Origin of the sequence: Streptomyces sp. NPDC057939 (assembly GCF_042887545.1) — a bacterium.
Lineage (GTDB): Bacteria > Actinomycetota > Actinomycetes > Streptomycetales > Streptomycetaceae > Streptomyces.
The window spans coordinates 25,900-83,570 of record NZ_JBHVPG010000036.1 but is presented as its reverse complement, the minus strand read 5'-3'; the positions used below and the strand labels follow the sequence as shown (position 1 = coordinate 83,570).

At 72.8% G+C, this 57,671-nt stretch carries 35 protein-coding genes and 3 riboswitches (1 of these 38 running past the window's edge); of the genes, 26 read left to right on the top strand and 9 right to left on the bottom strand.

Annotated elements, in window-relative coordinates:
- A protein-coding gene (locus ACFVS6_RS30205; protein ID WP_389708788.1) for a short-chain fatty acyl-CoA regulator family protein crosses the window boundary here: on the bottom strand, positions 1 to 14 show its 5' end (the start). 1,396 nt of this gene lie to the left of the window's left edge; 14 of the gene's 1,410 nt are visible here — the first part of the coding sequence; its start codon is at positions 12 to 14; its stop codon lies beyond the left edge, outside the window.
- A gap of 366 nt (positions 15 to 380) precedes the next feature.
- Here ACFVS6_RS30205 and aceA point away from each other — a divergent pair, with 366 nt between their 5' ends.
- From aceA to ACFVS6_RS30185, 4 genes are all read left to right on the top strand, one after another.
- Positions 381 to 1,667 (top strand): isocitrate lyase, encoded by a 1,287-nt coding sequence (aceA, locus tag ACFVS6_RS30200; protein ID WP_389708786.1) that lies wholly within the window; start codon positions 381 to 383, stop codon positions 1,665 to 1,667.
- Between the two features lie 101 nt (positions 1,668 to 1,768).
- Positions 1,769 to 3,367, top strand: a complete 1,599-nt coding sequence (aceB, locus tag ACFVS6_RS30195) for a malate synthase A (protein WP_389708784.1) — start codon at positions 1,769 to 1,771, stop codon at positions 3,365 to 3,367.
- Entirely contained in the window at positions 3,364 to 4,251 is an 888-nt protein-coding gene (locus tag ACFVS6_RS30190) for a 3-hydroxybutyryl-CoA dehydrogenase (RefSeq protein WP_389708782.1), read from the top strand. The genes aceB and ACFVS6_RS30190 overlap by 4 nt, the downstream gene beginning before the upstream one ends.
- A gap of 194 nt (positions 4,252 to 4,445) precedes the next feature.
- A riboswitch (cobalamin riboswitch) is annotated at positions 4,446 to 4,519 on the top strand.
- A gap of 165 nt (positions 4,520 to 4,684) precedes the next feature.
- Complete coding sequence (locus tag ACFVS6_RS30185; RefSeq protein WP_389708780.1) at positions 4,685 to 5,173, top strand: DUF4430 domain-containing protein; 489 nt, start codon at positions 4,685 to 4,687, stop codon at positions 5,171 to 5,173.
- Between the two features lie 77 nt (positions 5,174 to 5,250).
- Here the strand turns inward: ACFVS6_RS30185 and ACFVS6_RS30180 are convergent, their stop codons facing one another.
- Positions 5,251 to 6,663, bottom strand: a complete 1,413-nt coding sequence (locus ACFVS6_RS30180; RefSeq protein WP_389708779.1) for a hypothetical protein — start codon at positions 6,661 to 6,663, stop codon at positions 5,251 to 5,253.
- 117 nt (positions 6,664 to 6,780) lie between these two features.
- Positions 6,781 to 6,857, bottom strand: a riboswitch (cobalamin riboswitch).
- Positions 6,858 to 6,970: 113 nt separating this feature from the next.
- Positions 6,971 to 7,112, top strand: a riboswitch (cobalamin riboswitch).
- A 109-nt stretch (positions 7,113 to 7,221) separates the two neighbouring features.
- On the opposite strand from ACFVS6_RS30180, the gene ACFVS6_RS30175 reads away from it, so the two are divergent.
- The 7 genes from ACFVS6_RS30175 to ACFVS6_RS30145 all read left to right on the top strand — a co-directional run bounded on the left by ACFVS6_RS30175 (position 7,222) and on the right by ACFVS6_RS30145 (position 18,426).
- Positions 7,222 to 10,389 carry a prenyltransferase/squalene oxidase repeat-containing protein gene (locus tag ACFVS6_RS30175; RefSeq protein ID WP_389708778.1) on the top strand — a complete coding sequence of 1,056 codons (3,168 nt, stop codon included), beginning with the start codon at positions 7,222 to 7,224 and terminating at the stop codon, positions 10,387 to 10,389.
- Complete coding sequence (locus ACFVS6_RS30170) at positions 10,386 to 11,396, top strand: hypothetical protein (protein WP_389708776.1); 1,011 nt, start codon at positions 10,386 to 10,388, stop codon at positions 11,394 to 11,396. Before ACFVS6_RS30175 ends, ACFVS6_RS30170 begins: the two co-directional genes overlap by 4 nt.
- A 4-nt stretch (positions 11,397 to 11,400) precedes the next feature.
- Positions 11,401 to 12,588: an energy-coupling factor transporter transmembrane component T gene (locus tag ACFVS6_RS30165; RefSeq protein ID WP_389708774.1), complete on the top strand. Its 1,188-nt coding sequence runs from the start codon at positions 11,401 to 11,403 to the stop codon at positions 12,586 to 12,588.
- Positions 12,585 to 14,237, top strand: a complete 1,653-nt coding sequence (locus tag ACFVS6_RS30160; RefSeq protein WP_389708772.1) for an ABC transporter ATP-binding protein — start codon at positions 12,585 to 12,587, stop codon at positions 14,235 to 14,237. The genes ACFVS6_RS30165 and ACFVS6_RS30160 overlap by 4 nt, the downstream gene beginning before the upstream one ends.
- Complete coding sequence (locus tag ACFVS6_RS30155) at positions 14,234 to 15,058, top strand: ECF transporter S component (protein WP_389708770.1); 825 nt, start codon at positions 14,234 to 14,236, stop codon at positions 15,056 to 15,058. Before ACFVS6_RS30160 ends, ACFVS6_RS30155 begins: the two co-directional genes overlap by 4 nt.
- Positions 15,059 to 15,222: 164 nt before the next feature.
- Positions 15,223 to 16,803: an alpha/beta fold hydrolase gene (locus ACFVS6_RS30150; RefSeq protein ID WP_389708768.1), complete on the top strand. Its 1,581-nt coding sequence runs from the start codon at positions 15,223 to 15,225 to the stop codon at positions 16,801 to 16,803.
- Between the two features lie 12 nt (positions 16,804 to 16,815).
- On the top strand, positions 16,816 to 18,426 hold the full coding sequence (locus ACFVS6_RS30145; protein WP_389708766.1) for an alpha/beta fold hydrolase: 1,611 nt from the start codon (positions 16,816 to 16,818) through the stop codon (positions 18,424 to 18,426).
- A 45-nt stretch (positions 18,427 to 18,471) separates the two neighbouring features.
- On the opposite strand, the gene ACFVS6_RS30140 is transcribed toward ACFVS6_RS30145, so the two are convergent.
- From ACFVS6_RS30140 to ACFVS6_RS30130, 3 genes are all read right to left on the bottom strand, one after another.
- On the bottom strand, positions 18,472 to 19,896 hold the full coding sequence (locus tag ACFVS6_RS30140; protein ID WP_389708764.1) for a serine/threonine-protein kinase: 1,425 nt from the start codon (positions 19,894 to 19,896) through the stop codon (positions 18,472 to 18,474).
- A complete protein-coding gene (locus ACFVS6_RS30135; RefSeq protein WP_389708762.1) occupies positions 19,893 to 20,702 on the bottom strand; it encodes a serine/threonine protein kinase in 810 nt (269 codons plus the stop codon). Before ACFVS6_RS30135 ends, ACFVS6_RS30140 begins: the two co-directional genes overlap by 4 nt.
- A gap of 459 nt (positions 20,703 to 21,161) precedes the next feature.
- Positions 21,162 to 22,679 carry a peptidoglycan DD-metalloendopeptidase family protein gene (locus ACFVS6_RS30130; protein ID WP_389708760.1) on the bottom strand — a complete coding sequence of 506 codons (1,518 nt, stop codon included), beginning with the start codon at positions 22,677 to 22,679 and terminating at the stop codon, positions 21,162 to 21,164.
- A gap of 258 nt (positions 22,680 to 22,937) precedes the next feature.
- Here ACFVS6_RS30130 and ACFVS6_RS30125 point away from each other — a divergent pair, with 258 nt between their 5' ends.
- Both ACFVS6_RS30125 and ACFVS6_RS30120 read left to right on the top strand, forming a co-directional pair.
- Positions 22,938 to 25,436, top strand: a complete 2,499-nt coding sequence (locus ACFVS6_RS30125) for a penicillin acylase family protein (protein ID WP_389708758.1) — start codon at positions 22,938 to 22,940, stop codon at positions 25,434 to 25,436.
- Between the two features lie 100 nt (positions 25,437 to 25,536).
- The gene (locus ACFVS6_RS30120) at positions 25,537 to 26,571 is read left to right on the top strand and encodes an alpha/beta hydrolase (protein WP_389708802.1); all 1,035 of its coding nucleotides are present in this window, start codon (positions 25,537 to 25,539) and stop codon (positions 26,569 to 26,571) included.
- Positions 26,572 to 26,719: 148 nt separating this feature from the next.
- On the opposite strand, the gene ACFVS6_RS30115 is transcribed toward ACFVS6_RS30120, so the two are convergent.
- The gene (locus ACFVS6_RS30115; protein ID WP_389708756.1) at positions 26,720 to 28,387 is read right to left on the bottom strand and encodes a peptidase M23; all 1,668 of its coding nucleotides are present in this window, start codon (positions 28,385 to 28,387) and stop codon (positions 26,720 to 26,722) included.
- 154 nt (positions 28,388 to 28,541) lie between these two features.
- On the opposite strand from ACFVS6_RS30115, the gene ACFVS6_RS30110 reads away from it, so the two are divergent.
- Positions 28,542 to 29,201 (top strand): cutinase family protein, encoded by a 660-nt coding sequence (locus tag ACFVS6_RS30110; protein WP_389708754.1) that lies wholly within the window; start codon positions 28,542 to 28,544, stop codon positions 29,199 to 29,201.
- Here ACFVS6_RS30110 and ACFVS6_RS30105 read toward each other — a convergent pair whose 3' ends face one another.
- Positions 29,202 to 30,296 (bottom strand): BTAD domain-containing putative transcriptional regulator, encoded by a 1,095-nt coding sequence (locus ACFVS6_RS30105; protein ID WP_389708752.1) that lies wholly within the window; start codon positions 30,294 to 30,296, stop codon positions 29,202 to 29,204.
- Between the two features lie 611 nt (positions 30,297 to 30,907).
- Between ACFVS6_RS30105 and ACFVS6_RS30100 the strand changes: the two genes are divergently transcribed.
- The 4 genes from ACFVS6_RS30100 (at position 30,908) to ACFVS6_RS30085 (ending at position 46,192) form a co-directional block, all read left to right on the top strand.
- Positions 30,908 to 34,009, top strand: coding sequence for an amino acid adenylation domain-containing protein (locus ACFVS6_RS30100; protein ID WP_389708750.1), 3,102 nt, complete (start codon positions 30,908 to 30,910; stop codon positions 34,007 to 34,009).
- Between the two features lie 101 nt (positions 34,010 to 34,110).
- Complete coding sequence (locus ACFVS6_RS30095) at positions 34,111 to 39,789, top strand: amino acid adenylation domain-containing protein (RefSeq protein WP_389708748.1); 5,679 nt, start codon at positions 34,111 to 34,113, stop codon at positions 39,787 to 39,789.
- The gene (locus ACFVS6_RS30090) at positions 39,786 to 43,067 is read left to right on the top strand and encodes an amino acid adenylation domain-containing protein (RefSeq protein WP_389708746.1); all 3,282 of its coding nucleotides are present in this window, start codon (positions 39,786 to 39,788) and stop codon (positions 43,065 to 43,067) included. Before ACFVS6_RS30095 ends, ACFVS6_RS30090 begins: the two co-directional genes overlap by 4 nt.
- Positions 43,068 to 43,132: 65 nt before the next feature.
- Positions 43,133 to 46,192, top strand: coding sequence for an AMP-binding protein (locus ACFVS6_RS30085; protein ID WP_389708744.1), 3,060 nt, complete (start codon positions 43,133 to 43,135; stop codon positions 46,190 to 46,192).
- A 6-nt stretch (positions 46,193 to 46,198) separates the two neighbouring features.
- Here the strand turns inward: ACFVS6_RS30085 and ACFVS6_RS30080 are convergent, their stop codons facing one another.
- Positions 46,199 to 46,750, bottom strand: coding sequence for a universal stress protein (locus ACFVS6_RS30080; RefSeq protein ID WP_389708742.1), 552 nt, complete (start codon positions 46,748 to 46,750; stop codon positions 46,199 to 46,201).
- 262 nt (positions 46,751 to 47,012) lie between these two features.
- Here ACFVS6_RS30080 and ACFVS6_RS30075 point away from each other — a divergent pair, with 262 nt between their 5' ends.
- Together ACFVS6_RS30075 and lysA are read left to right on the top strand one after the other, a co-directional pair.
- Positions 47,013 to 47,375, top strand: coding sequence for an SAV_915 family protein (locus ACFVS6_RS30075; RefSeq protein WP_389708740.1), 363 nt, complete (start codon positions 47,013 to 47,015; stop codon positions 47,373 to 47,375).
- A gap of 13 nt (positions 47,376 to 47,388) precedes the next feature.
- Entirely contained in the window at positions 47,389 to 48,729 is a 1,341-nt protein-coding gene (gene lysA, locus ACFVS6_RS30070; protein WP_389708738.1) for a diaminopimelate decarboxylase, read from the top strand.
- Positions 48,730 to 48,786: 57 nt separating this feature from the next.
- On the opposite strand, the gene ACFVS6_RS30065 is transcribed toward lysA, so the two are convergent.
- Positions 48,787 to 49,563, bottom strand: coding sequence for a MerR family transcriptional regulator (locus ACFVS6_RS30065; protein ID WP_389708736.1), 777 nt, complete (start codon positions 49,561 to 49,563; stop codon positions 48,787 to 48,789).
- A 198-nt stretch (positions 49,564 to 49,761) separates the two neighbouring features.
- Between ACFVS6_RS30065 and ACFVS6_RS30060 the strand changes: the two genes are divergently transcribed.
- The 6 genes from ACFVS6_RS30060 (at position 49,762) to ACFVS6_RS30035 (ending at position 57,563) form a co-directional block, all read left to right on the top strand.
- On the top strand, positions 49,762 to 50,991 hold the full coding sequence (locus tag ACFVS6_RS30060) for a serine hydrolase domain-containing protein (protein WP_389708734.1): 1,230 nt from the start codon (positions 49,762 to 49,764) through the stop codon (positions 50,989 to 50,991).
- A gap of 299 nt (positions 50,992 to 51,290) precedes the next feature.
- Positions 51,291 to 51,380: a K(+)-transporting ATPase subunit F gene (gene kdpF, locus ACFVS6_RS30055; protein ID WP_037860493.1), complete on the top strand. Its 90-nt coding sequence runs from the start codon at positions 51,291 to 51,293 to the stop codon at positions 51,378 to 51,380.
- 7 nt (positions 51,381 to 51,387) lie between these two features.
- Positions 51,388 to 53,052: a potassium-transporting ATPase subunit KdpA gene (kdpA, locus tag ACFVS6_RS30050; RefSeq protein ID WP_389708732.1), complete on the top strand. Its 1,665-nt coding sequence runs from the start codon at positions 51,388 to 51,390 to the stop codon at positions 53,050 to 53,052.
- The gene (gene kdpB, locus ACFVS6_RS30045; RefSeq protein WP_389708730.1) at positions 53,049 to 55,148 is read left to right on the top strand and encodes a potassium-transporting ATPase subunit KdpB; all 2,100 of its coding nucleotides are present in this window, start codon (positions 53,049 to 53,051) and stop codon (positions 55,146 to 55,148) included. The genes kdpA and kdpB overlap by 4 nt, the downstream gene beginning before the upstream one ends.
- A gap of 6 nt (positions 55,149 to 55,154) precedes the next feature.
- Positions 55,155 to 55,871 (top strand): potassium-transporting ATPase subunit C, encoded by a 717-nt coding sequence (locus ACFVS6_RS30040; protein ID WP_389708728.1) that lies wholly within the window; start codon positions 55,155 to 55,157, stop codon positions 55,869 to 55,871.
- A gap of 957 nt (positions 55,872 to 56,828) precedes the next feature.
- Positions 56,829 to 57,563, top strand: a complete 735-nt coding sequence (locus tag ACFVS6_RS30035) for a DUF1775 domain-containing protein (RefSeq protein WP_389708726.1) — start codon at positions 56,829 to 56,831, stop codon at positions 57,561 to 57,563.
- Positions 57,564 to 57,671: the final 108 nt, after the last annotated feature.

Below are 57,671 nucleotides of genomic sequence, written 5' to 3'. Positions count from 1 at the left end.
TACGTCTTGCTCACCGCGCCTCCCTCGTTCCGTGCACCACCCTATGCGGGAGGCGATGACTCGGACCCTTCGCAAACTTGACAAACGGCGTCGAGAAGATTCGCAGAAGTTGGCAGACGTCCACGCTTGATGGCACTGGGTGCCACTGCGAGAGTCGTCCTGCGGCCCGCCGGACCAGGCGGATCCGGACGGGGGAACCGGGCCCGAATCACGCCCTGATGTCGGACACCCCGGCAGCTCCCGGCTGATGGATCGACAACATTGCTCACTCGTTCCAGGTCAGGAACGGCGGGCCGCGATCCGATATGGCACGTGGTGCCACAGCTTCGCACCTATGGCGTGCGAGGACGTTGAAGCGACTCATGGAGACGGTGACGGTCATGGCAGAGGCGAACACGACGGCGGCGGCCGAGATGCTCAGGCAGCGGTGGGCCGACGACCCGCGGTGGGCGGGCATCGAGCGCACCTTCACGGCCGAGGACGTGGTGCGGCTCTCCGGCAGCGTCCGCGAGGAGCACACCCTGGCCCGGCGCGGCGCCGAGCGGCTGTGGCGGCAGCTCCACGAGCAGGACTACATCCACGCGCTCGGCGCGCTCACCGGCGGGCAGGCCGTCCAGCAGGTGCGGGCCGGTCTGCAGGCGATCTACCTCTCCGGCTGGCAGGTCGCCGCCGATGCCAACCAGGCCGGTCACACCTACCCGGACCAGAGCCTGTACCCGGTCAACTCGGTCCCCCAGGTGGTCCGGCGGATCAACAACGCGCTGCTGCGCGCCGACCAGATCGCCACCGCCGAGGGCGGCTCGGACACCACGGACTGGCTGGCGCCGATCGTCGCCGACGCCGAGGCCGGCTTCGGCGGCCCGCTGAACGCCTTCGAGTTGACCAAGGCGATGATCGCAGCGGGCGCGGCCGGCATCCACTACGAGGACCAGCTCGCGTCCGAGAAGAAGTGCGGCCACCTCGGCGGCAAGGTCCTCGTCCCCACCGCCCAGCACGTCCGCACCCTGAACGCGGCCCGCCTGGCGGCCGACATCGCCGACACCCCGACGCTGATCATCGCCCGTACGGACGCCCTCGCCGCGACCCTGCTGACCAGCGACGTCGACGAGCGCGACGCCGAGTTCTGCACCGGCGAACGCACCGCCGAGGGCTTCTACCACGTCCGGAACGGCATGGCCCCGGTCATCGCCCGCGGCCTGGCGTACGCCCCGTACGCGGACCTCATCTGGGTGGAGACCGGCACCCCGGACCTGGCCCAGGCCCGCGAGTTCGCCGAGGCGATCCACGCGCGGTACCCGGACCAGATGCTCGCCTACAACTGCTCGCCCTCCTTCAACTGGAAGGCGGCCCTGGACGACGACGGGATCGCCAAGTTCCAGCGCGAGCTCGGTGCCATGGGCTACCGCTTCCAGTTCATCACCCTGGCCGGCTTCCACTCGCTCAACCACGGCATGTTCGACCTCGCCCGCGGCTACGCCGAGCACGGCATGACCGCCTACGTCGACCTCCAGGAGCGGGAGTTCGCCGCCCAGGCGCAGGGCTTCACGGCGGTCAAGCACCAGCGCGAGGTCGGCACCGGCTACTTCGACCTGGTCTCCACGGCCGTCAACCCGGCCTCCTCCACGACGGCGCTCTCCGGCTCCACCGAGGAAGAGCAGTTCCACTAAGACCTCCCGCATCCGGCAGGGCCCGCCCGCCGGCCGTCGTCCGAAGGCGCCCGAGGCTCCCCCCTCGGGCGCCGGCCACCCACGCCGAGGAGCAGAACCGCATGTCATCCACGTCCCTGACCGCCGGTGTCCGAGTCCTCGGCACACCGGGCGAGCGCCACGAGGAGATCCTCACCCCGGCGGCGCTCGACTTCATCGCCCGGCTCGACGCCGCGTTCACGGGCCGCCGTGCGGAGATCCTCAAGGAACGGCAGCGCCGGTCCGCCCACCTGGCCTCGGGCACGCCCCTGGACTTCTCCCGTGCCACCTCGGCGATCCGCGCCGACGCCGACTGGCGGGTCGCCCCGCCCGCGCCCGGCCTCACCGATCGGCGCGTCGAGATCACCGGCCCGCCCGAGCGGCGAATGGCCGTCAACGCCCTGAACTCCGGCGCCAAGGTGTGGATGGCCGACTTCGAGGACGCCACCGCCCCCACGTGGAACAACGTCATCGGCGGTCAGCTCACCCTGCTCGACGCCATCGAGCGGCGCATCGACTTCACCACCCCGGAGGGCAAGGAGTACCGCCTCGGCACGGACCTCGCCACGATCATGGTCCGACCCCGCGGTTGGCACCTCCTCGAAGAGCACCTGGAGATCGACGGCCGGCCCGTGCCGGCCTCGCTGGTCGACTTCGGCCTGTACTTCTTCCACTGCGCTCGGCGGCAGATCGACGCCGGGTACGGCCCGTACTTCTACCTCCCGAAGTTGGAGAACCGGTACGAGGCACGGCTGTGGAACGACGTCTTCGTGCTGGCCCAGGAACTCCTCGGCATTCCCCGCGGCACCGTCCGGGCGACCGTCCTCATCGAGACGATCACGGCCGCCTTCGAGATGGAGGAGATCCTCCACGAGTTGCGCGAGCACAGCGCGGGACTGAACGCCGGCCGCTGGGACTACCTCTTCAGCCTCATCAAGACCTTCGGCCACCGCACCGACTTCCAACTGCCCGACCGCGCCGCCGTCACCATGACCGCCCCGTTCATGAGGGCCTACACCGAACTCCTCGTCCGCACCTGCCACAGGCGCGGCGCCCACGCCATCGGCGGGATGGCCGCCCACGTCCCCAGCAAGGACCCGGAGGCGAACGGAGCCGCTCTCGCCAAGGTCCGGCTCGACAAGGAGCGCGAGGCCGAGGACGGTTTCGACGGCTCCTGGGTGGCCCACCCGGGGCTGGTCCCCGTCTGCCGCGAGGTCTTCACGGGCGTGCTGGGACCGCGGCCGAACCAACTGGACCGGACCCGGGAGGACGTCGAGGTCACCGCCGCCGATCTGCTGTCCGTACGTCGGATCGCCGCGCCGCCCACCCAGGAGGGGATCCGCTCGAACGTCGCCGTGGCCCTGCGCTACTTCGACGCGTGGCTGCGGGGCAGCGGCGCCGTGGCCCTGTACGGGCTGATGGAGGACGCCGCGACCGCCGAGATCGCCCGCGTCCAGATATGGCAGTGGCTCCGCCACGACCGGGTGGACCGGGCGACGCTCCTCGACCTCCTCGACTCCGAGTGCGCCGCGCTGGAGGACGAGGACCCCGAGGCCCTCGTCCTCGACGCCCGCGAGGTCTTCGTGGACGGCGCGCTGTCCGGGCGGCTCCCCGCCTTCTTCACCCCCGAGACGTACACCCGTCACCTCGTCCGCCGCGCCACCGCGCCGGTGACCGCGTGAACGCCCCCGTACGGCCGTCGAACGGGATCCGCCGGGTCGGGATCGTCGGTGGCGGACAGATGGGTGCGGGCATCGCGGAGGTGTGCGCCCGGGCCGGCCTGGACACCGTCGTCGCCGAAGCCGACGCGGGCGCCGCCCGCGCCGCCCGGGAGCGGATGGCCGTCTCCCTGGAACGCGCCGTCCAGCGCGGCAAGCTCGACCGGATCTCCGCCGAGGACGCCCTGGCCCGGCTGCTGTTCACCAGCGACCTCGACGACCTGGCGGACCGCCAGTTGGTCGTCGAGGCCGTCACGGAGAGCGCCGACGCCAAGATCGAGGTCTTCACCGCCCTCGACAAGATCGTGAAGGACCCGGAGGCGATCCTCGCCACCAACACCTCCGCCATCCCCGTCATGCGGCTCGGCATGGCGACCGGTCGCGCGGACCACGTGGTGGGCCTGCACTTCTTCAACCCGGTACCGGTGATGCCGTTGGTCGAGATCGTCTCCTCCCTGCACACCGCCGCGCACGTGTCCGACACCGTCGAGGCCTTCGTCGGCGAGGGCCTGGGCAAGACCGCGATCCGCTCCCGGGACCGGGCCGGCTTCGTCGTCAACGCCCTGCTGATCCCCTATCTGCTCGCCGCCGTCCGCATGGCCGAGTCGGGGTTCGCGAGCGCCTCCGACATCGACAACGGCATGGTCCTGGGCTGCGCCCATCCGATGGGCCCGCTCAAGCTGGCCGACCTCATCGGCCTCGACACCGTCGCCGCCATCGCCGGATCCCTGTACGACGAGTTCAAGGAACCCCTCTACGCCCCGCCCCCGCTCCTGCGGCGGATGGTCCAAGCGGGGCTGCTCGGCCGCAAGACCGGCCGCGGGTTCCACACGTACGGCCGGGACTGAGGGTCCCGGCGCGCCGCCCGGGCTCTGAGGGTGCCCCGGCAGCTGAGGAAGGAGCGGGGCGCGACGAGTGGTGTCGTCACGCCCCGCTCCGCCGCGTTCCCGGGATCCACTTACGGCGCGCGCCCACGACACCGTACGATGCGTTCTGCTCCGGCCCGTTCGGCGGAGCCCACAACCGAATGCACGCATGCCTGGGGGAAGCCGGTGGGAATCCGGCGCTGACCTGCAACCGTGAACGGGGCCTCGTGCGCCGTGAGTCGGAGTACCCGGGGTGCGATGTGAACTGCTTCCCACTGTCATGGTCTGCAGCGCGAAGCCCCCAGCCCGGGCCGGCACCCCCGGCCGTTTCCCGAGGGAGGCGGTCGGGGGTGGGCGCGTGGGTCGGAGGGATCGTCGGCGCGGACCGTCATCCCTTCCTGGAAGAAGGCATTCCATGCGCCCGACCCTCGCCCGCCGCTCCGTGATCACCACGGTCGCCCTCGGTCTCGCCCTCGCCTGCGCCCCGGCCGCGGCGCAGGCCGCCCCGAAGCCGAACACGAACGCGGCCGTCAAGGTCGAGCTCACGGTCCAGGGCCCGAACGGGCTGCTGTTCAAGGGCAGGATCAAGACCAAGGGCCACGACGTCACCACCGCCACCGGTGGCACCCACAAGTGCGACGGCACCAACGGCGGCGCCAACCCGTCCAAGGTCCCCACGCCGACCGCCGCCCTCGACGACGCCGCCCACAAGAAGGGCTTCACCTGGGACGGGACCTGGTACTCGTCCTTCGACGACTTCTCCGTCGACACCATAAAGAACGTCAGCGGCGGCGGCACCGCCTACTGGAGCATCTCCGTCAACGGCACTCCGACGCCGATCGGCGGCTGCCAGTTCAAGATCAGCGCGGGTGACCAGGTGGCCTTCACTTGGACGTCCTTCTGACCCGATCGCGATCACCCGACACACGGCGGTGAGGGCCGCGAGCCCCGTGGCTCGCGGCCCTCACCTGCGGCGGACCGTCAGACGCCCCACCGCAGCGCGATGGTGTCGCCCACGTTGATGACCTTCTCGCGCAGCGCCCCGGCGAAGGAGGAACCGTCGACGCCGACCTTCCACGTGTTCGAGCCGCTGTTGGCCTTGCCGTTGACCGTGGTGATGGTCCCGGTCCCGGAGGAGGGGGTCACCCCCGTGACGCAACCAGACGGGGTGGCGCCGCCCACGGCGGCCGCCAGGACGTCCCCGAGGGTGGTGGTCGCGCCGGTCGGGGTGAACGCGACGGAGCAGACCTTGAGGTTGCCGGCGCCGTCGTCGACGGTCAGCGCCAACTTCGTCGCCGTACCGGCGGTGAAGGTGGACTGGGCGACCCACTGCGGAGCACCGGGGGTCACCGGCACCGGCGGAGCCGTGGTGAAACCGCCGCCCGCGACCGCGCGCAGCGCGTCGATGGAGGCGTAGGCCGTGGGGCTGGTGTCCGCGGGCTTGTACTTGAAGCCGCCCGCCGGGTTGTACTGGTTGGCGATCAGGAAGTCGATCGGCGTCTTGCCGCTGCCGGTGAGGAAGTCGCCCGTCTGCGGGTTGAAACCGCAGGCGTTCAACCCGGCGACGCCCCAGCCGTTGGAGCTGGTGTTGACTCCGTAGAGCGAGTTGAACGCGCCGCTGCCGGGAACCAGGGTGCCCTTGAGGAAGTTCTTCGCCCGGACGACGTCCGTGTCGGTGTTCGGGACTCCGGAGACGCACAGGGCGGCCATGGCGGCGCCGGTCATGTCGACGTCGCTCGCGGAGTTCAGGACGGTGGGGTTGCCCTCGCCCTTCTGGTAGGTCCAGCCGCCGTCCACGTGCTGGTTGGCGCGGATGCGGGTGACGAGGGAGTCCGTCAGCGCCTGCGGAATCCGGTTCGCGCCGCCCTGGGTCTTGGCCCCCCGCAGCGAGAGCGCGGCGAAGACCGTGCCGTTGAAGTTCCCCGACGGACCGAAGTAGCCCGGCTCCGCCGTCTGCCAGTAGGAGTAGATGTTCGCGACGAGGTTGCGGGAGGCCGAGACGCGGGCCGGGTCGATGCCGGCGGCGTAGGCGTTGAGGGTGCCGCGCTCGTAGTCCGTGACGACCGGGGAGGCCTGCGGCCAGCCCGCCGTCGACAGGAGGTTGCGGTAGACGGTCCGGGCGTTCTTCGTCGTGTCGCCCCCCGGGTGGACGTCGACCACGGCCGTACCGGTGGCCGCGAACGCGCTGAACGCCCACTCGTTGGACAGGCCGGCGCCCGCGTACGAACCATCGGCCGCCTGGAGGGACTTGAGGTACGTCACACCGTTCGTCCTGGACGTGGCGATCTGCGCGGGCGACGAGGTGGCGAAGGCGGGCAGCGCGGTGAGGACGAGGGCGCCGAGCGCGGCGGGCACCGCGAGCGTGAGGCGGCGGGAGGTACGGGGACGGGACATGGCCTGCTCCTGGAATGAGGGACGCCGACCTGACCGGGGCTCGTGCGGGCGGGCAGCCCGGAGCGCGGTGGCGGCCGTCCGAACGCGTGGTACGGCTTGTGCAATGCCTCGCCACACGGGCATTCGGGCTCGGAAACGGCCCCCTGCCGTCCCACACCGCTGCGCGTCAGCCCCGGATTCGCACCGGCTTCCCCCACGTGGCAGCCCAGGACGCTACCCGAGTGATCAAGGGTCCGCCAGCCACCGCGGACGGCGTCGCCGGCGCGGTGGTCGAGCCCGCCGCCGTGAGACGCAGACCACCTTGACGCTGTCTTTATCCGCGTGTTCCACTCCGACTGATAAGCACTCAGCTCCAGGGGAAGCCGGTCGAATTCCGGCGCTGACCCGCAACCGTAGGCCCGGCACCGTCCGGGCGAGTCGGAATGCCTGGAGCCAGGTTTTGCAGCGAGAAGCGCCGTCGCGGACTACGGCGTGGTTCGAATGGCTTCCCTGGGCCCCGTGGGCCGTGGAAGCCCTTTTGCCACGCACTGGTCCGCCCGGCCGACACGAGGGGCCGTGGTGGGGACCGCAGAGCAATCAGAGCAACGCATGGGCAGCAAGGGGTTGCTGTCGCTCGTTTCGGCGGCGCTGCTGACCTTCGCCGCGAGCGTGGTGTTCGTGGGCGGGACGATCCCCGCCTCGGCCGATCCGATCGAGCAGTGCACGGCCACCACCGGCGCGATCGTAGCCGTGGACTTCGGCCCGTTCGGCGGCAAGGTCGAGCGCGGCTGCGACACCACTCCGACGACCGGGTACGAGCTGCTGCACTCGGGCGACTTCACCACCACCGGCACCGTCCACGACGGGGACGGCTTCATCTGCCGCATCGGCAAGGGAACCGGCACGCAGTACCCCACGCCGGACAAGGAGGACTGCGTCCTCACCCCCCAGGCCACCGCCTACTGGTCGTACTGGATCGCCTCGCCCGGCCAGAAGAACTGGACCTACAGCCCGCTCGGCGCGATGGCCCGCACGCCGAAGCCCGGTGACGTGGACGCCTGGGTGTTCGGCGGCACGGACATCGGCGGCACCTCCGGCAAGCCGACGTTCTCCCCCGACGACGTCCGGGCGGCCGGCGGCACCACGCCCGACCCGAGCGTCCCCACCGCCCCGCCGCAGGTGCCCGCGGGAGCGGTCGACGTACCGGCCGCCACCCGCTGGATCACCGACCGGCTGACGGACGGGGAACGCGTCGTCGACGAGGGGTCCACCACCGCGAACCACTTCCTGACCACCGAGGCCGTGTTCGCCCTCGTGGCGGCCGACCCCGGGAGCCCGGTGGCTAAGAAGGCCGCCGACTTCCTCTCGGCGCCCGAGCAGACCGACGCCTACGCCTATCCGGCCGGCAGGGACGGGATCCCCGACGCCACCGCCGCCGCCCGGCTCGCACTCGTCGCCGAGGCCACCGGGAAGGACCCCCGCGCCTTCGGCGGGCACGACCTCCTCGGCGATCTGGTGAAGTACGTCTGCCCGCGCGACATCGGCGACGGGGAGACGGTGGAAGGCTGCCTGACCAAGGGCGACTTCCGTACCACCGGCCAGTCCGACGCGCAGGCCATGGCCGTCATCGCCCTGTTGAACGGCGGTGTGACGCCGCCCGCCGACGCGGTGAACCGGCTGACCGGCCTCCAGTGCGAGGACGGCGGATTCACCTCCATCCTGATCCGCTCGGGGGGATGGTGTGACAGCGACGCGAACTCCACCGGGCTGATCACGCTGGCGCTCCACCGCGCCGGCGGACACGACGCGACCGTGCAGAAGGCGCGCGACCACCTGAAGAAGTCCCAGTTGGCGACCGGCGCCTGGCCGTCCGCCGGCTACATGACCACGGGCAGCCCGGCCTCCACCGGTTGGGCCGCGCAGGCCCTGCGCGCGCTCGGCGACGCGGCCTTCGCGGACGCGGGCATCTCGTGGCTCTCCCGGCACCAGTTCCCCGCGGGCGGCTTCGGGTTCGAGGAGGACGACACCGAGTCGCGGCTGTTCGCCACCGCGCCCGTCACCATCGCGAGCGCGAAGAGCGACCTGGTCACGCTGACCACGGGACGGACCGGGCCGACGCCGACCCCGACGCCCACTCCCACACCGACGCCCACGCCGACTCCCACACCGACACCGACACCGACGCCGACTCCCACACCGACCCCGACGCCGACCCCGACGCCGACCCCGAAGCCCACTCCGACCGACACCGGGCCGACGACCCCGGCCGGCGACGGACCCGACCTGAAGAAGGGGACCGCGTACCTCGGCGACCGGAGCCGTCTGGTCCAGGGCCGCTTCTACGAGAGCATGCCCGGTACCGGCTTCGCCGACTACGGCCTGACCATCGACGGCGCCTACGCGCTGGCCGCGACCGGCCAGGACAACGCCACCCTGCGCAACATCGTCGACTTCCTCGACAAGGGCGGCAAGGACGGCAAGGGACGCGGCGTCCACGACTGGACCCTGATCGGCACCAAGTACGCCGGCGGCGGATCCATCGGCAAGACGGCCCTCCTCGCGGAGTCCGTGGGCCGCGACCCCCGCAGCTTCGGCGGTCAGGACCTGCTCGCCGCACTGTCCAAGGCGGTCTGCCCCGGCGCGTCCCCCGCTCCGGTCCGGTGCGCCGCCAAGGGCAACTACACCAACGCCACCTCCGTCTTCTCCCAGTCCCTCGGCATCATGGCCCAGGTCCGCGCGGGTGAGACGGCCGCCGCGGCCGACCCCGTCGCCTACCTCAAGAGCCTCCAGGAGCCCTCGGGTGCCTGGCCGAGCCTGATCGGCGAGGCCAGCCAGGCCGAGGTCGACTCCACCACGATGGCCGCCATGGCCCTCGACCTGCTCCCGGACGCCGCCTCGCAGGCGGCCGTGGACAAGGCGGTCGCCTGGCTGGCGACGCAGCAGAAGGACGACGGCGGCTTCCCCGGCGCCTCCGGCAACTCCGTCAACTCGGCCGCCCTCGCCGTCCAGGGACTGTCCCTGAACGGGGAGAAGTACGCGGGCCCCATCGCCAAGGCCCGCGCGTTCCTCAAGTCGCAGCAGAACGCCGACGGCGGCTTCAACATCGCCAAGGGCTCCCAGCCGGGTTCGGACGTCCGCGCCTCCGCGCAGGCGGTCGGCGGTGCCACCGGCATCTCCTTCGGCACGCTGTCGCGGAACCTGGACGGCACCACCCCGGAGCCCATCCCCACCACGACCGGGGGTACGACGGGAGGCACCACCGGAAGCACGACCGGGGGTACGACCGGAGGCACCAACGGCGGGACCACCGGCGGCACCACGGGCGGTACGACGGGAGGCACCACCGGGGGCACCACCGGCGGTACGACGGGGGGCACCACCGGCGGGGCCAACGGCGGCACGACCGGCGGCTCGTCGACCGGATCTTCGTCCGGGCCCGTGATCGTGACGCCTGGCGAGGACGCGGGCGGCACGGGCTCATCCGGCGGAGCCGGTACCTCCGGCGCCAACACCTCCGGCGGAACCAGTACCTCCGGTGGCACGAGCAGCTCCGGCGGCGCGAACTCCTCCGGCGGAACCGCCACGTCCGGTGGAGCGGGCAACAGCCCGGCCCCGACCGGTCACCTCGCATCGACAGGTGCCCAGGTCGGCGGCCTCGCGGCCGCGGCCGTGATCCTGACCCTCGGCGGCTGGGGCACCATCCGTGCCGCGAAGCGCCGTCGCGAGACGACCGGAGGCCGAGCATGAGCACCCACCGCCTGCTGCGCGCCGCGGCCCGTGCGGCCACCGCGCTGGGGCTGACGGTGGCGGCCTTCGCCGCCACCGCCGCCCCGGCCGGGGCGGCCCCCCAGCCGATGAGCCAGTGCACCACATCCTCCGGCGTCGTCCTCGCCGTGGACTTCAGCCGCTGGGGCGGACCCGTCTACCGCTCCTGCGGTACGACGCCCACCACCGGCTACGAACTCCTCAACCAGGGCGGCTGGGCCACCACCGGCACCGGCCACGACGGCCCGGCCTTCATCTGCCGCATCGGGTACAGCGGACACCAGGGCGGCAGGCAGTACCCGACCCCGGAGCAGGACGACTGCGTCCTGACCCCGCCCGCCTCCGCGTACTGGTCGTACTGGCACGCCAACCCCGGCCAGAACACCTGGGAGTACAGCCAGCTCGGCGCCATGCTCTACAAGCCCAAGCCCGGCAGCGTCGACCTGTGGATCTTCGGGGCGACGAACATCGAGGGCACCCAGGGGCGCCCCACCGTCACCCCCGATCAACTGCGCGCCAAGAACGCCCGGCCGACGGGCGGCGGCAAACCCGTCCCGCAGGACACCCGCACGGCGGCGCCACTGCCGCCGAACGTCAACACGGGGCCGAAGCCCGAGAACCCGCCCCCGGCGGCACCGCGTCCGGCGGACCCGGTGGTGCCCGCGCAGCCGGGTCCCGTGCAGCCGCAGGTTCCTTCGCAGCCGTCGGCAGGGGGTCCCTCCCCCACGGACACCGCGAGCGCGAGCCCGTCCCCCTCCGCCGCCGACACCGGTACGGCATCGCCCTCCGGGTCGCCGTCCCCCTCGGCGACGACCCCCGCGGCCGTGGCCGCGCCCGCGTCCGGCCCCCAGGTCGTCGACGCGGCACCCGCCGCCGACGCGGAGCACGACGCGGGCTCGTACCTGCCGGCCGTCGCCACCGGGGCGCTGGTGCTGCTGATCGGCGCGGCCGCCGTGTACGCGGCCAAACGCCGCCGTCGTACGGAGTAGCCGCGTGTCCCGCACCGCCACCGCGGCCGCGGCGAAGCCGCCCGTGTCCGGCCCCGTGCCGGACCCGGGCGGCCGCCGGCTGCCCCGCACCCTGCATCCCGTCGCGTGGTGGGTCTGGGCGCTCGCCCTGGCCACCGCCGTCAGCCGCACCAACAACCCGCTGCTGCTCTTCCTCGTCCTGGCCGTCCTCGGTTACGTCATCACCATGCGCCGCACCGAGGCCCCCTGGGCCCGGGGGTTCAAGTACTACCTGTACCTCGCGTTGACCGTCGTCGCGATCCGCGTGGTCTTCCGCGCGGTCTTCGCCACCGGCATCACCCCCCGCGACCACTTCCTCTTCTCCCTTCCCCACATCCCCACGCCCGACTGGTACGCGGGCATCCAACTGGGCGGCCCCGTATCCCTGGAGGCGCTCCTCTCCGCCGCCACCGACGGACTCCGGCTTGCCTGCATGCTCTGCTGCATCGGCGCCGCGAACACCCTCGCCAACCCCAAACGCGCCCTGCGCGTGCTGCCCGGCGCCCTCCACGAACTCGGCGTCGCCGTCACGGTCTCCATCAGCGTGGCCCCCCAACTCGTGCAGAGCGTGCAGCGCGTGCACCGGGCCAAGCGGCTGCGGGCCGGTCGCGCCAAGGGCCTCCGGGCCCTGCGCGGCATCGTCGTCCCCGTACTCGAAGACGCCCTGGAGCGTTCGCTGCGGCTGGCCTCCGCCATGGACTCGCGCGGCTACGGCCGCGCCGGCACCGCCACCCGTGGCTCCCGTCGCGCCACCGGCGCCCTGATGCTCCTGGGCATGTGCGGCCTGTGCGCGGGGGCCTACGGACTCCTCGACGCCACCGCCCCGAAGCTCCTGGGTCTGCCCGCGATGGGGGCGGGGGCGCTCCTGTGCTTCGCGGGTCTGCGGCTCGGTGGTCGCCGCGTCAGCCGCACCACCTACCGGCCCGATCCCTGGCGCTTCGCGGAATGGGCCGTTGCGGGCTGCGGTGTGCTGTCGGCCGTGCTGCTCTTCGCCAACGTCGGGTTCAACGCCGCCGAGCTCAACCCGTCCATCTACCCGCTGAGTTGGCCCACCCTGCCACCGGTCCCCGCCGCGGCCATCCTCCTGGCGGGCACCGCCGGGTTCCTGGCGCCGCCGCCGTCCCCACCCGTCCGGCCGACCGTCCCCGTACCGCGCACCGAGGAACCCAAGTGATCACCTTCGACCAGGTCACCGTCCAGTACGAGGACACGGCCGAACCGGTCCTGCGCGACGTGGACCTCACCGTCGAGGAGGGCGAACTCTGCCTCGTCGTCGGCCACACCGGCGTCGGCAAGTCCACGCTCCTGGGCGCCGTGAACGGCCTCGTCCCGCACTTCACGGGCGGCACCCTCTTCGGCCGCGTCACCGTCGACGGCCGTGACACCCGCGACCACCCGCCCCGTGAACTCGCCGACGTCGTGGGCGTGGTGGGCCAGGATCCGCTCGACGGGTTCGTCACCGACACGGTCGAGGAGGAACTCGCCTACGCGATGGAGCAGTTGGCGGTCCCGCCGGCCACCATGCGCAAACGCGTCGAGGAGACGCTCGACCTGCTCGGGCTCGCCGACCTGCGTCATCGGGCGCTGCACGAACTGTCCGGCGGCCAGCAGCAGCGCGTCGCCATCGGCTCCGTCCTCACCGCCCACCCGCGGGTCCTCGTGCTGGACGAGCCCACGTCCGCCCTCGACCCGACCGCGGCGGAGGAGGTCCTGGCCGCCGTCACCCGGCTCGTGCACGACCTCGGCGTCACCGTCCTCCTCGCGGAACACCGCCTGGAGCGCGTCGTCCAGTACGCCGACCGCGTCATCCACCTTCCCGGGGACGGCCGTGTCGTCTCCGGCCCGCCGGCGGACGTCTTCCGTACGTCGTCCATCGCACCCCCCATCGTCGAACTGGGCCGGGCCGCCGGCTGGTCTCCCCTGCCGCTGTCCATCCGCGACGCCCGCCGCGCCGCCTCCCCCCTGCGCACCCGGCTGGCGGGCCGGACTCCCCCGCCGGTACGAACCGCGTCGACGGCCGACCGTACGCGGTTGCTCGCCGCCCGCGGGGTCACCGTGACGTACCACGGCGTCCCGGCCGTTCGGGAGGTCGACCTCGAACTGCGGGGCGGCGAGGTCACCGCCCTCATGGGTCGCAACGGATCCGGCAAGTCCTCCCTGCTCTGGGCCCTCCAGGGCTCGGGGCCCCGCAAGGCGGGCAGCGTGGCCGTGGTCGGGCCCGACAGCGGGGCGCGGCCCCTGGACCCGAAGAAGCTGTCGGCGGCCGGGGCGCGCCGTCTGGTGGGCCTGGTCCCGCAGACCCCCACCGACCTGCTCTACCTCGAATCGGTCAAGCAGGAACTCGACCAGGCCGACACCGAGTCCGAGGTGACCGGCGGCGGTGCGCGCGCCATTCTCGACCGGCTCACCCCCGGCATCGCCGACAGCACCCATCCCCGGGACCTCTCCGAGGGCCAGAAACTCGCTCTCGTGCTCGCGATCCAGTTGGCCGCGGCACCGCGCGTGCTGCTCCTCGACGAACCCACGCGCGGGCTCGACTACCGTGCCAAGAGCGAGCTGGTCCGCATCGTCGACGGGCTCGCCGCGCAGGGCCGGGCCGTCGTGATCTCCACCCACGACGTCGAGTTCGTCGCCCGTGCGGCCGATCGGGTCGTGGTCATGGCCGAGGGCGACATCGTCGCCGACGGCCCCACGCCCGAAGTCATCGTCGCCTCGCCCGTCTTCGCACCCCAGACGGCGAAGATCCTCGCGCCGCTGCCCTACCTCACCGTCACCCAGGTGACCGCGGAACTGCCCGATGACGGGACGGACACCGACTCATGAGCGCCACCGCACGCACCGCCGCCATCCGCATCAACACGCGCACCGGGATCGTCATCGCCATGGCGGCGTTCCTCGGCATCGTCGCGTTCTTCTGGCCGTTCCTCGTGGCGCCGGGCAAGTTCGGTTCGAACTACGCCCCGCCACTGATCTTCGGTGTCCTGCTCGTCATCGTGCTGTGCGTGGTGATCTCGGAGATCGCCGAGGGCGGCATCAATTCCAAGGCCCTGGCCATGCTGGGTGTCCTCTCCGCCGTCAACGCGGCCATTCGTCCGCTCGGCGCCGGCACCGCCGGCATCGAGACGGTCTTCTTCATCCTGGTCCTGGCCGGTCGGGTCTTCGGACCGGGCTTCGGTTTCACCCTCGGCTGCACCTCGCTCTTCGCGTCCGCCCTGATCACGGGCGGGGTCGGGCCCTGGATGCCGTACCAGATGTTCGGCTGCGCCTTCGTGGGCATGCTCGCGGGCTTCCTGCCCAGGGCGGGCGGCCGTCGGGAGGTCGCCCTGCTGGCCGTCTACGGTTCCGTGTCCGGATATCTCTTCGGGTTCCTGCTCAACCTGTCCTTCTGGCCGTTCTCCCTGGATCCGAACAGTTCCATCGCCTATCTCCCCGGCCTCCCCTTCACCGAGCAGTTCCAGCGCTACCTGGCCTTCGACCTGGCCACCTCCCTCGGCTGGGACACCGGCCGCGCCGTCACCAACTTCGTGTGCGTCTGCCTGGCCGGCCCGGCCGTACTCACGGTGTTCCGCCGCGCCGCCCGCAAGGCCCGCTTCCAGGCACCGATCCGCTTCGCGTCCCGCCCGCTCCCGACCGACCGGGCCTGACCGCCCGCGGGAGCCGACCGCCCGCCGTGCGCCCCGTGCCCGCCGGGCCCGGGGTGCACGGCGGGCGGCCGACCGGTAGCGTCGGAAGGGGTGCGTTCCGCCCAGAACACTGCGGGCCCGGCACGGCACGGCCGCCGCCGATGTCGGCAGGGGAACGAGGCCACATGCCGAAGCACAGCATCCCCGCGGTGACGACCGTCGCGGTCTGTCTGGTCTGTCTGACGGCGTTCGGCCCCGCGGGCGCGGGCGCCCCTCCCCCGCCGGTTCGGCCCGCCGCCGAGACCGCCACCGAGACCGCCGCCGAGCCCGCCCCGGTGGACCCGGTCCGGTTCGTACCCGGTCCCTGTCCGAAGACGCCCGAGCCCGTCGAAGCACTGGCCGACGCCCGCTGCGGGTTCCTGAAGGTCCCCGAGAACCGCGACCGGCCCGGCGGCCGCACCATCGAGCTGGCCGTCGCCCGCATTCCGGCCACTTCCGCGAAGCCGGCGGCGGACCCGGTGGTGTTCATGGCGGGCGGTCCCGGCGCCGACACGTTCGACGACATCCCGTTCCTCGTCGAGTCGGGACTGAACAAGGACCGCGAACTGATCGTGATGGCCCAGCGCGGCAACCTCCACGACCGGCCGAACCTCGCCTGCCCGGAGATCGACCGCTTCAACGCCCGGGCCGTCGGCCTGGGCTACGACTCGCAGCAGGCGCAGCAGCTCTTCCTGAAGGCGGTCAAGGACTGCCGGGGCCGCCTGACGGCCGAAGGCATCGACCTGAGCGCGTACAACACCACGGAGAACGCCGCCGACTTCGCCGACCTGCGCAAGGCACTGCGCATCCCCCGGTGGAACGTCTACGGGTACTCCTACGGCAGCAACCTGGCCCTGACGTACCTGCGCCTGCACCCCGAGGGGATCCGCGCGTTCGCGATCGACTCGATCACGCCTCCCCGGTTCGTGACCCTGCCGTGGGCATGGGGCAGCACGGCCGAGGGCATCGACAACATCATCGCGGCGTGCGCGGCGCAGCCCGCCTGCAAGAGCCGCTACCCGGACCTCCGTCGTCTGTTGACGGAGCAGGTCCGCGAGCTGGAGGCGCACCCGCTGACCTTGAACGTCACGCCGCGGGACGGTGGTGAGCCGGTACGGACCGTCCTCGACGGGGGCGCGCTGCTGAACCTGATCGTCGCCTCCTCCCCCCGGCCCAAGGACATCCCGGCGGCGCTCGACGAACTTTCCCGCGGTGACCCGGAGCGCTTCGCGCAGGCCCGCGCGGGCGGCTCCGTCCAGAAGGTCGGCGAGTTCGCGCACGGCCTGACCAACTCGATCGTGTGCGCCGAGTGGGCGCCGGGCCACTCGGAGGCCGACGTGCTGAAGGCGGGGCGGAAGGTCTTCCCCGGATGGCCGGACACCGTGTCGGCCCAGGTGCCGCAGCTGCCCTTCCAGTACGAGGCGTGCCGGATCTGGAACGTCGCGGACCGCGCGTCCGCCCAGCGGGTGGCCACGGTCAGCTCCGTTCCGGCGCTCGTCATCTCCGGCACGTTCGACGTGAAGACCGGGCCGAGTTGGGCCGAGGACGTGGCCCGCGACCTGTCCCGCTCGACCTCCGTGCGGATCCCCGGAATCGGCCACTGGGTGGTCCCGCAGTCGCCGTGCGCGCAGCGCGTGCTGGCGTCGTTCTTCGCCCACCCGACCGATCCCGACACCTCGTGCGTGGACGGTCTCCAACCCGCACCGTTCACGATCGTCCCGAGATGACAGGGAGTCCGGATGTCACGCCACCACGCGCCCCGTCACCCCCGCTCCGCACGACGCCCGCACGTCGCATCGGCCGCCCTGGCGACCGGTCTCCTCGTCACCGGACTCCTCGCCGTGCCCGCCCGGGGGCAGTCCCGCACCGACGCCACGCCCACCCTGCGACCGCCCGTCGGCACGGTCGCGCGGACGGTGGGTGACGCGCGCTTCGAGCCCGGGCCCTGCCCGAGGACGCCGGAGCCGGTCGAGGCGTTGGAAGGGGCCCGCTGCGGAACGCTCACCGTGCCCGAGAACCGCGCGAAGGCCGGCGGTCGAACGATCGAACTCGGTGTCGCGATCGTGCCCGCCGCGGCCGACGCACCGAAACCGGACCCCATCGTGTGGCTGGCGGGCGGGCCCGGCGACGACGCCGTGGGTGAGGCGAAGATGGCGATCGACGGCGGTCTGAACCGCGACCGTGACGTGATCTTCATGTCCCAACGCGGCACCTACTCGGCCGACCCGACGCTGCTGTGCCCCAACATCGACGAGTTCAACGCCCGGTCGGTCGGCCTGGTGTACGACGCACCGTCCACCGAACGGCTGCACGTCGAGGCCACGAAGGCCTGTCGTGACCGACTGGCCGGCCGTGGGATCGACCTCGGTGCCTACAACGACATCGAGAGCGCCGCCGACTACGACGACCTGCGCGCCGCGCTGGGCATCGAGCGGTGGAACCTGTACGGGATCTCCTACGGCACGCACCTGGCGCTGACGTACATGCGCCTGCATCCCGAGGGGCTTCGCTCGGTGGGCATCGACGGCATCCTGCCGCCGTCCAGGTCGGGTTCGGTCGGCACCTGGAACAGCGCCCGGCAGGGCTTCGACGGCCTGTTCAAGGCCTGCGCGGAGCAGCCCGCCTGCAACAAGCGCTACCCGAACCTGTCGGCCACCTTCGACCGGCTCGTCCGGGAACTCGAAGCGAAGCCGGTCACCACCACCGTCGAACTGCCCGGCAGCGACAAGCCGGTCAAGGTCGTACTGGACGGCGGAGCCCTGGTGAACTGGATGACGTCGGCGACGCACGTCGCGTCGCAGGTACCCGCCGCCCTCGACGAGCTGTCCAACGGCAACCCGAAGCGGATCGCCACGCAGTGGGCGGGCGGCAAGCTCAGCCCCCAGGCCGTGGGGAGGGTCGCGCACGGTCTCGTGTACGGCGTCTTCTGCAGCGAGTGGACCCCGTACGAGAGCCAGGCGCAGGCGTTGCGCGGCGGCCAGGAGGCGTTCCCGTCGTTCCCCCGCTCGGTGCAGGCGCAGGCCCCGCAGCTCACGTTCCTCCGTCCGGACTGCGACGTCTGGAACGTCCCCGCGGCTCCGCCGTCGATCCGGGACGTCACGCGGGGCGACATCCCGACGCTCGCCCTGTCGGGCGGGTTCGACTCACAGACCGGAGCGGACAACGGGCCGTACGTGGCCCGTACGCTGCCCAACGCGAAGGTCGTCACGGTCCCGTACGAGCCGCACGTCGTGTTCGCCACCTCGAAGTGCGCCCAGCGGATCGCCGTCTCGTTCTTCGACGACCCGGCCGCGCCGGACACCGCGTGCCTGAAGGACCTCCGGCCGCCCGAGTTCGAGATCGGCGAGTGATGCCCTTCCGCCGCCCGGTCCGGCCCCGGACCGGGGCGCCCCGCGTCAGCGGGCGGTCGCGTGGTGCGGGCACGTCGGCAACGCCGGTCGGTCCTTGGTGCGTACGGCGGGCAGCCACGCCGCGGAAGGCGCGGAGCCGGGTGGGAGGCGCACGCGGAACCAGCGGGTGGACTGCTGGTCCTCCTCGTCGATGATGGGCCGGCCGTCGGTCACGTGGCAGTCGGCGGCGAGGACGTCGCCGTGCCAGACCCTGGTCGGTACGACGTTGTCCGCGGTGTAGGGCCGCAGGGGATCGATCGCCAGGCCCAGGCTGCACCGCGGTTCACGATCGGCCGGCTCCCGGCAGCCGCGCTCCGCGTTGAAGATCCGGACGGTGCCGGCCGCCGGGCCCGCGGGGCCGGGCGGTGCGGCCCGTACGGCGTCCGAGCACAGGGTCGCGCCGGCCATCCCGCACAGCGCGGTGGCGAGGACCGCGGCGCGGGCCCGGCCGCGCAGCCGTCCCGCCCCCGCCCCGGGCGTTTCCCGACGGGCGGCCATGCGGGCGAGCAGGCTCTCGGCGGTGTGCGGGGCGCGGGCCGCGTGGGTCGGAGCGAGGCAGTCTGCGGCCAGCGCGCGCCAGAACGGGGGCACGGAGTGGTCCATGCGCAGCGGGGCCCGCCCCTCTCCGTACTCCTGGACCGCGGCGCCCCGCGCCATGGGCGTGGCCCCGGGGAACGGCGAGCCGCCCGCCGCGAACACCTCGTGGATGACGATGCCCAGGGCCCAGATGTCGGCGCTCGGTCGGACCCGTACGCCGAGTTCCCCGAGCGGCGCCCGCCAGCGCTCGGGCGGGAGGTAGTCCAGGGTGCCCATGGGCGGCGCGTATCCGTGGGTTCCCGTCAGTTCGGTGGCGAGACCGAAGTCCGAGAGCTTCACGGAGCGGTCCTCGCCCAGGAGCACGTTCTCCGGTTTGAGGTCCGCGTGGACCCAGCCCGACCGGTGGAGATGGGCGAGGCCCTCGCAGATTCCCTCGATCAGCCGCCCGCGATCGACTGCGGGCAGCCCGGCGTCGATGAGTTCCCGCAGACTGCCGGCAGCCCGTTCCATGACGAGGACGATCGCGCCTTCCAGGGCGGGCAGGTCGGGTGCGGCGACGACGAACGACTCCAGGAGGCCGATCAGCCTCGGATGTCCGGCCCCGCGCCCGAGCTCGACCTCGCGGCGGGCGGACTCAACGATCCTGCGCGCCTGCCGCGGCGCGAGCCCGGCGGTCGGCATGATCTTGAGCGCGACTTCGGTGGGGCCCGGCGGCCGGCCCGCGGCGGCGGTGCCGCCCGGGTGCCGGTCGGCCGGACGCGCCGCGTAGACCGTGGACCAGCCTCCGGAGCCGATCAGCCGGGTGATCACCCAGTCGCCCAGCCGGTGGCCGGGCGCGATCAGGTCGATCCGGTCGCATTCCGCGGTGCCCTCCAGGCCGGGCCGCAACGTCATCGCGCGGCCTGCCGCTCGCGACCACCCGACCCGGTCAGGGGCGGCAGCAGCGCGAGGTGGTCCTCCCGCACCAGTCCGAACCGCAGCGCGAGCCCGACGATCTCCTCCCGTTTTCCGTTGCGGCGGTCGCCCTTGCCGGGCTCGTGGGCGTCGGGGAGGCTGATGCGCAGTTTCTCCTCGGCGAGGTAGTCGATGTGCGAGCTGACCGCCCGCGCGGTCAGCGCCGCGCAGCCGGCGTGCCCCCTGAGCCGCTCGACGATCGCGGGAGTGGTGGGGACCGCCACGCGGGACTGGTCGCGCAGGCGCGGCTCGCACAGCGCGACGAGGACCAGGAAGTACGTGGCCGTCTCGTCCAGGGAGTACGCGGTGACCGTGCGGTTGCCCCAGGGGACGCCCATGGCGTCCGGGTCCAGGTAGATGTGGTCGGGGGCGAACACCTGGAAGGACACGGTGACGTCACCGCGGGTGGGCAGCACCACGCGGGAGAACTCGAACGGGATGGGTGCCCCGACCCTGCGCGGTGGAACCCTCAGGTACTCCCCCGCTCCCTCCGGGTTCTCGACGAGGTAGCTGTGTGTGGTGCTGTGGTTCGTCAGCTGCCAGTGGTCGTCGGTCACCCGGATCTCCCCGGCGAGCCGGGAGATCGCGGGATCGGCGAGGCGCAGCTCGACGGGGACCGCCGCGGAGCCCCGGCCGAAGCGGGCGACCTCGCCGGGGCCGAGCCGTAACGTGACCGCGTCGGCGTGTGGTTCGCCGTCGCCGGCGCCACCGCTTCCCCGCGGCAGATGGACGACCACGCCGCTCACCGCTCCCCCCGTTCCACCCGTCGCGATTGCCGGACGAGCGGAACGATACTGGCCGATCAGGGGAGTTCACCCGCGTACTTTGGCCACTTCGTCGGACGGCGCGCGGGGGCCTCCCGGGCCGGGCCGGGTCGCCCCGGTGCCGGGAGCGGCGATCCGGGGTCGGTGCCGGGCCGGGCCCGGCCGTTCGGCCGGAACGGTCGGGTCGGGGCTCGGGAGCCGACCCGGCTGCGGGAGGTGCGGATGCCCCCTTCCGGTCGCTCAAGGTGGGGAAGGTCACTGCGGTGGACGGCCGGAACCCGGGTCGGGGGACGTTCGCGACGCGAGCGGAGCGCCGATCGCCCCCTGCGTGTGGCGAGATCCGCACCTTCCGTCGGGGGAACGGGGCGGCCCGGCACGAGGGGGCCCGACCGGACGAGCGCCGGGAGCCGCCCGCGCCCGCCACCGCGGCGCTCGGCCGGGTCACTTCCGGGTGGGGCCGGGGGTGTGGTTGAGCCAGGTCCATTCGGACCAGGTGGCGAAGCCGGTCTGCCACCTGTGGAAGGTGCCGGTGTCGTTCGTGCCGAAGACCTCGATGCGGCCGTCCGCGTTGGCGGCGGCGGTGACCTCCGTGCCGCCGGTGCCGAAGGGTGTCCAGTCGCCGAAGGGTGCGTCGGCGGCGGTCTGCCAGCTGTGCGCGGCGGTGGCGCCGTTCATCGCGAAGACCTCGACGCGACCGTCGGGGGTCCGTTCACTGGTGAGTTGGGAGTCCGCGGGGCCGCCGGTGGGTTCCCAGCCGGACCAGCCGGCCGGCCCGGTCTGATAGCGGTGGAACACGCCGACCGGGCCGGAGGCGAAGACTTCCAGGCGGCCGTCGGCGTTGTGGTCGACGGTCAGGTCGTGGCCGCCGACGCCGAAGGTGTCCCAAGGGGACCAGCCGCCGTTGGGGGCGGTCTGGTACCGGTGTTGGAAGGTGGCGCCGTTGAGGGCGAAGACCTCCAGGCGGCCGTCGGGCGACTTCTCCATTTCCACGCGGCCGTCGGCCGGGCCGCCGCCCGTGGACTGCCAGTTCGACCAGCCGCCGTTCGGGGTGTCCTGGTACCGGTGGAAGAGGCCGACGGGGCCCGACGCGTGGACCTCGATGCGGCCGTCGGCGTTGACGCCGGCCGCGATGTCCCGGCCTCCTTCGCCGAAACCCTCCCAGTTCGACCAGCCGCCGGACGGGGTCAGTTGCCACCGGTGCCGGAGGGTGCTCCCGTTCAGGGCGAACAGTTCCAGTCGGCCGTCGGCGTTGGGGGCAATGGCGAGTTCGGCGTCGGCGGGGCCGCCGAGGGGCTCCCAGGCCGACCAGTTGCCGTTGACCTCCTGTTGCCAGGCGTGGTGGATGCCGTCGTTCCCGGCGGCGAACACCTCCAGCCGGCCGTCCGCGGACCGCGCCGCCACGACCCGGCCCGACTCCGACGGATGGACCTGCGGCCGGGGTCGCGGGCCGGGGCCCGGGGTACAGGGCAGCACCACGCCGCGCTCGGCCAGGTGGGTCTCGGGGTCGATGCCCCAGGAGGCGGTGCGGTCGCCCCAGATCCGCAGGTGGAGGTGGGGGCCGGTGGAGTTCCCCTCGGAGCCCATCAGGGCGATCTGCCGGCCGGCCACGACGTGGTCGCCGACGATGACGTCCCGCCGGCTCATGTGCCCGTACTCGGAGATCCGTCCGTCGGGGTGCTGGATGCGGATCCACTGACCGTAGCCGGGCTCGTACCCGGAGATGGTCACCTCGCCGTCGTCCACGGCGTGGATCGGCGTCCCCACGTCGTTGGCGATGTCCACGCCGTTGTGGCCGCCGTGGTGGTGTTGGGACACCATCCCGGCGGCCGGGCAGGCCGCCGCGACATCGGCGGTCCGGTCCGCGGCGGCCGACACCGGGGACGCCGGCGTCGTCAACAGCAGGGCTGCCGCCGCCGTGATCACGAGGGCCAGTGCCCGGCGGGAAGCTCCAGGAAGCACGTGACGCTCCTCCCCTGGGGAGTCCTGGTGTGGGTGGGACGGACGCGCGATGACGGCGCGCCGGTCGCGCCGCGCGGTCGTCGATCCGGAAGGTAGCAACACCACCGCCCCGGGGGACCCCGGAAGGTTACGGACTGACGGACGGGGGCCGGTCGGCTAGGGCCTGTCGGGGTGAGGTGGCGTCATCGGGATTTCATCGGTCGTCGCCACCGTGGCCGTGTTCGGACCGAGGCGCGTACCCAGGGGAAGGACGGCTCGATGGCGCGGAGGAGACGCGGAGCGAGGCTGCCGGTGGTGGTGGCGGCCGCGGTCGCGGTGATGAGCACGATGGCGGCCACCGGTTCGCCCGCCACGGGGCCGGCCGCCGACGGACGGGGTCCCGACAAGCCGACGATCCGGTACACGGAGTACGGGATCCCGCACATCATCGCCTCGAACTGGGAGGGGCTGGGAACGGGCTACGGATACGCGGCGGCCAAGGACAACATCTGCACCCTGGCCGACACCTACCTGATGGTCGATGCCCAGAGGTCCCGGTATCTGGGGCCCGACGGCAGGGCGAGCCCCGGCCAGAGCCAGAACGGTACGAGCAACCTCAACAGCGACCTGTACTTCCAGCGGATCAAGGACAACCGGGTGGTGGAGCGACTGCTCGACCAGCCGGCCCCGAACGGGCCGGAACCGGAGGTCAAGGAGGCCATCCGCGGCTACGTCCAGGGCTACAACAGGTACCTGGCCGAGACGGGAGCGAACGGCATCACCGACCCGGCCTGCCGCGGCGCGGCCTGGGTGCGGCCGATCACGGAGCTCGACGTCTACCGGCACGCGCACGCCGAGATCATCATGGGCAGCGCCGACCCGCTGCTGGACGGCCAGGTGAACGCGGCTCCCCCGGGGGCGTCGGCGTCCGCCGCGCGGCCGGGGTCCGCGCCCGCACCCACGTCCGCACCGGAACCGTCGCCCTCGCCCGAGGAGACCGCGGCGAGGATCCGCGAGGCCATGGCGGTGAGTCGGGAACAGAGCATGGGCAGCAACGCGTTGGCGGTCGGGTCGCAGGGCGTGTCGGGCGGCACCAGCATGATGCTCGCCAACCCGCACTTCCCGTGGCAGGGCAAGAACCGGATGTGGCAGAGCCACCTGACGATCCCGGGGAAGCTCAACGTCTCCGGGGCGAGCCTGCTCGGACTTCCCGCGGTGAACATCGGATACAACAACGACGTCGCCTGGAGCCACACCGTCGCCACGGTCGCCCCGTTCGGGCTGTTCGACGTTCAGGTGGATCCGTTCGACCCGACCAAGTACCTGGTCGACGGCGCCTGGGAACGGATGACCTCGCAGCAGGTCGGTGTCGACGTGCGGAACGCGGACGGATCCCTCGGCAGGGTCACCAGGACCCTGTGGTCCACCCGGTACGGCCCGATCACCACGTCGATGCAGGGTCAGCCGCTGCCCTGGGTGGTCAGCGCGCACGCGGTGCGCGACGTGAACATGGACAACCTGCGGGCGCTCAACACCTGGTTCCGTCTCGACCAGGCCAAGGACGTCGACGAGGTGGTGAGCGCCCTGGAGACCACGCAGGGCGTCCCCTTCTTCAACACCGTCGCCTCCGACCGAGGGGGCAAGGCCCTCTACGCCGACATCCAGGCGACCCCCAACATCACCGACGAGCACGCCCGGTCGTGCCTCACCCTGACCGGTCAGCTGCTGTTCAACCAGTCGCTACGGCTGCCCAACGTGCCCCCGATCTCCATATTCGACGGCAAGCGCAGCGAGTGCGACTGGCCCGACGACCCGAACGCGGTCGCGCCCGGGCTGCTGGATCCGCGCAAGCAGCCGCGCCTGATCAGGTCGGACTTCGTGGGCAACGCCAACGACAGTGCGTGGCTGGCCAATCCCGAGCAGCCGTTGTCCTTTCCCAGGGTGATGGGGGACACGGGGGCGCCCCGATCGCTGCGCACCCAGGAGCTGATCCTGACCGCGCAGAACCGGATCAACGGCACCGACGGCCTGCCGGGCCGGGGCTTCACCCCGGAGACCATGGGACGGTTGCTGTTCGCCGACAACAGCAGGGCCGCCGACCTGGCCCTCAACGCCACCGTCGCGATGTGCCGGAGCCGGCCCTTCGGGCTCATCCTGGTGGACGGCAACCTGGTGAACGTGAGCGAGGCGTGCCCGATCCTGGCGGCCTGGACGGACCACGACTACACGTCGAGCAGTCGGGGCTCCCTGCTGTTCGCGAACTACTGGTACTTCCTGCTGGGCGGGCAGGGGATCGAGAAACTGCCGTGGCGGGTCCCCTTCGATCCCAAGGACCCGGTGCACACGCCCAACTCGCTCGATCCCGATCACTCCTCGGTCCGCGACGCGTTCGGCCGGGCCGTCTTCGCGATGCGCAAGGCGGGCATCGCCCTGAACGCCCCGCTGTCGGACGTCCAGAAGGTCACCCGCGGCGGCGAGCAGATCCCGATCCACGGCTCCATCGGCCAACTCGGCGTGCTCAACGTGATCACCCCGGGCCAGGTCGACGGAAAGCCGGACGTCGTCTTCGGGTCCAGCTTCGTCCAGCAGGTGCGGTTCACGGCCGACGGCCCGCCACAGGCGCTCTCCGTCCTGGCCTACTCCCAGTCGGCCGACCCGAGCTCCCCGCACCACTGCGATCAGACCAAGTTGTTCTCGGCCGGCGGGTGGGTGACCGAGCGGTTCACCGAGGACCTGATCGCGGCCTCGCCCGCCCTGCGGGTGGTGGTCCTGGACTGAGTCCGCCTCCCGACACGTTCCGCGCAGCGCATCGATCCGGCTCACGAGGGGAAACACGGTGAAGAGAACATCGCATTGGTGGCGCACGGCGGTGGCATGGATGGTCGCCGCCGCGGCCGTCGTCGCGCCGGCAGGTTCGGCGCAGGCCTCCGACGGCGCCGCGCCGCCGCCGATGGGCAACGGCTTCGGCCTGACCCAGGTCGCCCCGGCGGCAGGCACCGCCACCAACTTCCACCTGACCGTGACCACGCCCGAGGTCGCGGGAGAACAACACATCAAGATCATCCTGCCGAGCGGCTACTACGACGACCCGGGCAGGCGCTATCCGGTGATGTACTTCCTGCACGGCTCGCCCGACGACCCGACCCAGCAGAACTATCCGGCGCTGTCCATGTCGGACTCCATGATCACCGTCATCCCGGACGGCGGCGCCCGGGGCTGGTACGCCAACTGGCTCAACCAAAGGACCGCGGCCGGTGCGCAGAACTGGGAGAACTTCCACCTCAAGCAGGTGATCCCGTACATCGACGCGAACCTGCGGACCATCGCCACGAAGAAGGCCCGGGCCGTCGCCGGCATCTCCATGGGCGGGTTCGGCGCCTTCCACTACGCCCAGGCCCGTCCCGACCTGTTCAGCCAGACCGCGTCCCTGTCCGGCGACATCGACCTGTCGGCCCGGTCCATGGACCTGCGGCTGGCGGTCGTCGCCTCCCTCATCGACGCGGCGGGCGCGCTCTGCGGCTCCGCCTCCGGAGCCTGCGACCCCGCCGACTCCCCCTACAAGCCCGCCGTGGACAGTGACGCGGCGTTCGGCTCGCCGTACCCGGTGTTCAATCTCGACCGACGGTGGAACGAGGTCGACCCGTCGCAGCACATGGACCGGCTCGCCGGGATCGGGGTCTCCATCTACACGGGCAACGGAGGCGGCTCGCCGCTGCAACCGGAGTTCTGGATCCAGGGCGCGGCCCAGAACGTCAAGGCCCGGATGGACGCCCTGGGCATGCCGTACCACTACGTCAACTACGGGGACGGCTCCTCCTGGGGCGCCCACTGCGACGGCGGCCACAACTCCGGATGCTGGGAACAGGACCTCCGGGACCTGATTCCCAGGCTGGAACGCGCCTTCGCCTCCTGACCCGACACCGGCGGGCCCGAGCGCCCGCCACGGTCCGCCGACGTGGTCCGCGAGCCGTCGTCCCGTCCGCCGTCGTCCCGTCCGCCGTGGTCCGGCCCGCCGCCGGCATGGTCGACGGGGCGACGGCGGGCGTCCTTCGTGGGACGGGCTAGGTGATCGCGGGGCCCGCGTCGTTCAGCCAGGTCCATTGATCCGACCAGGTGGCGAACCCGGTCTGCCACCGGTGGTAGACGCCGAGGCGGCCGGTGCCGAAGACCTCGATGCGGCCGTCGGCGTTGTTGCCGGCGCCGATCGCGGTGCCTCCGGTGCCGAAGGTCTCCCACGGTGCGTACGAGGCGTTCGGGCCGGTCTGCCAGGTGTGGCTCGCCGTCGCGCCGTTGATCGCGAAGACCTCGACCCTGCCGTCGACGGACCGTGCCGCGGCCAGTTCGGCGTCGGAGGGTCCGCCGCCGGTGCCCGCCCATGCCGACCACGAGGTCGGGCCGGTCTGCCAGCGGTGGAACACGCCGTCGGGATTTGAGGCGAACACCTCCAGCCTGCCGTCCTGGTTGTGGCTGACGGCGAGACCGCGTCCGCCTCCCCCGAAGTCCTCCCAGCCGGCCCAGCCGCCGTTGACAGCGGACTGGTAGAGGTGTCCGAACGTCGAGCCCGACAGTGCGAACACCTCAAGGCGCCCGTCGGGGGCCCTCTCCATGGCGAGGCGCGCGTCGGCCGGGCCGCCGCCGGTGCCGTCCCAGTCCGCCCAGCTGCCGCTGGGCGCGGTCTGCCAGCGGTGGAACACGCCGTCGGCGTTCGACGCGAACACCTCGATGCGGCCGTCGGCGTTGCTGCCGGCCGCCAGGCGGTGGCCGCCGGTGCCGAAGTTCGCCCACGTGGACCACCCACCGTTGGGAGCGCTCTGCCACATGTGGTCGAAGGTGCTGTCCGACAGCGCGAACAGCTCCAACCGACCGTCCGCGTTGGTGGCCACGGCGAGCTGCGCGTTGCGCGGACCGCCCTCGAACCTCCATGGCGACCAGCTGCCGTTCACCGCGGTCTGCCAGGCGTGGTGGACACCGTCGGCGCCGGCGGCGAAGGCTTCGAGGCGCCCGTCGGCGGACCTCCCGGACACCACCCGGCCCGGGGCGGTCGGGTGCTCGGGGCCGCCGCCCATGCCGGACCACAGCGCGTCGGCGATCAACACCGCGTCGGCGGCCTGCAGCCCGTACAGGTGGTTGAGGTCCTCCCGCGGTCGCTGGACGCGCCAACACACCTCGCCGATCGCCTCGTCGTTCCACGACCCGCCCCCGAACTGCTGCTCCATCGCGTCGAGGAAGGCGTTGGTGGCGTGGGCGGGGTTCAGTCGTTGCTCCCGGCTGCCCCACCAGTCCTGCTGTTGGAACAGCCCCAGGCTGGTGTGGTCGACGGCCTGGGAGTAGTTGTTCATGCCGGCCTCGACGATGATCGTTGCGATGGCGATCGCCGCGGCCCTCCGGTTGAGCCCCCGCTCCTTCACAGCCTGCGCGACCATCCGCGCGCAGGACACCCTGTAGGCGTCGAGGTGGCCGGCCATCTTCGCGTTCAGCTGCGGGTTGAGCTGCGCGGCCATGACGCCGTCGGTGGCCGACGGGCCGGCCGGATCACAGGGCGCGGTCGGGATGGCCAGTCCTCGGGGGCCGATGAAGTACCGGGAGAAGCCGTACCGTTCGTCGCCCTGGGCAGGAACGGGCCCGTTCCCGGCGAGGGCGACCGAGGCGGTCATCCCGACGACCAACACCCATATGCCGGCCACGAAAGCCAGTCCGGTGAGCACGCGCAATATGCCGCTTCTTGCCATGGATCGCCTTCCCGTCGCGAAATCGAGTCCGCGGAATTCGGTCGGCGGTGACAGTAGGGGGCGACAATGAAATACCAATGGAATCGGGCTGTTTCATCGAAATGTCATCGACGGGTGCCACTGTCGTGCGGTAACGACCACACGGGAGGAACGAATGCGGGCAAGAAGGATCGGCGCCGCCATGGCCGGACTGCTGCTGACGGCCGGGATCTCACTGGCACAGGGGTCCACGGCGCAGGCCGCGACGACGGCTTCCTGCGAGGGCACCTACACCATCGTCGTGGGTGGCACGGGCAGCTCGTGGCACAACGACGGCTTCACGGGCAACATCCAGCAGCACGTCGGATACCCCACGCAGATTCCCAACGGCGCGAGTGCCCGGGCCGGTGTGAACGAGCTGAACCGGCTGGTCCGTGACCAGCGCGCCGCGTGTCCGAACCAACACGTCAAAATGGGCGGGTACTCCCTGGGCGCCGCGGTGGTGCACATCTGGGTCACCGAGAACTGGCAGACGTTCGGCAACGTCAACGCCGTCCTCGTCTCGGACCCGAAGCGGCAGGGCGGCCCCGGCGCCAATGGCGGAGCCGTGCCCTTCGGCGGTTTCGTGGGCTTCCCCCTCGCGGGAGCCGATCGCTACTTCGGCAACGTGCCGGTCAAGACGATCTGCCACTGGGACTACGTCTGCGACGAATCCGCCGGCATTTGGACGTACCCGGGCAACCACGTGAACAACTACCCCAACGACTTCAACATGGATCACCACAACGACAGCGCCAACGAGCAGTGGTACAACGGCGCCTGGTATCCCGCGTAATCATTGACGGGTGGATCCTGCCGAGGGGGCGAGGCCGAGTCCGGCCTCGTCACCCCGCAGGATCATCCTGTGGGTCCTGCGCAGCATCGGACTCGGAGCCACCCCGAGGTCCTCGGACAGCCGACGGCGGGCGCCGTCGAAGACCGTCAGCGCGTCCGCCTGCCGGCCGTTGCGGTACAGGGCCCGCATCAGCATCGCTGCCAACGGCTCGTTCAGGGGGTGCGCCACGGACAGGGCGAACAGCTCGGCGATGGCCTCCGCATCCTGTCCCAGTCGCAGCTGCCAATCCAACTTCCGCTGTACGAGGGCGATCCTGCGCTCGGTGAGTCGCAGCCGCTCCAGTTCGGCGAGCGGCCCGGGCAGGCCGGCCAGCAGCTCCCCGCGGAACATCCCCAGCGCCCGGGAGCACAGGCGGACCGCCTCGGCCGGCTCCCCCGCCCGTTCGGCCGTCCCGATCTCGGCGACGAGTTCCGCCAGGCGCGCCACGTCCAGGTCGACCGCGCCGGGCACCAGCCGGTAGCCGCGCCGGGCGGGCCCGATGACCGAGTCCGGACCGTCCCCCGTGTGCAGGGCCTTGCGCAACCGGTAGATGTACACCGGCACCACGTTCGCGACGGGCGGCTCCAAACCCCATACGTCGTCGAGCAGTTCCTGCCGGCTCAGCGGACGTCCCGCACACAGCGCCAGCGCCGCCAGTACGGCCTGCTGCCGCAGGTGCCCCAGGTCCAGCGTCCGCCCGTCCCGCCACGCCTGCAGCGGACCGAGTACGGAGATCCGTACGGTCGGCCCGGGCGCCCGACCGGCCGTGGTCCGCACCGGCCTCGGGCGCGGGCCGCGCCCGGGGACGGCCAACCCGCGGTCGAAGGCGTGGACGATCGCCGCGGCCCGGTCGCGCAGGTCGAGCCTCGCCATGATCCGCGCGAGGTGTTGGGCCACGGACTCCTCGGTGATGGCGAGCTCGGCGGCGATCTCGTCGTCCCGCATGCCGCAGCCGACCGCGGCGAGCACCTCGCGCTCCCGGTGCCCGAGCGGGGCCGCGGTCCGGTGGTCGGTGGTGGCCGCGATCTGGTGGTCGGTGGTGGCCGTCGTCGGCATCGCTGCTCCCCGGGCTCCGGACAGGTCGGTCGGTCTGGCGGGCGCCGTCGACAAGGTAGGGCGGGCAGTCGGCGTCGGGGCATCCGGAACGATCCGGAGTGACACGTGTACGGGGTCCGTGGCGGCTGCGGATGTGCGACAGCGAAGCCGTTCGCTCCCGGTCCGAAATCCGGCCGATCGCCCTCCGGATGACCCTGGACTGACGAAACGTCATGTCCCGTTCACCACTGGGGACGTTCGGGCCGGTGTCCGGACAACTCGGCGCACACATGACGGTCGATTCCGGGCCATGGTCAACCCTTGACGGTGTGTGGGTGTTGTGCGAATCTCTCGACAGGTCTGGACCAATTCTCCTTATTGGTCGGGGGCTTGGGCCACCGAACACCTCGGGAAACCGGTATGCCCGGCGGCCCCGAACGCTCACGGCCGACGGCCGGTCCCCGGGGGTGGACCGGACGCCGGACGATGGCCGAAACCGTCACCGAAACCGTCCGCCGCAGCCTGCCGTTGGCGTCCGAGACCCGACGTGCGGCAGCCCGCGCCGAATGCCGCGTCCGCACGTTCACCGTGCTGCTCCTCCGCTCCGCTCCGACGTCCTAAGTGAGCCGCCGATGTCCGAAGTACTCCCGCCACCCGACCGCACCCCGGCCTCACCGGCCCAGCAGGGCGTCTGGCTCACCGATCGACTGGGACTGGCCCGCGAGGCGTTCCACATGCCGGTACGGATCTCCTTCGATCGGATCGACGCGGCGGCACTGGTCCGCGCGGTGGCCACCGTGACCGGGCGCCATCCGGCCCTGGCCGCCCGGCTGGTGGAGCGCGACGGCCGCATCCATCAGGAACCCGCGGAACGGCGGCCCGAACTGGAGCAGCTCGAAGCACCCCCGGACGAGGCGGACCTGGAGAAGCGGCTGGAGGAGGAGGCCGCTCGCCCCTTCGACCTGGAGACCGGCCCGCTCAGCCGCTTCACCCTGCTCCGGCGCGCCGACGGCAGCGCCGAACTGCTGGTCACCGCCCACCACTGCGTCTTCGACGGCAACTCCAAGGACATCCTGACCCGGGACCTCGCGGCCGCGTACGGCTCGACGCCCCCGTCCCCGGCCGTGATCACCGCCCCGGTCCCGGAGCCGGACGCCGACACCGTACGGAAGGCCGCCGAGTGGTACGGCCCGCGTTGGGCCGCCGCCGGCGAACCGGTACTGCCGGGCGCCCCCCGCACCTCGACCGTCGCCGCGGCCGGTGAGGCGATCGAGTGGCGCCTCGACGGCCCCGAGTGGGCCCGGTTGACCGCCGCGGCCGCCCTCACCGGCACCACCGTCTTCGAGTTCCTGCTGGCGGCCCTGCACGGACTGCTGCGCCGCTACGGCGGCGAAGCGGTCCCGGTGTCCGTCCCGCTCTCCACGCGGACGCCCGAACTCGCCGGGGAAATCGGCCTGTTCGTCAACGAGCTGCCCGTCCACGCGCCTGCGGCCGACGCGTCGCAGACCTTCGCCGCCTTCGCAACCGCGGTCCGGGCCGAGCTGCGGGGCGGCTACCCGTACCGCCGCGTGCCCTTCGGCACCGCCGTCGCCGGACTGGGACCCCGCGTCGGGCTGACCCCGGTCTCGCTCGGCTACCGTCGGCGCGGCCCGGACCCGGACTTCGCAGGCGCCGGTGCCCGGGTGGCCTGGGCGGTGCCCAACCGTACCGCCCGCAACACCCTTCACCTGCAGATCGTCGAAGGCCCCGACGCCCCCGGCGCCCCGGGCGGCGGCCTCGACCTCGGCCTCCAGTTCGACCCGGCCGCGCTCGCCCCGGACACCGCCCGCCGGATCGCCGGCCACTACAGGACCCTGCTCGCCGCCGCGGTCGCCGCGCCCGGTACCCGGCTGCTGGACCTGCCGCTGCTGGACGCCGCCGAGCTCCGCGCCGTCACCACCGCGCCGAACGCCACCACCCGGCCCTACCCGGCCGACCGGACCGTGCTCGACCTGTTCCGCGCCCAGGCCGCGGCCACCCCCGGGGCCATCGCCGTCAGCACCGGCGGCCGCGACCTCGACTACCGGGAACTGAGCATCCGTGCGGACCAGTTGGCCGACGCCCTGCGTGCCCGCGGCGTCCGGCCCGGTGACCTGGTCGCCCTCCACCTGGACCGCACCGCCGACCTGCCCGCCGCACTGCTCGCCGTCCTGGCCACCGGCGCGGCGTACCTGCCGCTGGACCCCGGCTATCCCGCCGAGCGCCTCGCCCTCGTCCTGCGCGACTCCGGGGCCGCTCTGGTGCTCGCCGACCGCGAGCCCGCGCCCGCCGTCGCCGCCGCGGCCCCCGCGGTCCTACGGCTCCCGGCGCCGTCCGCGGTCGACCGGACCCCGGCCGGGGCCGCCCCCGCGGCGATCCCCGACGCCGCCCCCGGTCCGGACGACGTCGCGTACGTCCTGTACACCTCCGGCTCGACGGGTCGCCCCAAGGGCGTGGCCGTCGGCCACCGGGCGTTGGTCAACCTCCTCACGTCCTTCGCCGACCGGCTCGACTCCGGCCCCCGGCACGCCTGGCTCGGCCTGACCTCGCTCTCGTTCGACATCTCCGCGCTGGAGCTCTACCTGCCGCTGATCACCGGTGGCCGCCTGGTCCTGGCCCCGGACGGCCTCGCGGTGGACGGCCCCGGGCTGCTCGCGCTGATCGGCGCCGAGGGCGTCACCCACGTCCAGGCCACCCCGTCCGGATGGCGGGTGATGCTCACGACCGGGAACGGCGGGGGCGCGCTGGCGGACGTCACCGGCCTGGTCGGCGGCGAGGCCCTGCCGCTGCCGCTCGCCCGCGAACTGCGTTCGCGCACGGCCCGGTTGTTCAATGTGTACGGGCCCACCGAGACCACCATCTGGTCCACCTGCGCCGAGATCCCCGCCGAACCCCGGCAGGTCGGGATCGGCCGCCCGATCGCCAACACCCGGACGTACGTCGTCGACGAGCGGCTGAGCCCCGCCCCGCTGGGCATCCCCGGAGAACTGCTGATCGGTGGGGACGGCGTCGCCCACGGCTACCTCGGCCGCCCCGAGCTCACCGCCGAACGCTTCGTACCGGACCCGTTCGGCCCGCCCGGCGCCCGGCTCTACCGGACCGGGGACCGCGCCGTCCGTACGCCCGACGGCGAACTCGACTTCCTCGGCCGGATCGACGACCAGGTCAAGATCCGCGGCCACCGGATCGAACTGGGCGAGATCGAGTCCGCCCTCTTGGAGCACCCGGCGCTCGCCCGGGCCGCCGTCGCCGTCCACACCGACGAGGGCGGCGAGCCCTTCCTGGCCGGCTACCTGGTCCCGACCACCGGCGCCCGGCCGCCCGCCCCCGCCGACCTGCGCGACCACCTGCTGCGCACGCTGCCGGCCGCGATGGCGCCGCAGCGCTGGCTCACCCTGGAACGCCTGCCCCTCACCCCGAACGGCAAGCTGGACCGGCGGGCCCTGCCGGTACCGCCGCGCGAGGCCCCGACGCCGCCGGCATCGGATGCGGGCGACGAGACGACCGGGACGATCCGCCGGATCTGGGCCGAGGTGCTGGACCTGCCCGATGTCGGCCCCGAGGACGACCTGTTCGACCTCGGCGGGCATTCGCTGACCGTGATCCGGATCGCCGCCCGGATCCGCGAAGCGTTCGGCGTGGAACTGGACTTCGACGTCTTCTTCGACGTCCCGACCCCGGCGGGCATCGGCGCCGCCGTCCGCGAGCGCCAGTAGGCCCTGCGCCCGGTCCACCGGGCGCGGCCCGCCCGGCCGCGCCCGGCCCCGCCGCGCCCGCACCCTCCGACTCCCCCGCCGAACGCCCGAACAGGAACCCGATGACGGATACCCAGGACCTGCCCACCGACTGGTCCGCAGCCAAGCGTGCCCTGCTCAGCCGGCGGCTGCGCGGCGCCGCGGCTCCCGCCAGGGTGGTGGAGCCCCGCCCCGCCGACACCGCGCCGCCCCTGTCCAGCGGCCAGGAGCGGCTCTGGTTCATGGACCAGCTCGCTCCCGGCTCGACGGCCTACACGCTCGCGCCGGCCCGCCGGTTCCGCGGGCCCTTCGACCGCGCCGCGCTGGACGCCGCGCTGACCGATCTGGTCGCCCGGCACGAGAGCCTGCGGATGACCTTCCGCACCACGGATGCCGGCACCGCCGAGGTCCGGATCGCCGAGCCCGCGCCGTTCGCCGCCCGGTACCTGGACGTCGGCACGGACCCGGACCCGCGGGCGCGCGCCGCCACCGAGCTCGGCGCGCTTATCGCCGAACCCTTCGACCTCCAGGTCGGCCCGCTGCTGCGCGCCCTCGTCGTCCGGATCGCCGAGGACGATCACGTACTCGCCCTGGTGATGCACCACATCATCTGCGACGGCTGGTCGATCGACGTCCTCAACCGCGAGCTCGACGTCCTCCACGCCCACCACGCGCACGGAGCCCCCGGCGAACTCCCATCCCTTCCGGTTCAGTTCGGGGACTACGCGCACTGGCAGCGGGACCGTCTGGAGAACGGTGGACTCGCCGCCTCGCGCGAGTACTGGCGCACCGAGCTCGACGGCGTACCGGCCCTGGAGCTGCCCTCCGACCGGCCCCGTCCGCCGGTGTTCACCTTCGACGGGGCAGCGGTCGAGTTCCGCTGGAGCGCCGACCTCTCCCGGCGGGTGGGTGAGGTGGCGCGGGCCTACGGCGCCTCCACGTACATGGTGTTGATGGCCGCGTTCCAGGCCACGCTGGGCCGACACGCCGGCCGGCGGGACTTCGCCGTCGGCTCCGCCGTCGCCGGCCGTCTCCACCACGAACTCGAAGGCGTCGTCGGCGCGTTCGTGAACATGCTGCCGATCCGCGCCCGGCTGTCCGCCGACCTCGACTTCGGTCAGCTCATCAGCCGGGTCCGTGGAACCACGCTCGACGCGTACGCGCACCAGGAGGTCCCGTTCGAGCAGATGGTCAACGATCTCGCGGTGGAACGCGACGTCAGCCGCGCCGCCGTCTTCCAGACCACCTTCGCCTTCCAGAACTACGGCGACCCGGCCTCCGCCCCCACCGCGGGCCGCGACTCCGAGGGCTTCGGCTACGAGGCCACCACCACCCACGCCGACCTCGCCCTCTACATGCGCGAGGAAGCGGACGGCGGCCTCTACGGCCTGTTCACCTACCGGACCGACCTGTTCGACGCGGGCACCGTCGAGCGCCTCGCCGAGCGGTTCCGGTTGCTGACCGCGGCCGGCGTCGCCGACCCCTCGCTGGCGGTCGACCGACTCCCGATGCTCGACGAGGTCGAGCGGACGGCCGTGCTGGAGACCTGGGCCGTCGGCCCCGCGCTGCCCGAGGGCGGTCCCGCCACGCTCACCGGGGCGCTGGCCCGTGCGGCGGCCCGGACGCCCGGGGCGCCGGCGCTGGTCTTCGAGGGCCGCACCCTGACGTACGGCGACCTCGACCGGCGTGCCAACGCCATGGCCCGGCGGCTGCGGGAACTGGGCGTGGGCGCGGACGACCGGGTGGCCGTCTGCCTGGAGCAGTCGGCCGAGCTGGCCGTCGCCCTGGTGGCCGTCCTCAAGGCGGGCGGGGGCTACCTTCCGCTCGACCCCGAACAGCCCCCCGCCCGGCTCGCCCACCTGGTCGCCGACGCCGGGGCCAAGGTGCTGATCACCGACAGCGTGCTGCGACCGAGGTTCGGTGACCACCCGGCGATCGACCTGCCGGCCGACGCGGGGGGCGATGCGACCGAGGACGACGGGGCTCCGCTGGAGGAGGTCTCCGGCCCCGACCACCTGGCGTACGTGATCTACACCTCGGGCTCCACCGGTACCCCCAAGGGCGTCGCCGTGCAGCACCGCCAGGTCCTCAACTACCTGGCGGGGGCGGGCGAGCGGCTGCGGATCGAACCCGGCTCGTCCTTCGGCCTGCTGCAGTCCCTCTCCTTCGACTTCAGCATCACCATGCTCTACCTGGCCCTCACGACCGGTGGCCGGGTACACCTGCTGCCGCGCCGGATCGCGGGCGTGGAGCTGGCGGCGGAGATCGCGCGGGCCGGCATCGACTACCTGAAGATGACGCCCTCCCACCTGGCGGCGCTGACCGCCGACGCGCCCGTCGAGCAGCTGTTGCCGCGCCGTGCGCTGGTCCTCGGTGGCGAGGCCTCCGGCTGGTCCTGGGCGGCGGGCATCGCCGCACTGGGCAGGTGCGCGGTGTTCAACCACTACGGGCCGACCGAGGCGACGGTGGGGATCACCGTCCACGAGGTCACCGCCGACGGCGTGGGCGCGCCGGGCAACACCCCGATCGGCAGGCCGCTGGCCGGCGGGCGCTGCTACGTGTTGGACGAGGCCCGCAGGCCCGTTCCCCAGGGCGTCACCGGGGAGTTGTACGTGGGCGGGGACAGGCTGGCGAGGGGCTACCTCGGACGGCCGGACCTGACCGCGGAACGGTTCCTGCACGATCCGTACGCCGACCCGGACGGTTCGCGGTCGTCCGCGACCGAACCGGGCCACACCGAACCGGGCGACACCGGCCCCGGCGACACCGGCCCGTCCGGCACCGACCCGGGCGCCCCGTGGACCGGCGGCCCGCGCATGTACCGCACCGGCGACCTCGCGCGCTGGCGCGCCGACGGCTCCCTGGACTACCTCGGCCGGGCCGACGACCAGATCAAGGTCCGCGGTCACCGGGTCGAGCCCGGCGAGATCGAGGCCGCGCTGACCGCCCTGCCCGGCATCACCCAGGCGGTGGTCCTGGCCCGCGGCGAGGGCGTCAAGCAGACCCTCGTCGGCTACCTGGAGCGCCCCGCCGGCGGCACACCGCCGACCGCCGGCGAACTGCGCGCCGCCCTGGGCGAGGTCCTGCCGGACTACATGGTTCCGGCCCGTTGGGTGGTGCTGGACCGGCTGCCGCTGCTCCCCCACGGCAAGGTCGACCGCAAGGCGTTGCCCGCGCCCGCGGAGGGCCCGGCCACCGGCGCCCACGTCGAACCGGAGGGCGGCACCGAAGAGGTGATCGCCGCCATGTGGGCGGACCTGCTGGACCTCCCCCGGGTCGGCGCCCTGGACGACTTCTTCGAGCTCGGCGGCCATTCCCTGCTCGCCACCCAGGTGGTCGCCCGGATGCGCCGGGCCTTCCCCGATCTGGCCACCCCGGTCGGCGTGATGGACCTGTTCAAGCACCCGACGGTCCGTCGGCTCGCCGAGCTGGTGGCGACCCCCGAGGCCGACCGCGGTCCGCGCCGGTTGCTGCACCTGCTCACCCCCGGACGCCGCGAACCGGCCGCCAGTGTGGTCTGCGCCCCGTACGGCGGCGGCAGCGCGCTGATCTACAAGCCGCTCGCCGACGCCATGCCGGCGGACTGGGCGCTGCATTCCATCGCCGTTCCGGGCCACGAGCTGGGCGAGGAGGCGCTGGACATCGACGAGGTCGCCCGGCTCTGCGCCGAGGAGATCGTCGCCCACGTCCCCGGACGGCTGGTGCTCTACGGGCACTGCGGGGTCGGTGTCCGGTTGACCGTGGAGATCGCCCGCCGGGTGGAGGCCGCCGGCCGCAAGATCGACGCCGTCCACCTCGGGGGCATCTTCCCGTTCGCCCGCCCGAAGGGCCGCGGCGCCGCGCTGGCCGAGCGCTTCGCCGAGCTGTCCGCCCGGCTGCGCAGCGACCAGGGCATGATCAACGCCCTGGCCGCGGCGGGCCTGGACGTGGACGAGGTCGACGAGGAGCAGCTGCGGCTGATCGTGCACAACCGCCGGGTCGGCACCAAGGGCGCCGAGCGCTACTTCGGCGAGCTGTACGAGACCGACGGAGGCCGCATCACGGCCCCGGTGATCGCCGTCTGCGGCGACCGCGACCCGGCGACCGAGTTCTACGAGGAACGGTTCCGCGAGTGGCACCGGATCACCGGGACCGCCGCCGTGGTGGTCCTGGACGAGGCCGGGCACTTCTACCTCAAGTACCGCGCGGCGGAGCTGGCCGACATCCTGACCGGGGTGCACCGTTCGATCGCCGCCGGTGAGGAGGCGCGCCACGGGCGCACCGTCGACGCCACCTGGTGGTTGGCCGGCCTGTCCCGCGACGCCGCCGGGACGGAACCGGGCTTCGGGCCGGACCCCGGAACGGAGAGCGCACGGCCGGAGGGATCGGGGCGGGCCGGGACGCCGGGGAAGGCCCGCAAGGGCCGCGGGCACGGCCCCGTCCGCCCGACGATGGGCCGCTTCCTGGCCGTCGCCACCGGCCAGCAGCTCTCGATGATCGGCTCGGCGCTCACCGAGTTCGCCCTGCCGATCTGGGTGTACCTGCAAACCGGCTCGCTGTTCCAGCTCGGCCTGCTCGCCGCCTTCGGCCTGGTGCCCGGGATCGTGGTCGCCCCGTTGGCCGGCGCCATCGTCGACCGCGGCGACCGCCGCAGGGTGATGCTGTGGGGCGACGTCGCGGCCGGGCTGACCCAGGCGGCGTTGCTGGTGCTCCACCTCAGCGGTTCGCTGGAGACCTGGCACTGCTACGTGATGATCTCGCTGCTTTCCGCCGCGCTCGCCTTCCAGCGCGTCGCCTGGGGCTCCGCGGTGCCGCAGCTGGTGCCCAAGCGCTTCCTGGGCCGCGCCAACGGAGTGGTCCAGATGGCCTTCGGTCTGGCCCAGTTCCTCGTTCCGCTGATCGCGGTCGGCATCCTGCACGTGATCGGGCTCGGCGGCATCCTGGTCTTCGACGTCGTCAGCTACCTGATCGCCACCGGCGTCACCCTGGCGGTGCGCTTCCCCGACGCGATGGCCGCCACCCGCCGCGAGAGCGTCGCCGCCGAGATCCGGGCGGGTTTCCGACGGGCCCTCGGCAACCGCCACTTCAGGGCCATGCTGTTCTGGTTCGCCGCCCTGAACGTCTTCCTCTCCCCGCTCTTCCTGCTCGTCACCCCGCTGGTGCTCTCCTTCTCCTCGACGGCGGCGGCCGGCTGGGTGTCCACCGCGGCCGGGATGGGCGCCGTCCTCGGCGGCCTCACCCTGCTGGTCTGGGGCGGCCCGCGCAGGATGCGCCTGCGCGGAGTCCTGCTGGCCACCCTCGGCCTCGCCGCCGCCTGCGTCGTCACCGGGCTGCGGCCCTCGGTGACCGTGGTCGCCGTCGGCGCGTTCGGCATGACCTACGGGCTGGCGCTGCTCAACGGCATCTACGCGACGGTCGTCCAGACCAAGGTGCCGATGCGCTTCCACGGCCGGGTGATCGCGGTGAACACCATGGTCGCCTGGTCCACCCTGCCGATCGGCTTCGCCCTGGTCGCGCCGGCCGGCCCCGAGCTGCTCCAACCGTTGATGGACGAGGGCGGCGCGCTGGCCTCCACCGTCGGCGCGCTGATCGGTACCGGTGACGGGCGCGGCATCGGCCTGCTCTACCTGGTGTTCGGCCTCGCCATGGCCGTACTGGTCCTGATCAGCCTCTGCATTCCCGTCCTGGCCCGCTTCGACCGGGAAGTCCCGGACGCCGAGTCCGACGACCTGATCGGCCTGGAGACCCTGCGGGCCCGTGCGAAAAGCGAGATGAGCGCATGACATTCCCCACCGCGACCGCCACCACTCCCACCTCGGCCCCGGCCGCCCGGTATCCGCTGACCGACGAGCAGCGCCGCCTCTGGTTCCTCCAGCAACTGGATCCGCGGGACTCCGGGTTCAACATGTACCTGAACCGTCGCTGGAGCGGCCCGATCGACCCGCGGGCCCTGGGAGCGGCGCTCACCCGGCTCACCGCGCGCCACGACGTGCTGCGCACCCGCTTCGCCCTGGACGGCGAGCAGCCCGTCCAACTCGTCGAGCCCGTACGGGACGTCGAGCTCACCCTGATCGCGATACCCGACGCCGCGGAGGAGTCCTTCACCGCGGCCTGCGCCCCCCACGTCAACGCCCCCTTCGACCTGGGCGGACAACCGCCGCTGCGGGCCGTCCTGGTCAGCGCCGGGGAGCACGAGCACGCCCTGAGCGTGGTGGTCCACCACATCGTCTCCGACGGCTGGTCGTTCACCGTGCTGTGGCGCGAACTGCTCGCGCTGTACCGCGAGGAGATCGGCGAGGGGTCGTCCGAACTGCCCGAGCTGAAGACGCGGTTCGCGGACTTCGCGCTCGCCGAGCGGGCGAGGCTGGACGGCGGCGCCGCCGAGGAGGCGGTCCGGTACTGGAGCGGGCGACTGGCGGGCATCGGGGCCCTGCGGATGCCGCTGGACCGCCCCAGGCCGGCCGAACCCACCCACCCGGCCGGCTTCGCCGACCTCGCCCTCGGCCGCGACCTCGTCTCCCGGCTCGACTCCCTGGCCCGCGAGCAGCGCTGCACCCCGTTCATGGTGCTGCTCGCCGCCTATCAGTGCGTGTTGGCCCGCTGGTGCGGCAGCCTCGACTTCGCCGTCGGCACCCCCCTGGCCGGCCGCAACGAGACCGCCCACGAGGCCCTGCTGGGCTACTTCTCCCGTACCGGGGTGATCCGTGCGGACCTCACCGGGGAGCCCGACTTCCGCACCGTGCTGCGTCGGGTGCGTTCTGCCACGATGGCCGCGCTGAACCATCAGGACGTCCCGGTCGAACGGGTGGCCGCCGAACTGGGGCTTCCCGTACTGCCCGGTGTCGGCCCGCTGCACCAGGCGGTGTTCGTCCACCAGAGCCAGTACGACCCGGCCGGCGCGGACGAGCTGACCGCGCTGCCCGCGAACGTCCGGACGACGAGCATGGACTCGGGCTTCGACCGGGCCAAGACCGATCTGCTGCTGGACAGTTGGCGGACCCCGGACGGCGGGATGACGCTGTCGTTCTGCTTCGACCGGGAGCTCTTCGAGCGTGCCACGGTCGAGGCCCTGGCGGGCCGGATCCGCGACCTGCTCGCCCGGGCCGTCGTGGACGTGGAGGTCCCGCTGCACGGTGACTGGCTGCTGACGGGCGAGGAGCGGGCCGCGCTGCTCGTCCTCGGCGCGGGGCCGGTCGCAACCGAGGACGCGCAGCCGATCCTGCGGCGCTTCGCCGACCAGGTGGCCGCCCGTCCCGACGCGCCGGCCGTCGAGTGTGCGGGCGACGTCCGTACCTACGCGGAACTCGACCGGGCATCGGAGGAGTTGGCCCGTCGGCTGGGCCCGGTGGCGGGCCGCGTGGTGGGCGTGCGGATCGAGCCGTCCTTCGAACTGGTCACCGCCCTGCTGGCGATCTGGAAGGCGGGCGCCGGCTACCTGCCGCTCGACCCCGCGCACCCGGCCGAGCGCCGGCGGCTGATGCTCGGCGAGGCGGACGCCGCCCTGCTGCTCACCCGGGGCGAGCGTCCGGACCTGGGGGTCCCGGTGCTGGTCGTGGCCGATCCGGGCACCGGGTCCGGGGCCACCGGCGTCGAGTCCGTGAGCGCGGAGCCCACGCGGGCCGCGCCGCCGGGGACCGACCCGGGCGGCCTCGCGTACGTCCTGTACACCTCGGGCTCCACCGGCGCGCCCAAGGGCGTCGCCGTCGAGCACGCCGCCCTGGCCGAGCGCGTGCGGTGGATGGCCGGGCCCCAGGGGTACGGGCTCCGGCCGGGCGACCGGATCGTCCAGTTCGCCTCCATCGGCTTCGACACCCATGCCGAGGAGATCTGGCCGGCCCTCACCGCGGGCGCCTGCGTCGTCCTGCTGCCCGGCGGCGGCCGGATGCTGCCCGACCTGCTGCGCACCGAGGCCGGGCGGTCCGTGACCGTCCTCGACCTGCCGACCGAGTACTGGCAGGAACTGGTGTCCCTCGGAGAGCGGACCCCGTGGCCGCCCGCGCTGCGCCTGGTGGTCCTGGGCGGTTCCGAGGCTCGCTCCGTCACCCTCGCCCAGTGGCGGGAGCGGCACGGCGACACCGTCCGGCTGGTCAACACCTACGGCCCGACCGAGGCCACCGTCATCGTCACCGCGGGCGACCTCGCCGGCGGACGGGCCGGCGCCGGCCGCGGGCCCGCCGTCGATCGGCGCCCGCCGCTCGGCCGTCCGCTGCCGGGGGTGCGGCTCTACGTCCTGGACGAGCGCGGCGGCCTGCTGCCCGCCGGCTCCGAGGGCGAGCTGTACATCGGCGGCAGCGGCCTCGCGCGCGGCTACGCGGCCCGGCCCGAGCTGACCGCGCGGGCCTTCCTCCCGGATCCGTTCGCCGACGCCCCGGACGGTCGGATGTACCGCACCGGCGACCGCGCCCGGTGGCGCGCCGACGGGCAGTTGGAGTTCCTCGGCCGCGCCGACGACCAGGTGAAGATCCGCGGGTACCGGATCGAGCCCGCCGAGATCGAGGCGGCCCTCACCGCCCATCCGGGCGTCGGCCGGGCGGCCGTGCTGGTCCGCGACGGGCGCCGGCTGATCGCCTACGCCGTCCTGCGACCGACCGACGGGCAGCGGTCCGGGGCCGCGCCGGGGGCGGGTGAACTGCGCGAGCACCTGGCTCTGCGGCTGCCGGCCTTCATGGTGCCGGAGGCCGTGGTGCTGCTCGACACGCTCCCGCTCACCGCCAACGGCAAGCTCGACACCGCGACCCTGCCCGATCCGGACCCGGCGGGGGCCGCCGCCGGATACCTGGCACCCCGCACCGACGCCGAGGCCCTGGTGGTCGACCTGTGGCAGGAGGTGCTCGGCCTGCCGAGGGTCGGCGTACTGGACGACTTCCTCGCCCTCGGCGGGGACTCGCTCCTGGTCACCCGGGTCGCCGCCCGGATCCGGGCGGGCGTCGGCCTCGACGTGTCGATCCGCGACGTCTTCGAGAGCCCGACACCGGCGGCCCTGGCGGCCCGGATCGAGGCCCTGCTGATCGCGGAGATCGACGCCCTCAGCGAGGAGGAGGCCGTCGACCGGCTCACCTGACCCCACCCGCCCCACCCCGTACCCTCACCCACCGCACCACATCGGAGAACGCCATCGCCATCACCGTGCCGCCCGCCGCGACGACCGTCCCGGAGCTCCTCGACGCGCGGGCCACCGAGCACCCTGACCACGTCGCGCTGCGGGTCGTCGGCGGCGGGCAACTCACCTACCGCCGTTGGCGCGAGGAGGCGCTTCGGGTCGCGGTCGCACTGGCCGCGGCCGGGGTCGGGCCGGGAGACCGGGTGGTGCTGCGGTTCTCCAACGCGCGCTGGGACCGGTACGCCGTCGGATTCCTCGCCGTCCAGTACGCGGGCGGGGTGCCCGTCCCGGTCCGCGAGGACCTCTCCGAGGTCGATGCCGCCGCCCTGGCCGCGCTGGCCGAAGCTGGCACGGTCCTGCGGGAGGGCGGGCGGACCGCCCTCCCGGGACCGGCGGACCTGCGTCTGGACGTCCTGCTGGCGGCGCACCCCGAGCCGCCGGCCGGCCCGCCGCACCGGGTCGGCCCGGCCGACCCGGCCCAGGTGATCGGCACCTCCGGCACCACCGGCGCGCCCAAGGGCGTGCTCGCCGCGCACGGCAACCTGACCGCCGGCCTGTCCACCCACCCCCGCCGCCGCGCCTACGCGCACTCCCGGCACGCCCTGCACGCCTTCCCGATCGGGACCAACGCGGGCCAGGTGATGTTGCTGGGCGCGCTGACGGCCGCGCCCACCACGCTCAGCCTTCCGCGCTTCGACGCGGACGCGTTCGGGGCCGCGGTCGAGGAGTTCGGGATCGGCACCGCCTTCCTCGTGCCCTCGATGGCCATCGAGTTGGTCAACGCGGGCACCGCCGGGCGCTACGACCTGAGCAGCCTGCGCCTGGTCAACTCCTCCGCCGCCGCACTGCCCGTGCCGGTGGCCGCCGCGCTGGCCGCGGCGCTGCCGGGTGCGACGCTGGTCAACACGTACACCTCCGCCGAGGCCTCGCCCGCGCAGATCTCCACCGTGGTCGACACCCGCCGCCCCGGCTCGCTGGGCCGCCCGGCGGACCCCGCTGACCTGCGGATCCTCGGCGCGGACGGACTGCCGTTGCCCGCCGGGCAGGTCGGCGAGGTCTGGCTGCGCCAGCCCGGACCCCCGCGCGCCTACCTGGGCGGCGACGGACGGGGCGACCGGGTGTTCCGGGACGGCTGGGTGCGGATGGGCGATGTCGGTCGCCTCGACCCGGACGGCTACCTGTACCTGGTCGACCGGGAGAGCGACGTCATCAAGAGCGGGGCGCTGAAGGTCTCGACGCTGCGGATCGAGGAGGCACTGCACGAACACCCCGCGGTCGCCGACGCCGCCGTGCTCGGCCTGCCGCACCCCGTGATGGGCGCCGTCCCGGTGGCGGTCGTGGTGGCCGGGCCCGGGGGTCCGGACCTCGACGGGCTCCGGCTGTTCCTGAGCTCCCGGTTGGGCCGGCCCGAACTGCCGGTCCGGATCCTGCTCGTCGAGGACCTGCCCAGGAACCCGAGCGGAAAGGTGGTCAAGCACCTGCTCCGCCCGCTGTTCGACGCACCCGTGGAGTCCACCGCTCCTGTGCTCGCCCCCACCGGCCCGACGGAACTGCGGCTTGCCGGGCTCTGGCGGCGGCTGCTGGGCCGACCGGTCACCGATGTGGCCGCCGAGTTCTTCGCGCTCGGCGGCGACTCCTTCCGGGCGGTCCAGCTCGCCACCGCCATCAGTGAGGAGTTCGGGGTCCGCGCGGGCACCGCCGTGATCTTCGAACGTCCCTCGCTGCGCTCTCAGGCGGCCTGGGTGGACCACCCCGACCGGCGGCGCCCCGTGGCGGGCGCGGCGCCCGCCGGGACGGGGACCGTGACGCCCTACCTGGCAGCGCTCCGTGCGCAGCCGCACGCCGTGGCCCTCACCTCCCAGCAGGAGAACTTCTTCCGCTGGATGGCCGAGGCGCCCGGGCGGGACGCAGGAGCGGTGACGGCCCTGTTCAAGGTGGCCGATCGGCTGGAACCGGAGACCCTCGGCCTGGCGCTCACCGAGGCGGTCCGACGCCATCCGGCGCTGCGGACCCGGTTCGAGGCGGTGGGCGAGGGCGTCGTGCGGACGGTACTGGACGAGGAGCCCCGGGTACGGATCACGCTGACCCGGGCCCCCGGGGCCTCCGACGCGGAGGTGGACGCCCTGCTGCTGGCCGAACGCGACCGGCTCACCGACCTGGCCCGTGACCCGATGGCACGCCTGCTGGTGGTCAGCAGGTCGGAGACCGACCACGTGGTACTGGTCGCGATGCACCACATGGTCGCCGACGGTTGGTCGGTGGGAGTGCTGCTGGCCGACCTCGGGGTGCTGTACTCCGCACTGCGGCGCGGCCGCTCCGCCCCACCGGCACGCTCGGGCCCGGGCTACGCGGAGTTGGTGGACTGGGCCAACGCGCACTGGCCGGCCTCCCGGGCCCACTTCGGGGCCGCGCTGGCCGGAGCGCCGGAGGCCGTCGAGCGGTTCGCGGGCCGTCGGTCGGTGGACGAGGTGCTCACCAAGGCGCACGAGTTCGAGGTGCCGGCGCCGTTGGCCGAGGCCCTGCGGGCCCGGGCGGCCGAGCTGGGCGCCACGCCCTTCCTGGCCGTCACCGCGGCCTGGACCGGCCTGCTGGCGCGCCGCGGCGGTACGCCCGACCTGGTGGTGATGACCCCGGTGCCCGGTCGCCCGCGTCCGGACGCCGAGCGGACGGTCGGCTGCTTCGTGCAGTCGTTGCTGCTGCGGGTGGACGCGAGCGGGGGGCCGGGTTTCGCCGAACTGCTGGACCGGCTGAGAGTGGTCCACAGCGAGGCCCTGGACCACCAGCTCCACCCGTTCGCCGAGTTCAGTCCGTCCGTGCCCTTCGCGGCCTGGCTCCGCTACGAGGCCTGGGCCGCGCCCGCCCAGCTGCCCGGCCTGGCCTGCGAGCCCTGGGAGTTGCCGCGCGGGAGCACCGTGCCGTGGCCGCTGCCGGGCGGCGACCGGGGCGTGCCCGAGCTGACCGTGGTCGAGCAGCCTGACGGCGGCATGCGGTGCTGGCTCCAGTACAACGCGCTGGCCTTCGACCTGCCGGTGATCGCCGAACTGGCCGGGGAGTTCACCGCCGCGCTGACCGCCGCCTGTGGGTGACGTCGCTCAGGGGGCGAGTTCCCGCGCGTCCAGGGACATCCGCCAGAAGTTGCGGCGCTGCACCTCGTCGAGGTCGGCCTGGAGCGGTGACGGCGGGACGGTCAGGACGGGGCAGGCGGCGTGGGCGAGGCAGTAGCGCGCCACCGAGGGGCGGACGAGGCGGCGCAGCGCGTTGCGGGAGCCGCTGCCCACCACCAGGAGGTCTTCGGGGCCGCGGGCGGTGTCCACGAGGGCCGCGCCGGGCGTGGCCCGCACGGTGAGGCCGGCGAGGGTGACGCCGGGCTTCGTGGCGCCGAAGGCGCCGTCGAGCACCTCGCGCAGCCGTTCCACGACGGCGGCGCGGCAGTCGGTCAGGGCCGGGACGTCGCAGGCGCTGCGGCTCGCGAGTGCGCCTCCGGGAGCCTGCCAGGCCATGACGACCCACAGTTCGGCCTCCCGCACCCGGGCTTCCGCGACGGCCCGGTGCAATGCGGACAGGCTGCCCGGGGTTCCGCTCACGCCCACCACGATCCTGCGCACGCCCTTGTTCCTCTCCCGGTGGTCCGTACGTGTTCCCACGGCACCATGAAAGGGCCGGGGCGGCGTGTGCGGCGGCCCACTGACGCCCTCCTGACGCGCCTGCCGGAACTCATGACGTGTTCCTGACGGCACAGGGTCCCCGCTGTCAGTGAGGCGTATGGAGTCGGGCCGTCGCCGTCAAGGTCCCGTCATGGGGTGCCCGCGGGGGTGCGGTCACGGGGATAGCTTCGGTGTCGCGCCCCGGCTGCCTCCCCGCATCCGGGGCCCCATCCGTCACTCGTGGTTCCTCCGGGAGGGCCCCATGTGTTTGTTCCAGTACGACGACGACCCCGAGCCCGAGGAACGGGTCCCGGCCGGGCCCCTGTTCGTCCCGGCCCGGCCGGGGCCCGGCCGCGCGGTGGTACGCCTGTTCCGCACCCCGTTGGGTGCCCGTACCGCCGTCGGCTTCACCACGGCGGAGCGGCTGGCCGCCACCCTCGGACCGGAGCAGCCCTGGATCCGGCTGTCCGAGTCCGCCCTCCGCGCGCTGGCCGGACCGCTCGGGGCGTCGTCGCTGACGGTCGATCCGACCCTCACCGCCCCCGCGGTCGCCGCGGCGACGGGTCCCGGACCGGTCGGCGCCCCGGTTCGGCAGGCGCCCGAGACCGCGGCCCGGAACGCCTGAAGGGAATCGCACCATGACGATCGCCGCCCTCCCCGAGGTCGCGCCCTCTCCGGGCCACGACGACCTCTCGATATGGCCCGCGTCCACGACCCGGCTCCCGCACGGCGGTCTGTCCGTCGGCGGAGTGTCGCTGGCGGACCTGGCCGAGCGGTTCGACACCCCCGTGTACGTCCTGGACGAGGGTGAGGTCCGGACCCGCTGCCGCACCTACCGCGACGCATTCCCCGAGGCCGATGTCCTGTACGCGGCCAAGGCGTTCCTCTCCCGCGCGATGGTGCGCTGGGTCCGGGAGGAGGGCCTGGGCCTGGACGTCTGCTCGGCCGGGGAATTGGAACTCGCCGTGACAGCGGGCTTCCCACCGGAGCGGATCGTGCTGCACGGCAACGCCAAGTCCCCCCGGGACATCGCCACCGCGCTGCGGCTCGGGGCGGGGCGGATCGTGATCGACAGCCCGTCCGAGATAGCGCGGATCGCGGCCGCCGTCGGCACCGGCGGGCACCAGAAGGTGATGGTGCGCGTCGTGCCGGGCGTCTCGGCCGGCGGTCACGAGAAGATCCGCACCGGTACGGACGACCAGAAGTTCGGCCTCTCCCCCACCGACGGCTCGGCGCAGCACGCCGTTGCCAGGATCCTGGGCCAGCCCCAGCTCGAACTCACGGGCCTGCACTGCCACATCGGCTCCCAGATCACCACCGTGGAGCCTTATCTCGTGGCGCTGCGCCGCATGGTGGAGCTGATGGCCCGCATCCGTGACGAGCACGGCCCGGTCCTGTCCGAGCTGGACATGGGCGGCGGCCACGGCGTCGCGTACCGGCCCGGTGAGGCCGCCCTCGACCTCACCGCGCTCGCCCGGGAGCTCCGAACCGAGTTGGTGGAGGGCTGCGCCGCGGCCGGACTGCCCGTGCCGCGGCTCGCCATCGAGCCGGGGCGTGCGGTGTCCGGGCCGGCAGGTGTGGCGCTGTACCGGGTGCTGGCCGTCAAGCGCACCGGCAAGGCCGTCTTCGTCGCCGTGGACGGCGGCATGAGCGACAACCCCCGGCCCGCCCTGTACGGGGTGCGGTACGCCCCGCTGCTCGTCGGCCGGCGCTCCGCGGCCGCGCCGTGCCGGGCCACCGTCGTCGGGCGCCACTGCGAGGCCGGTGACGTCCTCGCCTCCGACGTCGAGCTGCCGGGGGACGTCCACCCCGGGGACCTGCTCGCCGTCCCCGTGGCGGGCGCCTACCAGCTGTCCATGGCCTCCGGATACAACATGGTCGGGCGGCCCCCGGTGATCGCCGTCCACGAGGGCGCGGCCCGGATCCTGCTCAGGCGCGAGACGCTGGACGACTTCCGGAGCCGGGACATCGGCTGCTAGGCCGTGTTCTGAAGGTCTCGCCCGACCCGCGAACCCTCGACGTGCGCCGCGCGGCCGTCACCGGTGCGGGACGTCGATGCCGGCCTCGCGGAGCTTCGCCTCGACCAGGGCGTTCAGGCGGGCGATGGACGGCGACCCGTCCTCCCGGTGGTGGTTGACCACTCCGTACCGGGAGGCGGCGTCGGACGTCCTGCGAAAGCCGGTCGGCATCTCCAACAGGGTTCGGTCGGCCAGTAGTTGGTCGGCGAGCGTGGAGGCCAGTTCCTCGATCCGGGGGTCGTCCGGATGCCAGGACCTCGCGGCCCAGGCGCGGCGGGTCGGTTCGACGGACTCGGGATCGGCGAGCGAGCCTTCGAGTCGGGTCAGGAAGCTTTCGAAGATCTCCGGAACCAGCGCCCGTGCCAGTACCAGGGCCTCGCGCTGACCGGCCACGTAGTCGGGGCCGAAGCCGAGTTCGGCGAGCCGGTCCAGGACCCGGCAGGCCCGGTCGGGCAGCAGGGCCCGGTCGCCCTGGGCGAGTCGGTGCAGCGTGTCGCGGCGTTCGGTCAGGTCCTCGATCCGTTCGGTGAGCCGACGGTGGACGTCGTCCAGGGCGGCGGCGAACCGCTCGGGCCCGGCGTCGAGCAGGCCACCGATCTCGGCCAGTGGCACACCGGCCCCGGCCAGGGTCCGGACCTGGACCATCCGCAGCAGGTCGGCCGAACCGTAGCGCCGGTAGCCGGAGCCGTCCCGTGCCGGCTCGGCGAGCAGACCGAGCCGGTGGTAGTGCCGCACCGTTTTGATCGTGACGCCGACGAACGCCGCCGCCCGACCGATCGTGAGCCCGTTCGCCATCGGCTCAGCTCGTCTCGGGGTACGGGTGGGGAACGATCACAGGGCGAGGGTAGCGGTGGCCGTCCGTCCTTGTTCACGAAGGGTGTTGACCTTGACCTTGGGTCAGGGTCCATCGTCGTCGCACGGCCGCCTGGAAGGGGCCGGGCGGCCGCACCGGGCCTGCCGCCGGATCGAGCACGGTGGACGAGGGGATTCATGATGGGTACGAACAGCGGCGGGCTCTGCGAAGCGGGCCTGGGCAGGCTGCACGAGGTGCTGGCACGACATGTCGGGTCCAAGAGGATTCCCGGACTCGTCGCCCTGGTGAGCCGCGGCGACCGGACGCACGTCGAAGCGATGGGGACGATGCGTCACGACGGTGGCCCTCCGATGCGCCAGGACACGATCTTCCGGATGGCGTCCACGTCCAAGCCGGTCACGACGGCGGCGGCGATGGTCCTGCTCGACGAGTGCAGGCTGCGGTTGGACGACCCGGTGGACCCGTGGTTGCCGGAGCTCGCCGACCGGCGGGTGCTGACGCGGCCCGACGGCCCGCTGGAGGACACCGTGCCGGCCCGGCGGCCGATCACCGTGAGGGACTTGCTGACCTCCACGTTCGGGCTCGGAGTGGATTTCGGGTTGATGGCCTCCCCGATCAGGGCCGCGACCTTCGAGCGTCTCGACTACAGCGTGGCGTCCGGGCCGGCACCCGACCCGGACGAGTGGATGCGCCGCCTCGGCGAACTGCCGCTGTCGTACCAGCCCGGCGAACGGTGGCAGTACGACCTCAGCAGCGAGGTGCTCGGTGTGCTGGTCGCCAGGGTCGCGGGCCGGTCGTTGGAATCGTTCCTGCGCGAACGCGTCCTCGATCCGCTGGGGATGAGGGACACCGCCTTCCACGTGCCCGCCGACAGGATCGACCGGCTGCCGCCCCTGTACGGGCCCGATCCGCAGAGCGGGGAGTTCCTCGTCTGGGACGAGGCGGAGGGCGGAAGGGCCGGCCGGCCCCCGGCGTTCCAGGGCGCGGGCGGCGGGCTGGTCTCCACCGTCGACGACTACCACGCCTACTTCCGGATGCTGCTGAACCACGGTGTGCACGACGGCGAGCGCATCCTGTCCCGGGCCGCCGTCGAGCTGATGACCACCAACCGGCTCACGCCCGAGCAGGGGTCCGCCCGGGACACCATGTACCGGAGCATCGCCCACCTCACGGCCGGACAGGGGTTGCACGGCGGCTGGGGCTTCGGAATGGCCGTACGCACCCACCGCAGCGGCCACGCGCCCATCGGCCAGTTCGGCTGGGACGGCGGCACCGGCACCACCGTCCACGCCGATCCCGGCAGTGGGCTCACCGCGATCCTGCTCACCCAGGTCGGGATGTCCACGCTCGATTCGCCCCGGCTCATCCACGACTTCTGGACCACCGTCCACCAAGCCGTCGCCGACTGACGGCGCCGTGCTCCGCGCGCCACATACGCGCAGATGGGAGCCGTTCCGGAGGCCGTGAGGAGGTGCTGCGCGCGGCACGAGCATCAGGGCGGCGTTAAGGGTTCCCGGGTGCCCGTATGGAGCACGTCAAAGTGGCTTAACACCCGGATCGGGACGCGGTTATGTCGTCATCAGCCAACTGGCTGATTCGTCCTTTCCCACTTCACTCAGGAGCTCGCGATGGCCGATCTGGCCTTCGTCGTCACCACGGTCGCGGTATTCGCGCTGGTGGCTCTCATCGCCCGGGGGGTGACCAAGCTGTGACCGTCGAGAACGTCGTCGGCCTCGTCGTGGCCGTCTCCCTGCTCGGATACCTCGTCCTCGCCCTCGTGTACCCGGAGAGGTTCTGAGCACGACATGAGCCCCGTAACCGCTGGTGTGCTCCAGCTGCTCGCGCTGATAGCCGCGCTCGCGCTGGCCTACCGTCCGCTGGGCGACCACATGGCCCGCGTCTACTCCTCCGAGAAGCACTGGAAACCGGAGAAGTGGATCTACAAGGCGATCGGAGCCAACCCGAACGCCGAAATGCGCTGGCCCGCCTACCTGCGCGCCGTCCTCGCCTTCTCCGCGGTGAGCGTCCTGTTCCTCTACGGACTCCAGCGCCTGCAAGGCAGCCTGCCCGGCTCGCTCGGCTTCGTGTCGATCGACCCCGACCAGGCCTTCAACACCGCCGCCTCCTTCGTGGCCAACACCAACTGGCAGTCGTACTACGGCGAGCAGGCCATGGGCCACGTCGTACAAACCGGCGGCCTCGCGGTGCAGAACTTCGTCTCCGCCGCCGTCGGCATGGCCGTCGCAGTGGCCCTCGTCCGGGGATTCTCCCGGTCGCGTACGGGTGAGCTCGGCAACTTCTGGTCCGACCTGGTGCGCGGCACCGTCCGCATCCTGCTGCCGATCTCCGTGATCGGCGCGATCGTCCTGGTCGCCTGCGGGGTCATCCAGAACTTCGCGGGCATTCACGAGGTCGGCCGGTTCATGGGCGGGACCCAGCAGTGGAACGGCGGCGCGGTCGCCTCCCAGGAGGTCATCAAGGAACTGGGCACGAACGGCGGCGGCTACTTCAACGCCAACTCCGCCCACCCCTTCGAGAACCCCACCCCGTTCTCGAACCTGTTCGAGATCTTCCTGATCCTGCTCATCCCCTTCGCGATGACCCGCACCTTCGGCCGGATGGTCGGCAACCTGCGCCAGGGCTACGCGATCCTCGCCACCATGGGCATCATCTGGATCGCGTTCACCGCCCTGATGATGTGGACCGAGTTCGCCCACCACGGCCCGGCGCTCCAGGCCGCCGGCGGGGCGATGGAGGGCAAGGAGACCCGCTTCGGGATCGGCGGCTCCTCGATCTTCGCCGTCGCCACGACACTGACCTCGACCGGCGCGGTCAACTCCTTCCACTCCTCGTACACGGGCCTCGGCGGCGGCATCACCATGCTGGGCATGCAACTCGGCGAGATCGCGCCCGGCGGTGTCGGCTCGGGCCTCTACGGCATGCTGATCATGGCGATCATCGCCGTGTTCATCGCCGGCCTGATGGTCGGCCGCACCCCCGAGTACCTGGGCAAGAAGATCGGCACCCGCGAGATCAAGCTCGCCGCCTGCTACATCCTGATCACCCCCGCCCTGGTCCTCGGCTTCACCGCGGCGGCGATGGCACTGCCCACCCCGGGCAACTCGATGACGAACGCCGGCGCCCACGGCTTCTCCGAGATCCTCTACGCCTACACCTCGGGCGCCAACAACAACGGCTCCGCCTTCGCCGGCCTGAACGCCGACACCCAGTGGTTCAACAGCACCATCGGCATCGCCATGCTGCTGGGCCGCTTCCTGCCCATGGTGTTCGTCCTCGCACTGGCCGGCTCGCTCGCCGAGCAGAAGCCCGTCCCCGAGACCGCGGGCACCCTGCGCACCGACAAGCCGCTCTACGCGGGCCTGCTCGTCGGCACGATCCTCATCATCACCGGACTCACCTACTTCCCCGCCCTCGCGCTGGGGCCGCTCGCCGAAGGGCTCGCCTCATGAGCACCATCACCCCCACCCGTGCTCCGCACGAGGACATCCCCACCGGCCACGGGCCCACGACGGGCCGCGTCGGCGGGGGATTGTTCGATCCCAAGGCGCTCCTGAAGTCCTTCCCGGACGCGGTGCGCAAGCTCGACCCCCGGATCATGATCAAGTCTCCCGTCATGTTCGTGGTCCTGATCGGCTCGGTCGTCACGACCGCCCTCGCGATCAAGGACCCGACGGACTGGTTCGGCTGGGCGATCACCGTCTGGCTGTGGCTGACCACGATCTTCGCCAACCTCGCGGAAGCCGTCGCCGAGGGCCGCGGCAAGGCCCAGGCCGACACCCTGCGCAAGGCCAAGACCGACACCGTCGCCCGCCGCCTCGACGGTTCGGCGGAGGACCAGGTCCCCGGCACGGAGCTCCGCATCGGTGACCTGGTCGTGTGCGAGGCCGGCGACATCATCCCCGGCGACGGTGACGTCGTCGAGGGCGTCGCCTCCGTCGACGAGTCGGCCATCACCGGAGAGTCCGCTCCCGTCATCCGGGAGTCGGGCGGCGACCGCTCGGCCGTCACCGGTGGCACCAAGGTGCTGTCCGACCGGATCGTCGTCAAGATCACGACGAAGCCCGGCGAGACCTTCATCGACCGGATGATCGCCCTGGTCGAGGGCGCGGCCCGGCAGAAGACGCCCAACGAGATCGCCCTCAACATCCTGCTGGCGTCCCTCACCATCGTCTTCCTGCTCGCGGTCGTCACCCTCCAGCCGTTCGCGATCCACGCGGGCGCCGAGCAGTCGATGATCGTCCTCACCGCCCTCCTGGTCTGCCTCATCCCGACGACGATCGGCGCGCTGCTCTCCGCGATCGGCATCGCGGGCATGGACCGCCTCGTCCAGCGCAACGTCCTCGCCATGTCGGGCCGCGCGGTCGAGGCCGCGGGCGACGTGTCGACCCTGCTCCTCGACAAGACCGGCACGATCACCCTGGGCAACCGGCAGGCGTCCGAGTTCGTACCCGTCAAGGGCACCACCGAGGCGGAACTCGCCGACGCCGCACAGCTGTCCTCCCTCGCGGACGAGACGCCCGAGGGCCGCTCGATCGTGGTCCTGGCGAAGGAGAAGTACCGCCTGCGCGAGCGCCACCAGGGCGAACTCGCCGGCGCCGAGTGGATCGCCTTCACCGCCCAGACCCGCATGTCCGGTGTCGACGTGGACGGCAGGAAGACCCGCAAGGGCGCCGCCGGCTCCGTCATCGCCTGGGTGAAGGAGCGCGGCGGTCGGGTCTCCGACGACGCCGACCTCCTCGCCAACCGCATCTCCGAGGCCGGTGGCACCCCGCTCCTGGTGGCGGTGGAGGACGAGAAGGGCGCCCGCGTCCTCGGCGTCATCCACCTCAAGGACGTCGTCAAGGAGGGCATGCGCGAACGCTTCGACGAGCTGCGCCGCATGGGCATCAAAACCGTCATGATCACCGGCGACAACCCGCTGACCGCGAAGGCCATCGCGGAGGAGGCGGGCGTGGACGACTTCCTCGCCGAGGCCACGCCCGAGGACAAGATGGCCCTCATCAAGCGGGAACAGGCGGGCGGCAAACTCGTCGCGATGACCGGAGACGGCACCAACGACGCCCCGGCCCTCGCCCAGGCCGACGTCGGCGTCGCGATGAACACCGGCACCTCGGCCGCCAAGGAGGCCGGGAACATGGTGGACCTGGACTCCAACCCCACCAAGCTCATCGAGATCGTCGAGATCGGCAAGCAGTTGCTGATCACACGAGGCGCGCTGACCACGTTCTCCATCGCCAACGACGTCGCCAAGTACTTCGCGATCATCCCGGCCATGTTCGCCGTCGCCTACCCGGGCCTCGACAAGCTCAACGTCATGGGCCTGCACTCACCCGAGTCGGCGATCCTGTCCGCCGTCATCTTCAACGCGCTGATCATCGTCGCCCTGGTCCCGCTCGCCCTCAAGGGCGTGCGGTACCGGCCCACCAGCGCCGACAGGATGCTCCGTCGCAACCTCGGCCTGTACGGGGTGGGCGGTCTGATCGCCCCGTTCATCGGCATCAAAATCATCGACCTCCTCATCTCCCTCATCCCCGGAATCGGCTGATCTGCGATGAACAACTCTGTGGGCAACACCGCGCGCCTGATCGGCGCGGGCCTGAGGGCCCTGCTCGTCCTGACGGTCCTGTGCGGCGTCCTCTACCCGCTGGCCGTCACCGGGATCGCCCAGGCCCTGTTCGACGACAAGGCCAACGGCTCCGAGATCAAGGACAGGAGCGGCGCCGTCGTCGGCTCCTCCCTCATCGGGCAGAGCTACGACCTGCCCAAGCAGAACCCCGACGACGCCGAGGAGGCCGTGAAGCCGGACCTCAAGTGGTTCCAGCCGCGCCCTTCCAACGGGCTGGGCTCCAACAGCGTCAACACCCAGTACTCGCTGATCCTCTCGGGTGCCACCAACCGGTCGGCGGACAACGGCGCCGTGGGCGGTCTCTGCACGGCGGGCGCGGAGGAGGGCACCCTGTGTGCCCAGGTCGTCGCCGCCAAGGACGCCGTGATCGCGGACAACTCCACGACCTCCTACAAGATCGAGCCCGGGGACGTGCCGGCCGACGCCGTCACCTCCTCCGGCTCGGGCCTCGACCCGCACATCTCCCCCGCCTACGCCGAGCTCCAGGTCCACCGCGTCGCCGAACGGAACAAGCTCGACGTCGAGCGGGTCGAGAAGCTCGTCGCCGAACACACCGAGGGCCGCACCCTCGGCTTCATGGGCGAACCCCGGGTGAACGTCCTCGAACTCAACACCGCGCTCAAGGCCCTCACGCAGGGCTGACGTCGCCCCGCCCCGGGGTCACGGGCCGGTCGGGCGCGGTGCCTCCGCGTCCGGCCGGCCCGCCGCGTTCTCCTCGACCGCCACCGCGCCCACGGCACGGCCCCGGCGGCCACCGCCCCGTACGCCGTAGCAGCGGAAGGCCGCGGGACGATCGGGCCCGAGCACTCGGAATCCGGAAAATGTGCTCCGCAATTGACAGTTGGGGTCCGACGCCACGGGGTGCGGTGGATGATGACCCCGATATGGCCGGAGCCCGTGCACGGACGCGCTCGCGTCCGCGGTCTGCGTGGCAGGGCGGACGGGCGCTGCGAGCTGCCGCGTTCACCCTGATCAGCACGGCGTTGGCAGTCGTGGGCCATCACCTGGCCTCGGGGGAGCCGGTGTCCCGGCCGGGGCTCGCGGTCGGGGCCGTCGTCCTCTTCGCCCTGTCGTCGCTCGCGGCCCGACCGGCCCGACCCGGGCCGCACGTGCTCGCGGCGACCGGCCTGGCCCAACTCCTGGTGCACCGGGCGCTGTCCGCGGGGCACGGAGGGGCCCACCAACACGCCGAGGCGCACACCGGCGTGCCGGAAGCGGGACGTGCGGCGCGGCAGGCGGTGTGGGCCATGACCGCGGCCCACTGCGTTGCCGCGTGCGTGATGGCGCTGCTCATGCACCGCGCCGACCGGGCACTGAGCCGGCTGCCGGGGACGTTGGGTCGCTGGGCGCAGGGGGCGGTCGCGGCTGCCGTCGCGGCTTTCGACGTCTGCCGACGGCCAGGTGTCCGGCTCTGCCCGCGGACCGTGCTCGTCGCGCTCGACGGGCCCTCCGTACGGCCGACGGTGACGACGATGCTCGGTCACGCGGTGGTGCGTCGGGGGCCTCCTGCCGGAGGTGCAGGAGACGTTCCCCTGATCCTGGCGGGCTCCTCACCTGCAAGGCGAGGCCCGTCCCGCGTACCGAGAGGGTTCCTCCATCATGAACAGGTCACACACCCGCCGCCGGCTCCACCGTCCCGCCCTCGGGGCTGTCGGCGCCCTGGTGCTCCTGGGTCTGGCTGCCGGACCGGCCGCCGCCCACGCCGGGGTCACCGCCTCCGACCCGCGCGCGCTCGCCGAGAACGTCACGCTGACCTTCGAATCCGAGGCCGAGTCCGACACCGCGGGCATCGCGGAGTTGCGCGTCGTGCTCCCGACGGGCATCGCTCCGGACGCCGTGACGCTCAAGGAGGCGCCCAAGGACTGGAAGTTGACCGCCACCCCGGACGGGTACGCGATCGGTGGCCCGGCTCTGGCCACCGGCACCGACGCCGAGTACAGCATCACCGTCCGCCAACTGCCCGATGCGAAGTCCCTGGCCTTCAAGACCCTGGAGACGTACGGCGACGGAAAGATCTCCCGCTGGATCGAGGTGCCCGGCAACGGCGAGAAGGTCGACAACCCCGCTCCCGTACTGGAGTTGAAGGCGGCTGCCCCCGGAGCCAAGCCGATCGCCCCGAGCCCCTCGGCGTCGCCGACCCCGAGCGCCCCGCCGTCGCCCCAGCCGTCGGCGACCGCCCCGTCGGCTCCCGTCGCGTCCCCGAGCGGGCGGGCCACGGGCGCGGAGGAGGCGGGCAGCAGTACCGGGACCGTGGTCGGCGTGGTCGCGGCCGCGCTCGTGCTCGTCGGCGCCGGCACCTTCTGGTGGATGCGCCGTAGCCGCAGCGGGGCCTGACCGGCACGGTCGGGGGCGGGGCCGCCGGGCGCGCCGCGCGCCCGGCCCCCCGCGCCCGGGCCGCCGGGCGGCGCCGGGGCGGCGTGAGGAGTGAGGGGTGGCGCGCGG

What these genes read in the sequence shown, in the direction of transcription:
- ACFVS6_RS30035 (WP_389708726.1), top strand. Translation starts at nt 56,829, where the DNA reads ATGAACAGGTCACACACCCGCCGCCGGCTCCACCGTCCCGCCCTCGGG.
- ACFVS6_RS30185 (WP_389708780.1), top strand. Translation starts at nt 4,685, where the DNA reads ATGCGCCCGACCCTCGCCCGCCGCTCCGTGATCACCACGGTCGCCCTC.
- kdpA (WP_389708732.1), top strand. Translation starts at nt 51,388, where the DNA reads ATGAGCCCCGTAACCGCTGGTGTGCTCCAGCTGCTCGCGCTGATAGCC.
- ACFVS6_RS30140 (WP_389708764.1), bottom strand. Translation starts at nt 19,896, where the DNA reads ATGACGTTGCGGCCCGGCCTGGAGGGCACCGCGGAATGCGACCGGATC.
- kdpB (WP_389708730.1), top strand. Translation starts at nt 53,049, where the DNA reads ATGAGCACCATCACCCCCACCCGTGCTCCGCACGAGGACATCCCCACC.
- ACFVS6_RS30075 (WP_389708740.1), top strand. Translation starts at nt 47,013, where the DNA reads ATGTGTTTGTTCCAGTACGACGACGACCCCGAGCCCGAGGAACGGGTC.
- ACFVS6_RS30170 (WP_389708776.1), top strand. Translation starts at nt 10,386, where the DNA reads ATGAGCACCCACCGCCTGCTGCGCGCCGCGGCCCGTGCGGCCACCGCG.
- aceA (WP_389708786.1), top strand. Translation starts at nt 381, where the DNA reads ATGGCAGAGGCGAACACGACGGCGGCGGCCGAGATGCTCAGGCAGCGG.
- ACFVS6_RS30105 (WP_389708752.1), bottom strand. Translation starts at nt 30,296, where the DNA reads ATGCCGACGACGGCCACCACCGACCACCAGATCGCGGCCACCACCGAC.
- ACFVS6_RS30090 (WP_389708746.1), top strand. Translation starts at nt 39,786, where the DNA reads ATGACATTCCCCACCGCGACCGCCACCACTCCCACCTCGGCCCCGGCC.
- lysA (WP_389708738.1), top strand. Translation starts at nt 47,389, where the DNA reads ATGACGATCGCCGCCCTCCCCGAGGTCGCGCCCTCTCCGGGCCACGAC.
- ACFVS6_RS30180 (WP_389708779.1), bottom strand. Translation starts at nt 6,663, where the DNA reads ATGTCCCGTCCCCGTACCTCCCGCCGCCTCACGCTCGCGGTGCCCGCC.
- ACFVS6_RS30065 (WP_389708736.1), bottom strand. Translation starts at nt 49,563, where the DNA reads ATGGCGAACGGGCTCACGATCGGTCGGGCGGCGGCGTTCGTCGGCGTC.
- ACFVS6_RS30120 (WP_389708802.1), top strand. Translation starts at nt 25,537, where the DNA reads ATGGTCGCCGCCGCGGCCGTCGTCGCGCCGGCAGGTTCGGCGCAGGCC.
- ACFVS6_RS30150 (WP_389708768.1), top strand. Translation starts at nt 15,223, where the DNA reads ATGCCGAAGCACAGCATCCCCGCGGTGACGACCGTCGCGGTCTGTCTG.
- ACFVS6_RS30100 (WP_389708750.1), top strand. Translation starts at nt 30,908, where the DNA reads ATGTCCGAAGTACTCCCGCCACCCGACCGCACCCCGGCCTCACCGGCC.
- ACFVS6_RS30095 (WP_389708748.1), top strand. Translation starts at nt 34,111, where the DNA reads ATGACGGATACCCAGGACCTGCCCACCGACTGGTCCGCAGCCAAGCGT.
- ACFVS6_RS30060 (WP_389708734.1), top strand. Translation starts at nt 49,762, where the DNA reads ATGGGTACGAACAGCGGCGGGCTCTGCGAAGCGGGCCTGGGCAGGCTG.
- ACFVS6_RS30110 (WP_389708754.1), top strand. Translation starts at nt 28,542, where the DNA reads ATGCGGGCAAGAAGGATCGGCGCCGCCATGGCCGGACTGCTGCTGACG.
- ACFVS6_RS30125 (WP_389708758.1), top strand. Translation starts at nt 22,938, where the DNA reads ATGGCGCGGAGGAGACGCGGAGCGAGGCTGCCGGTGGTGGTGGCGGCC.
- ACFVS6_RS30040 (WP_389708728.1), top strand. Translation starts at nt 55,155, where the DNA reads ATGAACAACTCTGTGGGCAACACCGCGCGCCTGATCGGCGCGGGCCTG.
- ACFVS6_RS30115 (WP_389708756.1), bottom strand. Translation starts at nt 28,387, where the DNA reads ATGGCAAGAAGCGGCATATTGCGCGTGCTCACCGGACTGGCTTTCGTG.
- ACFVS6_RS30145 (WP_389708766.1), top strand. Translation starts at nt 16,816, where the DNA reads ATGTCACGCCACCACGCGCCCCGTCACCCCCGCTCCGCACGACGCCCG.
- aceB (WP_389708784.1), top strand. Translation starts at nt 1,769, where the DNA reads ATGTCATCCACGTCCCTGACCGCCGGTGTCCGAGTCCTCGGCACACCG.
- ACFVS6_RS30155 (WP_389708770.1), top strand. Translation starts at nt 14,234, where the DNA reads ATGAGCGCCACCGCACGCACCGCCGCCATCCGCATCAACACGCGCACC.